The 51,110-nt window shown below is 36.7% G+C and carries 45 protein-coding genes, 3 tRNA genes and 7 pseudogenes; 25 read left to right on the top strand and 30 right to left on the bottom strand.

Translation table 11 applies throughout. The features are described 5' to 3' along the window. Positions 1-201: 201 nt before the first annotated feature. The 5 genes from ACFIKQ_RS07815 to folE form a co-directional block, all read right to left on the bottom strand. Positions 202-1,353 (bottom strand): tyrosine-type recombinase/integrase, encoded by a 1,152-nt coding sequence (locus tag ACFIKQ_RS07815; protein ID WP_375656222.1) that lies wholly within the window; start codon positions 1,351-1,353, stop codon positions 202-204. 702 nt (positions 1,354-2,055) lie between these two features. Continuing rightward, positions 2,056-2,562, bottom strand: coding sequence for a hypothetical protein (locus tag ACFIKQ_RS07810; RefSeq protein ID WP_015856440.1), 507 nt, complete (start codon positions 2,560-2,562; stop codon positions 2,056-2,058). A gap of 136 nt (positions 2,563-2,698) precedes the next feature. Further along, entirely contained in the window at positions 2,699-3,871 is a 1,173-nt protein-coding gene (locus ACFIKQ_RS07805) for an alpha/beta hydrolase (RefSeq protein WP_375656221.1), read from the bottom strand. A gap of 193 nt (positions 3,872-4,064) precedes the next feature. Then, a tRNA-Leu gene (locus tag ACFIKQ_RS07800) sits at positions 4,065-4,149 on the bottom strand. 140 nt (positions 4,150-4,289) lie between these two features. Continuing rightward, entirely contained in the window at positions 4,290-4,910 is a 621-nt protein-coding gene (gene folE / locus ACFIKQ_RS07795; protein ID WP_375636064.1) for a GTP cyclohydrolase I FolE, read from the bottom strand. A 125-nt stretch (positions 4,911-5,035) separates the two neighbouring features. Here folE and ACFIKQ_RS07790 point away from each other — a divergent pair, with 125 nt between their 5' ends. From ACFIKQ_RS07790 to thrS, 3 genes are all read left to right on the top strand, one after another. Beyond that, positions 5,036-5,464 carry an iron-sulfur cluster assembly scaffold protein gene (locus ACFIKQ_RS07790; RefSeq protein WP_375636063.1) on the top strand — a complete coding sequence of 143 codons (429 nt, stop codon included), beginning with the start codon at positions 5,036-5,038 and terminating at the stop codon, positions 5,462-5,464. After that, on the top strand, positions 5,465-5,815 hold the full coding sequence (gene yidD / locus ACFIKQ_RS07785) for a membrane protein insertion efficiency factor YidD (protein ID WP_375636062.1): 351 nt from the start codon (positions 5,465-5,467) through the stop codon (positions 5,813-5,815). A 111-nt stretch (positions 5,816-5,926) separates the two neighbouring features. Further along, positions 5,927-7,903: a threonine--tRNA ligase gene (thrS, locus tag ACFIKQ_RS07780; RefSeq protein ID WP_375656220.1), complete on the top strand. Its 1,977-nt coding sequence runs from the start codon at positions 5,927-5,929 to the stop codon at positions 7,901-7,903. Positions 7,904-8,952: 1,049 nt separating this feature from the next. Here thrS and ACFIKQ_RS07775 read toward each other — a convergent pair. From ACFIKQ_RS07775 to ACFIKQ_RS07755, 5 genes are all read right to left on the bottom strand, one after another. Further along, positions 8,953-9,456, bottom strand: coding sequence for a MerR family transcriptional regulator (locus ACFIKQ_RS07775; protein WP_015856446.1), 504 nt, complete (start codon positions 9,454-9,456; stop codon positions 8,953-8,955). 194 nt (positions 9,457-9,650) lie between these two features. Further along, a complete protein-coding gene (locus ACFIKQ_RS07770) occupies positions 9,651-9,965 on the bottom strand; it encodes an integration host factor subunit alpha (RefSeq protein WP_015856447.1) in 315 nt (104 codons plus the stop codon). A gap of 77 nt (positions 9,966-10,042) precedes the next feature. Beyond that, positions 10,043-11,017, bottom strand: a complete 975-nt coding sequence (locus tag ACFIKQ_RS07765) for a beta-ketoacyl-ACP synthase III (protein WP_015856448.1) — start codon at positions 11,015-11,017, stop codon at positions 10,043-10,045. A 49-nt stretch (positions 11,018-11,066) separates the two neighbouring features. Continuing rightward, a complete protein-coding gene (plsX, locus tag ACFIKQ_RS07760; RefSeq protein WP_375656219.1) occupies positions 11,067-12,137 on the bottom strand; it encodes a phosphate acyltransferase PlsX in 1,071 nt (356 codons plus the stop codon). A gap of 149 nt (positions 12,138-12,286) precedes the next feature. Beyond that, positions 12,287-12,844: a DUF177 domain-containing protein gene (locus ACFIKQ_RS07755; RefSeq protein WP_375636057.1), complete on the bottom strand. Its 558-nt coding sequence runs from the start codon at positions 12,842-12,844 to the stop codon at positions 12,287-12,289. Between the two features lie 219 nt (positions 12,845-13,063). Here ACFIKQ_RS07755 and ACFIKQ_RS07750 point away from each other — a divergent pair, with 219 nt between their 5' ends. Further along, a complete protein-coding gene (locus tag ACFIKQ_RS07750) occupies positions 13,064-13,543 on the top strand; it encodes an outer membrane protein assembly factor BamE (protein ID WP_375636126.1) in 480 nt (159 codons plus the stop codon). A gap of 78 nt (positions 13,544-13,621) precedes the next feature. Here the strand turns inward: ACFIKQ_RS07750 and nusB are convergent, their stop codons facing one another. From nusB to glyA, 6 genes are all read right to left on the bottom strand, one after another. Then, positions 13,622-14,092, bottom strand: a complete 471-nt coding sequence (gene nusB / locus ACFIKQ_RS07745) for a transcription antitermination factor NusB (RefSeq protein ID WP_375656218.1) — start codon at positions 14,090-14,092, stop codon at positions 13,622-13,624. A gap of 2 nt (positions 14,093-14,094) precedes the next feature. Further along, a complete protein-coding gene (locus ACFIKQ_RS07740; protein ID WP_375636056.1) occupies positions 14,095-14,550 on the bottom strand; it encodes a 6,7-dimethyl-8-ribityllumazine synthase in 456 nt (151 codons plus the stop codon). Between the two features lie 81 nt (positions 14,551-14,631). Continuing rightward, the gene (locus ACFIKQ_RS07735) at positions 14,632-15,249 is read right to left on the bottom strand and encodes a riboflavin synthase (protein WP_375644957.1); all 618 of its coding nucleotides are present in this window, start codon (positions 15,247-15,249) and stop codon (positions 14,632-14,634) included. Further along, a complete protein-coding gene (ribD, locus tag ACFIKQ_RS07730; RefSeq protein WP_375636054.1) occupies positions 15,231-16,358 on the bottom strand; it encodes a bifunctional diaminohydroxyphosphoribosylaminopyrimidine deaminase/5-amino-6-(5-phosphoribosylamino)uracil reductase RibD in 1,128 nt (375 codons plus the stop codon). Before ribD ends, ACFIKQ_RS07735 begins: the two co-directional genes overlap by 19 nt. Beyond that, positions 16,351-16,833 carry a transcriptional regulator NrdR gene (gene nrdR, locus ACFIKQ_RS07725; protein WP_375656217.1) on the bottom strand — a complete coding sequence of 161 codons (483 nt, stop codon included), beginning with the start codon at positions 16,831-16,833 and terminating at the stop codon, positions 16,351-16,353. The genes ribD and nrdR overlap by 8 nt, the downstream gene beginning before the upstream one ends. 11 nt (positions 16,834-16,844) lie before the next feature. Continuing rightward, entirely contained in the window at positions 16,845-18,158 is a 1,314-nt protein-coding gene (glyA, locus tag ACFIKQ_RS07720; RefSeq protein WP_375636053.1) for a serine hydroxymethyltransferase, read from the bottom strand. Between the two features lie 321 nt (positions 18,159-18,479). Here glyA and argC point away from each other — a divergent pair, with 321 nt between their 5' ends. Beyond that, complete coding sequence (gene argC / locus ACFIKQ_RS07715) at positions 18,480-19,412, top strand: N-acetyl-gamma-glutamyl-phosphate reductase (protein ID WP_375644956.1); 933 nt, start codon at positions 18,480-18,482, stop codon at positions 19,410-19,412. A 20-nt stretch (positions 19,413-19,432) separates the two neighbouring features. On the opposite strand, the gene ACFIKQ_RS07710 is transcribed toward argC, so the two are convergent. From ACFIKQ_RS07710 to hfq, 4 genes are all read right to left on the bottom strand, one after another. Next, positions 19,433-20,509, bottom strand: a complete 1,077-nt coding sequence (locus ACFIKQ_RS07710) for a COX15/CtaA family protein (protein WP_375644955.1) — start codon at positions 20,507-20,509, stop codon at positions 19,433-19,435. A gap of 146 nt (positions 20,510-20,655) precedes the next feature. Then, complete coding sequence (locus ACFIKQ_RS07705) at positions 20,656-22,482, bottom strand: hypothetical protein (protein WP_375656216.1); 1,827 nt, start codon at positions 22,480-22,482, stop codon at positions 20,656-20,658. Positions 22,483-22,626: 144 nt separating this feature from the next. Continuing rightward, positions 22,627-23,970, bottom strand: a complete 1,344-nt coding sequence (gene hflX, locus ACFIKQ_RS07700; RefSeq protein ID WP_375656215.1) for a GTPase HflX — start codon at positions 23,968-23,970, stop codon at positions 22,627-22,629. Positions 23,971-24,024: 54 nt separating this feature from the next. Continuing rightward, positions 24,025-24,264 (bottom strand): RNA chaperone Hfq, encoded by a 240-nt coding sequence (gene hfq, locus ACFIKQ_RS07695; protein WP_005773461.1) that lies wholly within the window; start codon positions 24,262-24,264, stop codon positions 24,025-24,027. Positions 24,265-24,920: 656 nt separating this feature from the next. Here hfq and ACFIKQ_RS07690 point away from each other — a divergent pair. The 8 genes from ACFIKQ_RS07690 to mazG all read left to right on the top strand — a co-directional run bounded on the left by ACFIKQ_RS07690 (position 24,921) and on the right by mazG (position 38,752). Further along, positions 24,921-29,480 (top strand): hypothetical protein, encoded by a 4,560-nt coding sequence (locus ACFIKQ_RS07690; RefSeq protein WP_375656214.1) that lies wholly within the window; start codon positions 24,921-24,923, stop codon positions 29,478-29,480. A 1,132-nt stretch (positions 29,481-30,612) separates the two neighbouring features. Then, positions 30,613-32,931, top strand: a complete 2,319-nt coding sequence (locus ACFIKQ_RS07685; RefSeq protein WP_375656213.1) for an NADP-dependent malic enzyme — start codon at positions 30,613-30,615, stop codon at positions 32,929-32,931. A 189-nt stretch (positions 32,932-33,120) separates the two neighbouring features. After that, entirely contained in the window at positions 33,121-33,405 is a 285-nt protein-coding gene (locus ACFIKQ_RS07680) for an acyl carrier protein (protein WP_005773457.1), read from the top strand. A 10-nt stretch (positions 33,406-33,415) separates the two neighbouring features. Further along, the gene (locus ACFIKQ_RS07675) at positions 33,416-34,591 is read left to right on the top strand and encodes a beta-ketoacyl-ACP synthase (RefSeq protein ID WP_375656212.1); all 1,176 of its coding nucleotides are present in this window, start codon (positions 33,416-33,418) and stop codon (positions 34,589-34,591) included. A 14-nt stretch (positions 34,592-34,605) separates the two neighbouring features. Beyond that, on the top strand, positions 34,606-35,880 hold the full coding sequence (locus tag ACFIKQ_RS07670) for a beta-ketoacyl-ACP synthase (protein WP_375636045.1): 1,275 nt from the start codon (positions 34,606-34,608) through the stop codon (positions 35,878-35,880). Between the two features lie 58 nt (positions 35,881-35,938). Beyond that, complete coding sequence (locus ACFIKQ_RS07665) at positions 35,939-36,967, top strand: zinc-binding dehydrogenase (RefSeq protein WP_375636044.1); 1,029 nt, start codon at positions 35,939-35,941, stop codon at positions 36,965-36,967. A 6-nt stretch (positions 36,968-36,973) separates the two neighbouring features. Further along, positions 36,974-37,903, top strand: coding sequence for a lipid A biosynthesis lauroyl acyltransferase (locus ACFIKQ_RS07660; protein ID WP_375656223.1), 930 nt, complete (start codon positions 36,974-36,976; stop codon positions 37,901-37,903). A 33-nt stretch (positions 37,904-37,936) separates the two neighbouring features. Next, positions 37,937-38,752 (top strand): nucleoside triphosphate pyrophosphohydrolase, encoded by an 816-nt coding sequence (mazG, locus tag ACFIKQ_RS07655; protein WP_375647598.1) that lies wholly within the window; start codon positions 37,937-37,939, stop codon positions 38,750-38,752. Positions 38,753-38,821: 69 nt separating this feature from the next. On the opposite strand, the gene ACFIKQ_RS07650 is transcribed toward mazG, so the two are convergent. Continuing rightward, positions 38,822-39,187, bottom strand: coding sequence for an iron-sulfur cluster assembly accessory protein (locus tag ACFIKQ_RS07650; protein ID WP_375636042.1), 366 nt, complete (start codon positions 39,185-39,187; stop codon positions 38,822-38,824). 569 nt (positions 39,188-39,756) lie between these two features. On the opposite strand from ACFIKQ_RS07650, the gene ACFIKQ_RS07645 reads away from it, so the two are divergent. Further along, positions 39,757-39,833, top strand: a tRNA-Pro gene (locus ACFIKQ_RS07645). 261 nt (positions 39,834-40,094) lie between these two features. Here the strand turns inward: ACFIKQ_RS07645 and ACFIKQ_RS07640 are convergent. Then, a complete protein-coding gene (locus tag ACFIKQ_RS07640) occupies positions 40,095-40,562 on the bottom strand; it encodes an Hsp20 family protein (RefSeq protein ID WP_273788169.1) in 468 nt (155 codons plus the stop codon). A gap of 279 nt (positions 40,563-40,841) precedes the next feature. On the opposite strand from ACFIKQ_RS07640, the gene ACFIKQ_RS07635 reads away from it, so the two are divergent. From ACFIKQ_RS07635 to ACFIKQ_RS07625, 3 genes are all read left to right on the top strand, one after another. Continuing rightward, positions 40,842-41,759, top strand: coding sequence for an alpha/beta hydrolase (locus tag ACFIKQ_RS07635; protein WP_375636041.1), 918 nt, complete (start codon positions 40,842-40,844; stop codon positions 41,757-41,759). An 849-nt stretch (positions 41,760-42,608) separates the two neighbouring features. Beyond that, entirely contained in the window at positions 42,609-42,971 is a 363-nt protein-coding gene (cpdR, locus tag ACFIKQ_RS07630; protein WP_005773448.1) for a cell cycle two-component system response regulator CpdR, read from the top strand. A gap of 97 nt (positions 42,972-43,068) precedes the next feature. Continuing rightward, a tRNA-Val gene (locus ACFIKQ_RS07625) sits at positions 43,069-43,143 on the top strand. An 89-nt stretch (positions 43,144-43,232) separates the two neighbouring features. On the opposite strand, the gene ACFIKQ_RS07620 is transcribed toward ACFIKQ_RS07625, so the two are convergent. From ACFIKQ_RS07620 to ACFIKQ_RS07600, 5 genes are all read right to left on the bottom strand, one after another. Further along, the gene (locus ACFIKQ_RS07620; protein ID WP_375653229.1) at positions 43,233-43,511 is read right to left on the bottom strand and encodes an XRE family transcriptional regulator; all 279 of its coding nucleotides are present in this window, start codon (positions 43,509-43,511) and stop codon (positions 43,233-43,235) included. Between the two features lie 184 nt (positions 43,512-43,695). After that, positions 43,696-44,115: a DNA adenine methylase gene (locus ACFIKQ_RS07615; RefSeq protein WP_375647601.1), complete on the bottom strand. Its 420-nt coding sequence runs from the start codon at positions 44,113-44,115 to the stop codon at positions 43,696-43,698. Beyond that, positions 44,084-44,389: a DNA adenine methylase gene (locus tag ACFIKQ_RS07610; RefSeq protein ID WP_375656211.1), complete on the bottom strand. Its 306-nt coding sequence runs from the start codon at positions 44,387-44,389 to the stop codon at positions 44,084-44,086. The genes ACFIKQ_RS07615 and ACFIKQ_RS07610 overlap by 32 nt, the downstream gene beginning before the upstream one ends. Positions 44,390-44,397: 8 nt before the next feature. Further along, positions 44,398-44,649, bottom strand: a complete 252-nt coding sequence (locus ACFIKQ_RS07605; protein WP_375647602.1) for a hypothetical protein — start codon at positions 44,647-44,649, stop codon at positions 44,398-44,400. A gap of 116 nt (positions 44,650-44,765) precedes the next feature. Beyond that, positions 44,766-44,993 carry a hypothetical protein gene (locus tag ACFIKQ_RS07600; RefSeq protein WP_375647604.1) on the bottom strand — a complete coding sequence of 76 codons (228 nt, stop codon included), beginning with the start codon at positions 44,991-44,993 and terminating at the stop codon, positions 44,766-44,768. Here ACFIKQ_RS07600 and ACFIKQ_RS07595 point away from each other — a divergent pair. The 3 genes and pseudogenes from ACFIKQ_RS07595 to ACFIKQ_RS07585 all read left to right on the top strand — a co-directional run. Then, positions 44,943-45,310 (top strand): annotated as a pseudogene (locus ACFIKQ_RS07595) (hypothetical protein); the annotation flags it as partial. The gene ACFIKQ_RS07600 and the pseudogene ACFIKQ_RS07595 overlap by 51 nt on opposite strands. A 611-nt stretch (positions 45,311-45,921) precedes the next feature. Continuing rightward, positions 45,922-46,647: pseudogene (locus ACFIKQ_RS07590) on the top strand (antA/AntB antirepressor family protein). A 7-nt stretch (positions 46,648-46,654) separates the two neighbouring features. Beyond that, positions 46,655-46,897, top strand: a complete 243-nt coding sequence (locus tag ACFIKQ_RS07585; RefSeq protein WP_375635922.1) for a hypothetical protein — start codon at positions 46,655-46,657, stop codon at positions 46,895-46,897. An 88-nt stretch (positions 46,898-46,985) separates the two neighbouring features. Here ACFIKQ_RS07585 and ACFIKQ_RS07580 read toward each other — a convergent pair whose 3' ends face one another. After that, a complete protein-coding gene (locus tag ACFIKQ_RS07580; RefSeq protein ID WP_375645096.1) occupies positions 46,986-47,225 on the bottom strand; it encodes a type II toxin-antitoxin system YafQ family toxin in 240 nt (79 codons plus the stop codon). After that, a complete protein-coding gene (locus ACFIKQ_RS07575; RefSeq protein WP_375645097.1) occupies positions 47,171-47,473 on the bottom strand; it encodes a type II toxin-antitoxin system RelB/DinJ family antitoxin in 303 nt (100 codons plus the stop codon). The genes ACFIKQ_RS07580 and ACFIKQ_RS07575 overlap by 55 nt, the downstream gene beginning before the upstream one ends. 106 nt (positions 47,474-47,579) lie before the next feature. Between ACFIKQ_RS07575 and ACFIKQ_RS07570 the strand changes: the two are divergent. The 3 pseudogenes from ACFIKQ_RS07570 to ACFIKQ_RS07560 form a co-directional block, all read left to right on the top strand. Beyond that, positions 47,580-47,813, top strand: a pseudogene (locus ACFIKQ_RS07570) (head decoration protein); the annotation flags it as partial. 12 nt (positions 47,814-47,825) lie between these two features. Further along, positions 47,826-48,903: pseudogene (locus ACFIKQ_RS07565) on the top strand (major capsid protein). 1 nt (position 48,904) lies between these two features. Continuing rightward, positions 48,905-49,287: pseudogene (locus ACFIKQ_RS07560) on the top strand (hypothetical protein). Positions 49,288-49,290: 3 nt separating this feature from the next. Here the strand turns inward: ACFIKQ_RS07560 and ACFIKQ_RS07555 are convergent. Next, positions 49,291-50,376 carry a hypothetical protein gene (locus tag ACFIKQ_RS07555; protein ID WP_375656210.1) on the bottom strand — a complete coding sequence of 362 codons (1,086 nt, stop codon included), beginning with the start codon at positions 50,374-50,376 and terminating at the stop codon, positions 49,291-49,293. A gap of 383 nt (positions 50,377-50,759) precedes the next feature. Here ACFIKQ_RS07555 and ACFIKQ_RS07550 point away from each other — a divergent pair. Together ACFIKQ_RS07550 and ACFIKQ_RS07545 are read left to right on the top strand one after the other, a co-directional pair. Then, a pseudogene (locus ACFIKQ_RS07550) lies at positions 50,760-50,870 on the top strand (phage antirepressor Ant); the annotation flags it as partial. A 9-nt stretch (positions 50,871-50,879) separates the two neighbouring features. Further along, positions 50,880-51,110, top strand: a pseudogene (locus tag ACFIKQ_RS07545) (phage tail protein); the annotation flags it as partial.

The following is a 51,110-nucleotide window of genomic DNA, read 5'->3' as shown; positions in this document are numbered from 1 at the left end:
TACACAAAAACCAAATATCCGACTCTAAACATACTCTGAGACGCGCGAAATTCTTTAGAAAATGATTTCTTAATTTTGCTCGTCTCATGGAGACTATCAATAATAGCTTTACACATTTAAAACTGTTATTTTCACAGAATTGGACATATCAAATTTCTCTCCAAAATAGCTAAAAACACTGCAGAGGTAATTGTAAAAATTCTATCCTGTTATAAATGAAGCCCACTGTTCCAAGAGAACATGTCGTTGTTCTAAAAAATCCGTTCGCATATAAGCTTTTGTCACTGAACTCCCAACTGAATGGGCAAGAACAGTTTCGGCAATCTCGAACGGTGTTGACGTTGTCTCTGCTATCCAATCCCGTAAACTTGAACGAAAACCATGGGGACGATAAGTCAAACCACAAACTGTCATATATTTTGCCATGGTGGCATCAGAAATGGGGTTACCTTTAAGACCAGAAAAGAGAAAACCATTCTTTTCAAAGGGGAGAGTTTTTTCAATAACTCTCAAAGCTTCACCACTTAGTGGCACGCGAAAGTCTGAAACTTTCCCTACAATACCTTTCATGTTTTCTTTTGGTATCGTCCATATATTTTTGTCAATTTGTTCAAGACGCAAATAGCGCAATGGATATGACCGTGCGCCTGTCAAAATCAATAACTTCAGTGCTAAATTTGAAAGGATCTTATCATCCAAGCTTTGATAAAATGCCGGAACCTCTTGCCATGGCATAGCAGGAATATTTGTTGATGTAGCACGTGGTTTTCCTAAAAGAGCGCGTGCTTTCATACAAGCCTGTAAATCAACATCTAAACCAAGAGCCGCAGCATATTTCAAGCAAATATTGATACGGTTAAGTGCTTTTCGCGCTGTGTCTGCTTTTTCATGCCAAAGGGGCGCGAGAACATTGCGAATGATATTGGCTGTTAATTTTTCTATAGGTAAATTACCTATGTGTGGAATCACGTGCAACTCTAGTGGAGAAAACCAGCGACCGTTTTTACCTTCATTTTTCAACTCTGCTTTTTTGCTTTCAAAAGCCGCTTTTGCAATTTCTTGAAAAATATTGCTTTGCTGTTTTAAAATAGTCTGTTCTCGAAAGACAATAGGATCATTGCCTTCTTTAAGAATATCACTATAATATCTTGTAAGCTCACGCGCTTCTTTTAAAGAGAGTTTCGTAACAGGACCAAGTCCCATTTCACGGCGCTTATTGTGGTGCGTATAGCGAAAAAACCAAGAGCGTGTATTGTCTTTTCGAACATTCAACCATAGCCCCGCCCCGTCACAATATTTACCCTGCGAGGACGTCTTTACGAATGATGCTGATAACCGATGAATCGCCCTCACTTAACGTCCCCTCTCGTCCACCTTTTCAAGCATTGCTCGTCCACCTTTTTGGGTCCACCTTTTAGACCACCTTTAATTTCTGATTTGAGATTTTTTCTTTAATACTTACTTTTTTTATTGAATCATAAAAAGCTATAGACATCAATATGCTCTTACACATCTTTATATACTTTGAATCTTGTTGCTAAAGCCTGATTCGCTCTCTGGGGGCACCATATGATTTTTTAATTACGTGTAGCTTATTCATTTTCCGATCCTTTTTAAATTCAGAAGAAGATAGAGCTGGGTGTGAATTTAAAAAACGTGTTATTTTTATCAAATTTCTTTTTTAATGCTTTAAATTCAGCCAATTCCTACCAAGGAAAATATTAGAGTTTAAGTTTCTAATGAATATACTAACAACTCCATAACATTGGCAAAATTATCCAGTGAGCCGTTATTAAAAGAATCAGAAAGTTTTTTGTAAAGTTTCTTTACACAAATATTTTCTTCAATAAAGCCACCTAATGCATCAGCCTTAACTTTACCAAAGATATAACCAAAGTCTTTTAAAGCTTTAACACGGTAAAGAGTGTGATTATAAAATACATGTGTTTCATTTATTAAAACAAATTCTTTTCTTTTAAAAGATTATAGCCTTCTATCTAACAGCGTTTTTTACTGTAAAATTCAAGTTATCTATCTGCTCAACTAAAAGAACTTTTATTGTTTAGCTTTTGTGCTTTTTTCAAAGAGATGTGGGCTTTCAAGAATAAGCTTTTCTCGTGCTTTCTGTAACTGTTTAATGACTTCATCAATCTTTGATGGAGAACAAAAAGATTCTTGGCTATTCAACAAATGCAGCCTCTCCTTTCCCTCATATAAACATTGCATCTGAGATTGAAGTATTCTAACTTCTTGAAAAAAAAGGCGTCCTGTTTCCTTAAAACCATTGTTAAGTGCAAAAAGTTGATCGGAAATGGATAGCAGAATTTGTTTTAAAAAACGCTCATTTTCTTGGCGTTTACGATATTCTAAAATAAGAGCATGGCTTATCTCATCTAACTGTTTTTTTGTAGAATCAATTTGACGCAATAAATTTGGTTTTTCCCCCATATCACCTTTTCTCACCTTCACAAGCATAGCATGAATATCTAACAACTTAATTGCGGAATGAGATAAATAATCAACAACTGTAGGCGTATTAACATAGCGTTTCCGTGCAATCATCACAAACTCACCTAATGACTGTTTTTTTACATTCATCCCGCTATTTATTTTTCATTTTACAAAGCCATTCTAAAGAAAGTGCTAAAAAATATTACCTCCAATGCATTATTCGATGTCCCCTTCTCTCTTTTCACTATCAACGTGGAATCCGTGGAGAGAGAAAACGTACAGGTGTATAAAGGATAAGATGTGTTGTTTTCTCCAACACACTACTACCGTCAGCAAGAAGGGCTTGACTAGGCGACAATTCTGTACCTTGCATAATTGTGGAAGCCAAAGAACCTTCCCGAGAAAGAGCCATCAACGTTGGCGAAGATGCAAAGACATTGTGTGCTCCCCCATCCACATGAGAGAAATCAAGAACAGCTATTCCATTTTTACGCAACATTTCAATATCTGAGCCATCGCCCACACGATGATGTCCACCCGTAAGACGTCCTGAAACCGCGAGAGCTTTATCCGCTCTAGATACTAAAATAGCTGTTGGCTGCGGAAGTTTTTTTATATCATTAAGTTGGCGCTCAAATACATCAACATCAATGTCTGGTGCCGCCATTAATAAACTTGTAATACGACGAATAGGCTTATATTTTTTCTGTAAGGCTAAAGTTCTAAATGATTCCATTATAACAAAATTGCCCATAGAATGCGCAATAACCGAAATCTGATCAGCATTGGTTTCACTAATAAGTGTTAAAAGCTCTATCAATCCGTCACGGGCAAAATTAGCACTGTCACGATCATAAATATAAAGAGGAACAGATCCGGCAGAAGGCCAAGAATAATGCACAGCGACAACATTTAAAGAATAATCGTGTGTAAACTGTGCTGTACGAAATGTACCGTCTGCAAAATTATTATTATACCCATGGATAAAAAGAAAAATTTCTCTTTTTCCTTTTGGCTTTTTTTCTAAAGCAGCATTTAATTGCTGTTTAAACTGTTCTTTATTATCGTATTTTTGCAATGCAACTGCTGCAAAATACTTATCATGCGTAGGTTTATACGCATTTATTTCAACAACTCCCTTTATATGTTGCTGAGGAATTCCTACGTCAACGCGATTGTAATGTACTTTATTTGATCGCTCTGCACCATAAGGTTGAGCGTAATTATTTTGCATCATACGACTTGTTGCAACATACACTGGAATGATGGCTTTTGGAGAAATCGGATTCCCTTCAACTTCCCTTTCTACTGCAGTCATAGAAGGAGTTGCATGCACTCCATGCCAAAGCACAGCGCGTGAATCACTACATGCTGACAATAAAGAAATACAAATAAGAAGTGTTAAATATCTCAAAATCATTATACTTCTCACTGCAACTTCACCCCCACCCTATAAAAATATAACATTTCAAATGCACAGATAAAGTAATAAAAAATGAAACATTATTAGCAACACATCAACAAATAACATACAAAAAAGATTTTTCTATAATGCCCGTAAATCCCCTCTCTCTACATAACTTCATCTCATTACAGAGAGACTCACTGCTAACTGGTGCGGTCGAGAAGACTCGAACTTCCACGGGTTGCCCCACAGCGACCTCAACGCTGCGCGTCTACCAATTCCGCCACGACCGCACGTGGGAAGAAAAACATTTTGGTTTTTAGCCTTTAACAAATCATAAAGAAAGGTACAAGCCAATTTTCTCTTTCTCATAATTTATTTTTTATCCGGACAATTTATAACTTAATAGAGATTACTAAAAATATGGACTTTACTACGATCTTTGAATCATCATCATAAAATGTGCTTGTGCAGCTTGATCTTTTTCATAATAACCATGAAAGTTTTTTGTAATTGTTGTAGAGCCCTGTTTTTGGATTCCTCTCATAGCCATACACATGTGCTCAGCCTCAATCAATACTGCTACACCATGAGGCTTCAGATACGTTTTTAACGCGTGAGCCACTTGCGCTGTCATAGCTTCTTGTGTTTGTAAACGACGAGAAAAAATATCTACAACACGTACAATTTTTGAAAGGCCAACAATTTTGTCATTAGGAAGATATGCTATATGTGCTTTCCCAATAATTGGGATCATATGATGCTCACAGTGTGAATAAAAAGGTATATTTTTTACGATTACGGCTTCATTGTATCCTGAAACCTCTTCAAAAACTGTACCTAAGATTTCTTTAACCGATTGACTATAACCACTAAAAAGCTCGCGATATGCCTTGGCTATACGTCTTGGAGTATCTAAAAGCCCTTCTCTATTTGGATTTTCCCCTATCCATAAGAGTAATGTACGAATCGCTTCTTCCACCTCTTCAATACTCGGACGCTTTTCTTCAGATAAAAAAGAATCCTTCGCGTCTTCTTTAACAACATTACGCATTCAAAAACTCCAAGCTTACTCTATACAAAGCATTTGCTCCATACCTATTTCATTTTGTATAATCTCTATATAAGCGAATTAAAAGTTTAAACAATCACGACTCTCAAAATTTCAGGTAATAGCGCATGATTGATAATATCTATAATGATAAAATACTTGAATATGCTGCACATATAGACAAAATTGGGCGTCTTAATAATCCTGATGCAACATCAAGAAAACATGCACACCTTTGTGGTTCGACAATCACTGTAGATTTAAAAGTGGAAAATGGTATTGTTACGGATTTTGCCCATGAAATACACGCATGTGTGCTAGGGCAAGCATCGGCTTCACTTTTAGCATCTCATATCATCGGACAAACAACACAAGATCTTAAAATATTGCGTGAAGTTATTTATCAAATGCTAACGCAAAATGGTCCTTCTCCTCAAGCTCCATTTGAGGATTTTTCTTGCTTACAGCCCATTAAAGACTATAAAATGCGCCATGCAGCAACACTACTACCCTTTGATGCAACGATAGACTGCATTCAAAAAATTGAAGAAAAATAAATGTTCAAATCACAATCTCGACAAAAAAAAATAACTCGAAATTACACAGGCACTTGGCAAAAAACACCTGGACGATTATTGGGTATTTTCTTAATACGTTTCTATCAAATAACACTTTCAAGTCTTATAGGCAATCAATGTCGCCATGCTCCGACTTGTTCAGAATATACATATGAAGCGATTGCACGCCATGGGCTTTGGGCTGGTGCATGGATGGGACTCTTTCGTATCATACGTTGTGGGCCCTTTGGAACAGATGGCTTTGATCCAGTACCTATTTCTCTTGGAAATTCTTGCTGTTTTTATAAACCTTGGCGTTACTGGAAAATTTCTGACAAACACAACAAATAATCCTTTTCTTTTTTCGTATGTATTGATAAAAAATCAGTCTATAAGCTTTTTACTCGATTTTCACAAAACCATCCGCAATCGTTAGCGGAATTGGATTAAAAGGGTGTTTTTATGTCTTGCTCTGTTTCTCTTTCTTTTCCTGATGGTTCAAAACGTAATTACCCCCCCGAAATGACTGGTTTGGAATTAGCAGAATCCATTTCTAAATCACTCGCAAAAAAAGCAGTTGCCTATAGTCTTGATGGTATCACGCGAGACTTATCGGATCCATTGGAACAATCTGGTCAAGTGGAGATTATTACCCGAGAAGATTCACGTGCTCTTGAGCTCATAAGGCATGATTGTGCCCATGTCCTTGCTGAAGCAGTGCAAGAACTCTTTCCTGAAACACAAGTAACAATAGGTCCTGTCATTGAAAATGGATTCTATTATGATTTTGCACGCCAACAACCTTTTACATTAGACGATCTCACCGTCATTGAAAAGAAAATGCGTGAAATCATCCAACGCAATAAACCTTTTAGAAAAGAAATTTGGTCTCGTGAAAAAGCCAGAAAAATTTTTTCTGAGAAAAAGGAATTTTATAAAGTTGAACTTATTGATAGCATTCCTGAAAATCAAGATTTAAAAATTTATTATCAAGGAAAATGGTTTGATCTTTGCCGCGGACCGCACATGCAATCTACAGGGCAAATTGGAACTGCTTTCAAATTAATGAAAGTCGCAGGAGCTTATTGGCGTGGCGATGCCAATAATCCAATGCTCACAAGAATTTATGGAACAGCATTTGCAAATGAAAATGACTTAAAAGCCTACCTCCATATGCTAGAAGAAGCTGAAAAACGTGATCATCGCCGCTTGGGACGTGAAATGGACTTATTTCATTTTCAAGAAGAAGGGCCAGGAATGATTTTTTGGCACAAAAAAGGTTGGAAAATGTTCCAAAATTTGATCAACTATATGCGTAGACGCCTTGATGATCATCAATACGCTGAAGTTAATGCACCACAAGTTCTCGATAGGTCACTCTGGGAAATATCTGGCCATTGGGGCTGGTATAAGGAGAATATGTTCAAAGTAATTCCAGCAGCAGAAGATTCAGATCATGGGAATGTTTATGCCCTTAAACCAATGAATTGCCCTGGTCATGTGCAAATTTTTAAACATGGTTTAAAATCTTATCGTGATTTGCCTATTAGACTTGCTGAGTTTGGACTTGTTCATCGTTATGAGCCTTCGGGCTCTTTACATGGTCTTATGCGTGTGCGTGGTTTTACGCAAGATGATGCGCATATTTTTTGTACTGATGAACAATTAGCCGATGAATGTCTCAGTATTAATGATCTTATTTTATCAACTTATGCTGATTTTGGTTTTAAAGAAATCAGTCTTAAGCTTTCAACACGTCCAGAAAAACGAGTTGGGTCTGATGCATTATGGGATCATGCAGAAAGTATCATGGAATCTGTTCTTAAAACGATTGAAACAAAATTTGCAGGACAAATCAAAACAAGCATCCTTCCAGGTGAAGGAGCATTTTATGGTCCAAAATTTGAATATACATTAAAGGATGCTATCGGTCGTGAATGGCAATGTGGAACAACACAAATAGACTTTAATCTCCCTGAACGTTTTGGTGCATTCTATATTGATAAAGATTCAGAAAAACGTCAACCTGTTATGATCCACCGCGCTATTTTTGGATCAATGGAGCGTTTTCTTGGTATATTAATCGAAAATTTTGCTGGACATATGCCACTCTGGCTTGCTCCTGAACAAGTTGTTGTTGCAACAATTACGTCCGAAGCAAATGAATATGCCCAAAAAATAACGGCAAAACTTAGAGCTATTGGGCTTTCCGCAACAATAGATCTCCGCAATGAAAAAATTAACTATAAAATACGAGAACATTCGTTACAAAAAGTCCCCGTAATTTTGGTATGTGGTAAACGTGAAGCTGAAACAAACAGCGTAAATATGCGCCGCTTAGGAAGTACAAATAAAACCCTTTTATCTGTAGAAGATGTGATTAAGCAACTCTCAAATGAAGCAACACCTCCAGATTTGCAGCGTGTAATAAATGCATAACATCACAGAAGATGGTAATACGTTAATTTTTTACTATAAATCTTCAATTTTTGTACAAAACGAAATGATTTGATATTGTAGTGCATTTTTGTTTCATGCACAATTATCTATTACCAGAAAGAATCACGTGATCACTCTCTACAGAGTGGATTGGTGAAAAAGTTGAATGTAAGCTATAAGCTGTTTAAATGAAAAAATCATAGACAATTGAATATTAATAATAACATTAATCTTTTACCTTTGTAATGAAAAGATGGCGCTATTATCATGGATAGATCATTACGATAATTATAGCAACATCAAGCAAGAAGACGGAAAACAAGATCATATTTATTAATAAAAAATATGTAAAATTAGCTGAACAATGATATGTCTTGTTCGTAAAATAAGACCTTATAAAAAATACAACATATTGATTTATAATAATAATATATCGTTATTCATATTAAATAAGGTTTCGAATATCATAGGACTCTCTCATTTTAAATATGTTTATGTTGAATCTATCAAAATCATTCGCTTGCACGAAATAAGTGAAATGAGTGTGTGGATAAAAATTATTGAGAAAGGACTTTAAAATGCTCACAATAAACCGCCTCAAGTGCTAAAATTGTTGCAATCATTGAGGGCAAGCTAAACTATAATGATGATGCCGACTTGCTCTTTCATAAGTGTAAAAATAGCGGTACTCAACGGGTTTAGCATTATATGATTCACGAGGAATCATGATAAAATAAGCTTAAGGAGCCTTAAGAAACATCTCTTTAAAACAAGCATATAAATTGGTAAACCAATAGCATTCTATATCCTGCAATCTACACTGATGAGATATTGCCTTAACTTTTATAAAGTCAAATCAGAGAAAAATGGCAAAAATCAGCGTTTATTCTTTCCCCTCTTCATATTTTACCAAATTGAAAACTCTTATAAAAAACTCATTAAATATACACATACGATACATTACTATTCGTTGAACGTATAAAACTCTGGGCACACCCATAAAACGTCTAAATATCTACGAAACACATATAAAATAAAAAATATTATTGTTATCGTGCTCTATCAAGAACACGCTTACATTCAATGAGTTCAAACAGGATTTCTTGCAACAATGCTTTATCAGTTTTATCTTTGTAAAGATTCACAGAACCGACAGATGTTTCTTCTTCATTCCTCATGAAACTCAAAAGCCCAAAAGAAGATTTCTTAGGCTTATTGCTAGCATTTTCAGAAGTTTGTCCTGCATGTTTCTTCTCTATGACCACATTCATAGCATCAAGATCACCATTACCCAATGCAGTCACAAAAGCAACACCATTTTCTTTCAAAAGGCGTTGCACACCTTTTATCGTATAACCCTGATCATATAATAACTGCTTAATACCATTGAGCAAATCAACATCGACCGGACGATAATAGCGCCTTCCTCCCCCACGTTTCATTGGTTTAATCTGCCTAAAACGTGTTTCCCAGAATCTTAAGACATGCTGCGGCAGCTCCAATAACTCGGCTACTTCGCTAATTGTGCGAAAAGCATCAGAGCTTTTATCCATTTTGCAACACCTTATTTAAAACAAAATAAATTACTTTACAATGACTCATTCTGTCTCAATTTCTCAACAAGATTAGTCAAAAATAAGACCATCATTGACGACTTACACAACTGTCTTTTTCTAAAAAACAAAGACCCTTATTTTATCATTTTTTTAACAAATACTAAACATACCATGGCATTCATTTGTAAGAATCATTTTTTCTGTCTTGCACGATGCGAATCTAAAATTCTCTGTTTAAGGACATTGGCAGCCTTAAACGTCACAACACGTCGCGGCGGAATAGGTGCTTCAACACCTGTTTTTGGATTGCGTCCAACACGTTCATTTTTACTGCGAACCTGAAAAGTTGCAAAAGAGGATAATTTAACCGCTTCACCTCTTACAAGTGAGTTGCAAATCTCATCCAAAACCAATTCGACTAAAGCTGCTGATTCAGTATGTGACAAGCCCACTCTTTTACAAACTACGCTCGCTAAATCTGCACGCGTTACTGTCTTACTTGTCATTATAACCACCTATTAAAATATTAAAAATTACAAAATGACTTATACGTTTTCTTGAAATATGGTCAAGTAGCCATAATTTACCAACGAATAAGAATTGCTCCCCATGTAAATCCACCTCCCATGGCCTCTAACATGATAAGATCTCCTTCTTTTATTTTTCCATCGCAAACAGCTGTTGTTAAAGCCAACGGAACTGATGCCGCAGACGTATTACCATGTTGATCAACGGTAATCACAACTTTATCTAGTGAAATTCCCAGTTTTTTAGCAGATGCTTCAATAATGCGCTTATTAGCCTGATGAGGTACGAACCAATCTAGTTGTGAAGAATCCATACCTGCAGCTGCAAAACAATCATCAACCACATCCGTTATCATACCAACAGCATATTTAAAAACTTCTCGTCCTTCCATACGCAAATAGCCTGTCGTTTGTGTTGTTGAAGGTCCACCATCAACATATAGCTTATCTATATAAGCACCATTAGAGCGCAATTTCGCAGACAATATACCACGCTCAAAAGCAATACCCCCCTCAATTTCTTGTGCTTCCAAAATAGCAGCACCCGCACCATCACCAAACAAAACACATGTCGTACGATCTTCCCAATCTAAAATCCGAGAAAATGTATCGGATCCAATAACTAAAATTCTTTTAGCCGCTCCACACCGTAAATAAGAATCTCCTGTTGTTAAAGCAAAAATAAAACCAGAGCAAACAGCTTGAATATCAAAAGCAAATCCATGGCTCATTCCCAAAGCACACTGAATTTCAACAGCAGAAGCAGGAAAAGTACGATTCGGGGTGGATGTTGCTAAAATAATACAATCAATGTCTTTTATTGTTAAACCAGCATTTGTAAGTGCTGCTTGCGCAGCCTCAACTCCTAAAGAAACAGTTGTTTCATTTTCACTGGCAATATAACGTTGGCGTATTCCTGTACGCTGAACAATCCATGAATCTGACGTTTCAACAAACTTTGCAATCTCATCATTTGATAAACTTCTCTTCGGCAAAGCACTTCCTACACCACGTATAATTGACCGAATCATTCAGCTCTTACCTTTTCTTCAATTTTTTCATTTCTATTATAAGAGCTTATCATAAGGACTCTCCATTCACTGTCTCTTCACCTTCTTGATCAAAAAGTGTTTCTTTATTCTCATGAAACCGTCGCAAATCAGCTGTTATTTTTTTCAAAAGTCCATTATTAACCATCTCATAACCAACGCGGATAGCAGAAGCAAAACCGTTAGCATTAGCACTCCCATGGCTTTTGATCACAACACCATTCAACCCCAAAAGCACTCCTCCATTCACCCTCTCGGGATCCATTTTGTGTTTCAGCGTACGAAAAGCACCCCGCGATAAAAAATAACCAAGAGATGTTAAAAAAGAACTGCGCAGTGCAGAGTTTAAAATCTCTCCTATCTGTCGCGCGGTTCCTTCTGCGGTTTTTAAAGCAATATTACCAGAAAACCCCTCTGTTACAACAACATCGACTGTTCCTTTTCCAATGTCATTGCCCTCAATAAATCCTTTATATTCCAATCCTTCTAATTGCACTTCACGCAATATCATTCCTGCTTTTTTTATTTCATAAAGTCCTTTAACCTCTTCCACCCCCACATTTAAAAGCCCAACACTTGGTCTTTCAGTGTGATATAAAGCGCGAAACATACCCGCTCCCATAACCGCCAAATCAACCAACTGACTAGCAGAGGCACCAATTGTTGCTCCAATATCTAAAACGATACTCTCACTGCGAAGTGTTGGCCAGATACCCGCAATACCAGGACGTTCAGCCTCTGCTAGCATTTTCAAACAAAAATAAGACATGGCCATAAGTGCACCCGTATTACCAGCAGAAATGCAAGCATCAGCTTCACCATTTTTTACCGCTTCAATGGCGTACCACATTGATGATTTACCACGTCCATTACGAAGTGCTTGGCTTGGCTTTTCATCCATGCGTGTATAACTTTCTGTAGGGCAAAAGCGCGATACAGAATCCAAACAAGGGTATTTTTTTAAAACCGGACGAACGTCCTCCTCTATTCCATAAAACAGAAAATAAATATTTGATAAATATTTTTGTACAATTGCTGCTCCTGCAATAGCTGCTTCTGGACCGTAATCACCGCCCATGACATCCACAGAAATTCTAATCACGCTTGCATATCCCACATCTTTTCATTTACATCTTTAAACACATATTATGATTTTTGGCTCCTGAACACTCACAAAGCAAATCTTGCAAAAATCGCTCCGCAGAAAATACCGTTTAGCATACAATAGATATTTTTTTTATGTTTTTACAATCACTTCCAATTTTTCAAAACAGAAAATGGCGAGAATTTTTGCTCTGCTTCTTCTAAATTTTCAACCATATCCATCTTTATCCCCTCTTTACGTGGATAATGATTAATAGACAACTCAAAAAACTCTTCCATGATTGCACCAATATCAATTTTATCATCATAAAACACTTCAGGAGTATCAAGCCCCTCCACATCTAAAAACAATTCCCCTGTATCCTCTGATGTTTTCGGCTTCATCAAATTTGAATCTTCAGGAACAAAAACAACCTCAATATTTTCACAAAGGATATTTTCTAATGGTTCTAATGTAACAACACATAACTGTAGTATGCGCGCTTGCAACAGACCTTTTATACGCACTCCGCGTTTTTTCCACGGGAAAATATGGAAATTTCCCTCACAAGATTTTACTTCAATTAAATCATGGTTCTGAGCTAAATGTGTACATTCTTTTTTGTTTGCACAAAAATGAACCCTTATACCTTTAGCAGGTAGAGAACGTACGGATATTGGATAAGCCAAAGCAAATGTCATTTGAGGAACATTTTGAACATTCATTGACAACTCCCAAACATAAAAACGCATAAAATACTGTGTTTTTATTTATCTCAAGTATTCATGCATTTTTTTCTTTTCTAAAGAAATTCTATATGGCATAATTTGCTTTATAACAGGGAAACTCAGTGTAAGCTACGGTAGATTAAGCTAAAAAGAAAAAACTTGAGGTTGCCTTCTTGTCCTACACCTCAGTATAAAAAGGAGATATCATTGTTTCAAATGCCTCACATAATAGCCTTAATCAAACGTAAATTATTGATTGGTCTATCAATAGCAAGCATAGGAATGCTTGCGGGATGTAGTCTTCTCGATTCTTCAGGTTCGAGCCAAATTTATAGAGAGGGCTATGTTCTTGATAAAAATGCTTTAAGTTCTATTGCTATTGGCTCAAGTCAAGAGCAAGTTCTTTTAACTTTAGGGACCCCTTCATTAAAAACAAAATATGATAATGAAGTTTTTTATTACATCTCACAGACACGCTATCGTGGGATGCAGTTTATGAAAACAAAGATTATTGATCGCAAAGTTTTAGCCATTTACTTCAATAAAAATAATCAGGTTGCAAAAGTTGCTAATTACGGATTACAAGACGGTCAAGTATTTGATTTTATTACACAAACAACGCCAACTGTAACAAAAGAACATCCTTTCTTAATTCAAATTATAAAAGGCCCTGCGAATTTGCCACCCCATAACTAAATCATATAGTCTACATACCGTCTCAATATTATTAGGTCTGATACTATCAGACCTAATAATAGGGGGGATTTTTAGCTCTTATAGGCGGACTTTTTTTGCCATACTGTCGAGAACTGCATTAACAAGTTTTGGCTCATCACCTTCAAAAAACGCCTTCGCTATGTCAACATATTCATTCATGACAACCGCAACAGGAACATCTTTACGGTTGATCAACTCCCATAAACCTGCTCGTAAAATTGCTCGCAATATAGAATCAAGACGTGAAAGAGACCACTCAGCAGAAAGCTGTTGATGAAGCAGAGGATCAAGCTGCTTTTGATCTTTTACAACACCCATTATAATAGCCAAAAACCATTGAAAATCAGCTTCAAGATACTGGTCTCCATCGATATCTTTTCCCAAACGATAAGCTTCATACTCAGCTGCTGTTTCCATAACCCCCGAACCCACAATATCCATTTGATAGAGGGCTTGAACTGCAGCGAGTCTTGCTGCTCCACGTTTATTGGCTGAACGCGGAAAATGTCTGCTTTTTATATCAGCCATATTTAACGATTATCTCCAAATCTCTTTTTTAGAGCGATCATACATAAAGCAGCTTCAGCCGCAAAACCACCTTTATTTTTGTCATCTAGTTTTGCACGCACCCATGCTTGTTCTTCGTTTTCAACAGTCAAAATACCATTTCCAATAGCCAAATGCTGATGAACAGTTAAATCCATCAATGCACGACAAGAATCATTAGCAACAATTTCAAAGTGATATGTTTCGCCCCGAATAACACAACCAAGAGCAACATAACCATCATAAGATATGTTATTTTGTTCAGCAAAAGCTATTGCACTTGGTATTTCTAATGCTCCAGGAACCGTTACAACATCATAACTTGCTTCAGCTTTTTGCAAAGTATTCACTGCACCTCTCAAAAGCGCATCAGAAATCCCCTCATAAAAACGTGCTTCAACAATCAATACGTGAGGCTTTTTACGTATCTCTTTCTTCATAATGGAATTCCACAAAAACGAATCAAAAAAAATCAAGGTTATAAAGCATAAAATTCTGAAAACGATCAATAGAGTTTTGGCTTATTCATCTTCTCTTTTTAAAGCAAAAAGTTTCGCAGCATAACGAGCAAGTTGATCAATTTCCAAATTGACCCGATCTCCAATTCTAGCTTGTCCCCACGTTGTCATTTCGAGTGTATGGCGAATAATAAGAACATCAAAAACACAATCCTCAACACCATTAACAGTCAAAGATGTCCCATTAAGTGCAATAGATCCCTTATTGACAATGAAAGGCATAAATTGTCTTGCAACTTTTAAATAAAAACGAATTGCATCCCCTTCATTTTTTTGATCAATAATTTCAGCCAAACCATCAATATGACCAGAAACCAAATGTCCTCCCATTTCATCACCTAATCGAAGCGAACGTTCCAAATTAACAAAAGTTCCTTTTGTCCATTGTGCAAGATTACTCAAACGCAATGCTTCTTCCCATGCTTCTACAGCAAACCAACCAGCAGTCGCTTGTTGTACCCCCCGCTCTACAATTGTCAGACAAATCCCTGAACACGCAATCGATGCACCAATTTCCAAACTCTGTATGTCATAGCGTGTAGAAATATCTAAACGCACCCCTTGCTTTAAAGGTTGTACATCTTCAACACAACCGATGTCTGTTATAATCCCTGTGAACATAATGTCTTACGTCTCCATTTATAAAAACGGTCATTTCCAAACATTCTTGATTCAACCTTATGAAATTGCGAAAGATAATTTCCAAAATGAGGGGCTTCAACACGACCTTCGCCTAAAATAACGGGTGCATAAAAACATATCAAATGATCCACACAACCAGCATTTAAAAACGTTTCCCCTGTCTTTACGCCCCCTTCCAATAAAACACTATTAATCCCATGTTTATAAAGCATCTGTAAAAGAGCAAAGGGTTCTACACAACCATTGTTCATCTCTACCGAATAAACAGACACACCATATTGCTCCAATGCATTTTTTTTGCTTTTCTTTGAAAGATCCACATCACAAATAACCCATGTAGGAATTTTCATGGCTGTTTGGACAACTTTTGCATCAAGGGGGATAGATAAATCTGCATCCAAAATAATACGAATTGGTGAGCGCACCTCCATCCCTGGCAAGCGGCAATTGAGTTGTGGATCATCTGCTAATATAGTACCAATACCAACGAGGATAGCATTATTTTGAGCACGTAGAATATGCGTATGGGCATGAGAAAGTGTTCCACTAATTTTTACGCTGCCCTTTTCTCTTTTTCCAACACCATTATCAGCAGAAATTGCCATTTTAAAAGTGACCGCACAGCGTTGTATCTTCCTTATGCACCAATGTGTCCATAAAGATTCAAAAGCCTCTTCAGCTAAAATGCCCTCAACCACTTCAATACCCGCTGCTCGCAAAAGAGCAATACCATGACCATCAACACGCTTGTCACAATCAGTCAGCGCAACAACAACTCGAGAAACACCTGAATCAATGAGTGCATTCACACACGGCGAAGTTTTTCCATAATGCGCACAAGGTTCTAAAGTAACATAAGCAGTCGCTCCTTGAGCTAAAGAACCAGCCATATGTAAAGCTTGCACTTCCGCATGAGGACTCCCATGAATAGCTGTTACGCCATAGCCAACAATAAATGCCCCCGCACTATTATCGTTTCGCACAATTAACGTACCAACGGAAGGATTTTCACCTGTAAGACCGACATGACGTTCTGCTAAACGAATAGCTGCAGCCATAAACCGTTCATCTTGCACTTTTTTATTCATCAAAACGAGATTCTGTATCCGCGATACCCTTTGACAATTCATCTATAACATCGTGAAAATCGCTTGCATTACGAAAATCTCGATACACAGAAGCAAAACGAATATAAGCAATATCATCAATTCTTTTCAATGCTTCCATCACAAGATGTCCAATTTTTTCTGAAGCAATCTCTGGTTCTCCCAAACTTTCAAGCTGGCGCACAATGCCAGAAATTGCTCGTTCAATATGATCAGGATCAATATTGCGCTTACGTACAGCCACATCAACTGAACGCATTAACTTATCACGATTGAATGGTTCACATCGTCCACTTTTTTTAGCAACCAAGAGCTCACGCAACTGAACACGTTCAAAAGTTGTAAAACGACCACCACAAACGGAACACACACGGCGGCGGCGAATCACTGCCCCCTCTTCTGCTGGACGTGAATCTTTAACCTGTGTATCCTCATATTGGCAGTAAGGACAGCGCATCTTTTGTGTCCTTAACGAGTACTAAGATAAGAGTAAAGAGGAAATTGACTCGTTATATCTTTTACCTTTTTCTCAACAGCCATTTCAACGGCATAATTATCTTCATCACTTTTTGCGCTCCGAAGACCATCAAGAACTTCTGAAACCAGATGACCAACTTGAATAAACTCTTTTTCTAAAAAACCACGTGTTGTGGCAGCAGGTGATCCCAAGCGAATTCCCGATGTTATAGATGGCGTTTCAGGATCAAAAGGAATACCATTCTTATTGCAGGTAATATGAGCGCGCCCCAAAGCCAATTCAGCACGTTTACCTGTTAGATTTTTGGAACGTAAATCAACCAACAACAAATGATTATCTGTACCACCAGAAACAATATTAAAACCATTACTCTGTAATATTTTTGCTAAAGTTTTCGCATTAGCGACCACATTGGCACTGTAACTCTTGAAAGAGGGACGCAAAGCCTCCTCAAATGCAACAGCCTTTGCGGCAATTACATGCATTAAAGGACCACCTTGAAGACCAGGAAAAATTGCAGAATTAACTTTTCTGGATAAAGACTCATCATTTGTCAATATTAAACCACCACGAGGACCTCGAAGCGACTTATGTGTTGTTGTTGTTACAATATGCGCATGTGGAACAGGTGAAGGATGCACGCCACCAGCAACAAGACCGGCAATATGAGACATATCAACGAGTAAATGAGCACCTATCTCATCTGCAATTTCACGGAATCGTTTCCAATCCCATAACCGTGGATAAGATGAGCCACCCGCTATAATAAGTTTGGGCTTACGTTCTTTTGCAAGCTGCTCAACCTCATCCATATCAATAATCTGATCTTCTTGACGCACACCATAGGAAACAACATCAAACCATTTTCCTGACATATTAACAGATGAACCATGCGTAAGGTGACCACCAGCATTTAAGTCTAATCCCATAAATGTATCACCAGGCTGAAGTAAAGCTAAAAAGACAGCTTGATTCATTTGGCTACCAGAATTAGGCTGTACATTCGCAAAAGCAGCACCAAAAAGCTGTTTTGCCCTTTCAATGGCTAAATCTTCAACGACATCAACAAATTGACACCCACCATAGTAGCGCTTTCTTGGATAACCTTCTGCATACTTATTAGTTAAAACAGACCCCTGCGCTTCAAGGACCGCTCTTGAAACAATATTCTCTGAAGCAATCAGCTCAATTTCATGTTGTTGACGCTCAAACTCCCCTCTAATTGCATCAAAGATTGCACCATCAACAGTTTGTAAATTATCATTAAAAAAGCGCTTTTCTGCGTCACTTGCTTGCTGGGTCATAAAACACGTTCCTAACATAAAAAAATAAAGTCACTGAACGATAACACAGCAAACCATGCAAACCAAACATTTTAAACCACTTACACTCAAAAATAATGATGCAAATATTTATCTTACTCTTTGTTATAAAAACAGCGAAAAACTTCCCTCTTAAGAATGGTGAAAAATGAGATTACATTTCTTTTTTTACACTCTTATTTGTTTACACCTTTTACAAAAGGTATCTATAATCTAAAGAAATTCAATAATTTAATGATTAAAAATAATTTATAATGTGAAAAGCTGAATATAATAGGCAAAGTTAATACAAGGCAAATAAGAATGCTAACCAAAGTTTTTATTGATGGTGAACATGGTACAACCGGACTACAAATACAAAAACGCTTAGAAAGGCGTACAGATTTAAAACTACTCTCTCTTGCTCATAAAGATCGCCATAATGTTCATCTGCGACAAGACTATCTTAATCAAGCCGATATTGCTGTTTTGTGTCTTCCAGATGATGCTGCACGCGAAACAGTTCATTGGCTTAAAAAAAATAAAAACATTAGGATTATTGATAGCTCGACAGCCCACCGTGTTGCACCAGACTGGGTTTACGGTTTTCCTGAAATGACAGCAGGACAAAGAAAGCGCATCCAAGCAGCACATTATGTAACCAATCCCGGATGCTATCCTACCGGTGCCATTAGTTTGATTCGCCCACTCCGTGAAGCAGGACTGCTAGACGCCTATTACCCCATCTCGATTAATGCAATCTCCGGCTATACTGGTGGTGGAAAACAGTTGATTTTACAAATGGAAAATCAATCTCAACAAAATATTCAGGACAATTATTTTATATATGGTCTTAATCTTGAACACAAACATGTGCCAGAAATTAAAATTTATGGACAAATCAACCAAACCCCAATTTTTATACCAAGTGTTGGTCGTTTTCCCCAAGGAATGATTGTGAATCTTCCTCTGCATCGCCATTTATTCACAAAATCAGCAAACTGTTCTGATTTGCGCGAAATTCTCGCAAACCATTACGATGGACAAAATACCATTTTAGTTGCATCACAAGAAGAAACTGCTTCACTTCAAAGACTTAATCCAGAGTGTTTAGCCAATAAAGATAATATGAAACTGTTCGTATTTGGAAATGATCGTGAAGGTATTTTTAATCTCAGCGCCATATTCGATAATTTAGGAAAAGGCGCATCAGCTGCGGCTATCCAGAACCTCGACTTAATGCTTTCAAGCGACTAAAACTCCCTAAATACAAACTTTTACTCAACAACGCGATATGCCCCTTTCGTTGCTCGCCAGTGCGCAACCGCAAAACACAACACTGCTAGTGCCATACTTTGGTGAATGAGCCCTAAACTTATTGGAACCTCATGTAACAGTGTTAAGATACCCAAGAGTGCTTGGATAATAATCATAACACAGATAAGAAATGCACGACGAGAATGGGTTGAATGTGGAATGTTTTTTTGTACATAGAAAGCATGAATAACTGAGACAATAAATAAAAAATAAGCAAAAAACCGATGAATAAATTGAACCATTAAGGAATTTTCGAATAAATTGAGCCAAACAGGACGAAGCTGCAACAATCCATCAGGAATAATCTGCCCATCCATAAGAGGCCATGTATTATAGACTTTTCCAGCATGAAGCCCTGCAACCAAAGCTCCAAAATAAATCTCTATCAAGACGAGAACAACAAGCCAAGCTGCAAAATATTGCACCTTTTGATTTGCTGGCTTTTCTGAGTATTCTGCAAGTCCTCGAGATAAATAAGTAACAAAAACAATAACAAAACATGCCGTTATAAGATGAAATGCCAAACGATATTGGCTCACACTTGTTAAATTGCTTTGCCCAATCCCTGAAGCAACCATCCACCAACCAATAAAGCCTTGAAAGGCGATAAGAATAGGCACGATAATAAGCGGGAGTAAGATATTTTTTTCAACACGCTTAGTCGCCCAAAACCAAATGAGCCCCAATAAAGCAACAAGACCAACAAGACGCCCAAGAACACGATGCGCCCATTCCCACCAAAAAATGACCTTAAAAGCACTTAAGGTCATATCAGGATTAAGCAGCTTATATTGCGCTATCTGTTGATATTTTAAAAATTCCTCTTGCCATTGATCCACACCAATCGGTGGAATAACGCCGTGTATTGGCTTCCATTCCGTTATAGATAATCCTGATCCCGTCAAACGAGTAGCACCACCTACTAAGACAATTGCTAAACAAAGCAATAAAATAGAGTAAAGCCACACCTGTATTTGTTTTCTATTTTTCTTTTGCACGGGCGTTAAAATGCTATTGTTTAATCTCTTTACTGCCATCTCTGATTGCCCCACGCTTCTCTCCAACTACAATGCATTTTAAAATTTAAACATCAAATCTTTGTGTATTTTAGTATGTACTATAACTTTAGCAAAAAACAAGCGTACTACTATAACATGTGATACATATTTCTTTTTTACGAAGTTTATGATGCAACAACGCGATAAACAGTCTTTGGAAAGCTGCTTACCATCCGCATCATCCATTCTTGTTCATTAAGAACAGTATTACAAATATAATAGTCTGTTAGCTCTGCAAATTGCTCAAATCCATATTTTGGTTCGCTTGCCATCTCAAGGATGATAAAGTCATATTCTTTTTTAAATTCTTGTAATATATGAGAAATGTCATTTGAAAAATCTTGTGCAGAAATAGCACTTGTTAACCCCTGAGGAAGAATATCAACCCCCGTATCATAATCACGGTAAATAACATCATGCAACTGGGCATTGCCCGTTAAAATATCACTCAGTCCGCGATGTGGACCAATGACCTTCTCTATTTGTTGACCAGAAATATCGACCAACAAAATTGTTTTGTTCTCTTTTGTGAGATGAAGTGAAAGCTTTGCCGCTGTCCGTGCAGCCTCTGGTCCAATGATTGAAATAATGGTCGAAGCACGCCATTTCAAAACATCAGATAATCCCTCTATCGTAATAAAAGCTTCAAGATTTTTCATTTCTTGAGAGACTAAAATACTCTCGTTCTTCTTAAGAGCATTTTCTTTTGATCTCAAATCCTCTTCTGAAGGTTGATCTTTTTTGCTTTTAAAGCACGGATAAAATAACAATATTCCTAGTAAAAGAGTAAGGAAGCTAGCCAATGCACTCACAAAAATATTTTTTCCATAAAGAGCCATAAAAGAAATTGGTGCTAACGTTGTTGGCATAACCACGTGGATATTTGTGTTTTGTAAAAGAAGAGGATCATCACTCAATCTCCGATATGAACCAATAATTTTTTCTCTTCGTTGAGCAGAGTTACTCATCGCTTTATTTTGTGCATCGACTGCTGCTTTTATTTTATTTTCAAACTCGTTAAATATTTCATTCAAAGATTGGGATTGATCTTTTACAAAAAAGTTCATTCTTTTTTTGAGCTGTTTTTCTAATTCCGTTGCAATAACCTCATCTGAATGAACTTGATAAACAATTTGTAAAATTTTATTTTTTAATTGATGAGAAACTGTCTCTAATTCTGCAGTCATTGCTTTAATTTGAGGATGTGTCCACCCCAATTGCGCCGCCATATGTGCTCTTTGCGTTTCCAAAAGATCGCGTTTAGATTCCAGAGCAACAATTGCTGAATTACCTGCAATAAATGATAAAGACAATAAAGACTGTCCCTTTTCACGCATCATGTTAATCATTGAATTCAAACTTGTTAAATGAATACGCTTTAAAGTTGCTTCCGTTAATTGCATAGAAAGATCATGAAGCTCTGTTTGTTTTACACCATGCTGAATAAAAGACTCAACAGATATACGAAATCCCTGCACGATATTAACGATTGCAGTATTATCATATTGTTTGTCTTCTAATTTATCATTTAACAAGAATTGTTTCTGTTTTATGATTGCTTGTGAAAATGCGGAAAACCAAGTTTCCAACCCACGTTGAGCTGCTTCAAGTGTCTCAGCTTCAAAAGTAAGATCGATAAAATCACCATTACGCGATAAACGGATATTTTCATGATTTTTTTTCTTATTAAAAGCACTTAAAGAAAATTGCGAATCATTGAAGAACATAGGCTGTGCAAACAAAAAGGCGATAACATTGTCTTGCTTTTTGATTGGTAACGGTTTTCCTACAGAATCAGATAATGAAAATATTAAAGTTGCTTGGTAACCACGGGGCTGGAAAAAATAATACAACCAAATCAAAGATATACATAGCATTTGTAATAGCAAAACAATTAAAATGCTTCGCCATACGGTACGTACGAATAGTCTTTTATTACACTTAAGACTCATCTTTATTTTAACCAGCAAAATACTTCTTCATATTGTTTTATTAAGAGAAAGTAGTAACTATCCTCTTAACTTGCTGTCATATTATTTTCAGATAATAAAAACATAAAATTTAAGCACAAATGTTCAGCAATAGCTTTAAAGAACTTAATTCATATTTTTTTTGATGTTCTCTAATTGTTTTTTTGCTTCAGAAGTAATAACGGCTCTAATGGTAACAGACCCATCATCATGTCCTTCTTGCATTATTTCCGCAGAGTTTTCATAAAACCAATCGATAAGCGACATTTCATGAGGTTGTAAAAGATATTCAATGCTTTGCACCTCTCCAAAAATTCGCTTTTCAATGGCTCTTAATAATTGATCGAGTCCATCCCCCTTAAGTGCTGATACCATGAGAGCAGGATTTAATCGTGTTTTTGCGCTTGTTTGTAAAACATTCAATACCTGCTCATCCAACATATCAATCTTATTCCAAACTTCTATGATATGCTCCATATCATCAACATCGATATCAAGACTTGAAAGCACTTCTAAAACATCTTGAGCATGGGCACGATGATCCAAATCTGACATATCTCTTACATGAAGAATGAGATCCGCTTCAACCACTTCTTCAAGGGTTGCTCTAAAAGCTGCAATCAAATTTGTTGGCAAGTTAGAAATAAACCCTACAGTATCAGACAAAAGAATAGTTTTTCCATGGGGAAGAACAACTTTGCGCAAAGTCGGATCAAGCGTAGCAAATAACATATTCTTTGCTAAAACATCTGCACCGCTTAAACGGTTAAAGAGAGTTGATTTTCCTGTATTCGTATATCCTACCAGTGCCACAACAGGATAAGATGTTTTTTTCCTTTTTGCTCTATGAAGTGCACGTGTTTTAATAACCGTTTCCAATTCGCGGCGAATACGAATAATTTTCTCTTGTAAAAGACGCCTATCTGCTTCAATTTGCGTTTCACCAGGTCCACCTAAGAAGCCACGCCCCCCCCGTTGCCTTTCCAAGTGCGTCCAACTACGCACAAGTCGCCCTTTTTGATAGGACAAATGCGCTAACTCTACTTGCAAAACTCCTTCTTTTGTTCGTGCACGATCCCCAAAAATTTCAAGAATCAAAGCCGTTCTATCGATAACTTTGCAATTCCATAATTTTTCTAAATTACGCTGCTGTACTGGTGTTAAAAAGTGATCTACAATCGCAAGCTCAATAGAATATTCATCTATGTAACAGGTTAACGCATCTACTTTACCTTTTCCAAAGAGAGTTGCAGAGCGAGGCGTTGCAATATTAATCGTTTCATAATTAACAACTTCTAACCTTATAGCACGCGCTAAGCCTAATGATTCTTTAACACGAGAAGATATAGAACACTCTCTCAAAGAGCTTTCACTTCTATTTTCTTGAAAAATCGGTATCAAAACAAGTGCGCGCACCTGTCCTGTATTCTGCGAAAATATCCCTCCTAATCTCTCATTTTCATTTATCATAGCAATCTAAGTACTTTTGAAATGGGATAAGAGGTCTATCTTAAAATGATATGTTTACTCAGGACTTTCACCCTCAAACATCTGTACAGGCTGTCCAGGCATAATCGTAGAAATAGCATGCTTATAAACCAATTGCGCGTGTCCATCTCGGCGTAAAAGAACACAAAAATTATCAAATGAAGTTACAATACCTGTGAGTTTAACGCCATTGACAAGAAAAATTGTAAGGGAAATTTTTTGCTTACGCACCGTATTTAAAAACACATCTTGCAGGTGTTGTGATCGCTCTGCCATTATTCTTACACCTTCATCTCGATTGCATAAAATATTCGTGCATGCATATCGACTGAAAAATATCCAATTGTCAACGTAGAAGCTTCAAAATTTAGCAACAAACAACTGAAATTAGAGAAAAAACGGCTCTTTAAGGCAATAATAAAGCGCAACTTACGAAAAGCTATATTAAATTAAAAATTTTTCCACGTTTACTTTTTTATGAGCTTACAATTCAAAGGCATACTTTTATACATCCTAAGCTATTACAGACTATATGTGATGATGAAGCTGCTTCATTTAGAATCAATAAAAGTAAACGGACAACAATATTTATTAACGATCATCGGTATTAATAGAGAGGTATTCGCCACCCTACTGTATATATAACCGCCATTAAATTATCCTTATTTCAAAGACTAGCGGCTTATAAAGTTTTTTATAAACACAAGTTGTAAACAGTATTTTTGTTTTTGTTAGATTCAAATAATAAATTGTTTTTACTATATTTTATAACATTTTTAAACAGGGTATAAGAAACCGCGTTAACTTTATCTTGATAAGTTTTTAAAATTTTTTCCTAAGCATATTCCTTTCTAAATAATTAACAGCTAGTATGTAGAAATTATGTGGAAGAGGACGTATCCCTTTTCCGTCTGTAAGAGTACGAGGCGAGTATGGCACGCAGAACCAAATTGCAAACATTTGAAGTTGAAGTTGAAGAAGCCCTCACAAAAGCTATGAACTTTGATTTCAATGACACAGAATTTGAAACAATATCATCCAATAATTCTGAAAATATTGTTAATGTCGATGATCTGATTCAAAAAATTGCAATGGCAGAAGAAGAATTCTTTGCTGAAAACGGTACGTCAACTTTTGTTTCTAATATTCATGATGAAGCTGTTGTTGATAAATCCGTTGTTGAACAGCTTTTCGCTCCAAAACCTTCACCTGATATTTCAGGTGGAACTGTTCATAATACATTGTTGTCTACAAAACTTCTTCCTGCAAATGATGATATAACAACCCCTGTAAATTTTGGACTATTAAAGCAGCGTTCTTCCTCTCGAGTCTACTGGTATACAACAGCGCTTAGTGCTTTATGGGCAACGGGAGGAGCTTTTATTGCGCATAAGCTCGCACCTACCGGACTCAGCTCCTTATCCAATATCAGCACTTTTGTTACATCCCCAACAGGACTCGCTGTAGCAGCCGGAACAGCAATTCCTATCCTTATATCTTGGGGCGTTGCTCAATTAACAAAACGTTCAAACGACTTGCATAACATTGCTCTTCTTATGACAAATGCTGCACAACGCCTTAGTGAACCACAACATTTATCTGAAAAACAAGCTATTGCTATAGGGCAAACCATTCGTGAAGAAGTAGCGGCAATGAACGAAGGTATTGAACGTACCCTCGGACGTGCTGTTGAACTTGAAGCAATCATACAAGGTGAAGTTCACAACCTAGAACAAGCCTATGCTGAGAATGAATCACGTATTCACACATTAATCAAAGAATTGAGCAATGAACGCATCGCCATTTTGAATCACGCAGATCGCGTACAATCAACAATTAAAGGAACCCAAGAACAACTGAGTGATGAATTTGGTTTAGTTACCTCTAAAATTGTAACCAATGTTGAAAAGCTTGCACAAACTCTCTCTCAAACTTTACAAAAACAAGGTGAAGACCTTGTTGAAAAACTTTCCTATGCCGGTGATGGCGTAACAAATCAGCTTGTTGAAAAATTTAACGAAACAACAACACAAATTCAGCAGAAAAACACAGATTTTTTTCATGAATTAGGAAAAAACTTCGATGGTTTTGCAAAACGATTTGATCATAATGAAAAGCAAATAGAAAAAACCTTTAATGAAACAGCTGAAAAAGCGGAAGTACATGTTGCTAAAATTGCAACACATATACAGGCAGTAACAGATCAAACTTTGCACGCTGTCGATGAAAAGTTTAAAGCCTTGGATAAAGCTCTTATTGATCGTAATAATCAATCTCTACAGAATTTTGATGAGAAGATCTTAAAGCTCGACGACCAAGCACATAAACTCTCTTCTAAATTTGATAACGTAACCTCGCAAGCAATTGGAGCCTTTGAACAACGTTTAGCAACTGTTGATCTTTCTCTTAAAGAACATAGTGATTCGATCATTGATTCCTTTATAGAACGCAGTCAAGCTTTAGAAGATAATGCTGAAAAACTTGGTAACTTCTTGGAATCTCATGTCTTGAAAATAAATGAAAACCTCCAGGAAAAAACAGCAGACATTACCCATGCATTTACAAATGGACGTGAAGCTATTCTTTCTGCAATTGATAAAAGTAAAGAAAGTCTGAGAGAAGAAATTCAGTATGTCGACAATGCTATTGTTGATATCATACAAGAACGTTCACAAGATTTTAAAGTACAACTTTCTGATCAACGAGCTCTTATGGCAGACATGCTCGATAACGAGAAGAATAAAATTGCGGATACATTAAGAAATAAAATTGATGTCTTGTCCCAAAATACTTCTCATATTGAAAAAGTTTTGGCTGACAATATTCAAGTCGTTGATAAACAGGCTGAAAATCATATCACAAACATCATTCAATGCACTGAAAAACTACAAGATGTCATTGTACAAAGCTGCAATACAACCCAAGATGCTTTAGAAGCACAAGCGAGAAATATTGATATCCGTGCCGATGCTCTGCGTGACTCTTTAGCGATTAATAGTTTTTCTCTCAATGAAGTTCTTGCCGATCAAGCACGCACACTTGAGCAACGCATGGAAACAATCCATAACCTCATTGCAAAAAGTGATATACGTGTCGATGTTGCATTGAAACAACAAATAGATTTAGTTGAGAGTGCACTTGTTGCCAATAATAAGAACATTACTGAAACGGTTCAAGATCATATCAAAAACCTTGAAAGCCATGCCAAAATTTTAAAGAATACTCTCTCTCAATCGAGTGGTGTTTTCTTTGAAACCCTTGAAACACGTATGGAATCATTCGATACAGATCTAGAAGATCGTGCACACAAGATTTTTGAACGGACAACAACGCTAGAGGAAACATTATCTGAAAAATTTAGCCAAATCTGTGAAGCCATTGATATGCAAACATCTGTTATTGAGGAACGTTCTGACACGTTAAAAACGTCTCTCATGCTTAATAATGAGCAAAGTCAGATAATTCAACAAGCGCTGGAAAGCAGTGTTGACAATATGCGTGTAACCTTAGAAGACTCTGTTAATACAGTTACAGATAATCTGCATAACAAGATTATAAAAGCTTCTGATATTCTTTCTTCTACGAGTGAACAAATTCTTTCATCTGTTACAAATGTTACTGCACAAGCAGAAAATATTCTCTCAGAATCAGGCAATCGCATTGTATCAAATGTCAAAAAAACTGTTTATGATACCAGTGAAAAAGTTCTGTCCGTTCTGTCTGAACAAACAGCGCATACTGTCGAAGCTTTCGCAACAGCCAGTCATAATGCACAAGCATTATTGAATGAAACCATTCACACATCAACAACAGCAATAGAGCAAGTTCTTAATGAACGCTGTGATGTTCTTCATCACTCTATGCAAAATTTTAAAAATGATTTAGGGTATCAGCTCTCTGATGTAACGAGCCGTCTGGAAAATGCAGAAAATCAAACAGCAACACAAATTTCAAAACATGTTGGAAAAATAACAGAGCTGACAAATCACTTAAATCAAGCAGCGCAAAATACGACAGAATCAATAGATTCTTTAACACAGCATATCGGTGAACAACTCTCTCTCTCCACACAAGAAGCTGAACAAAGAATTTATGCACATAATGAATTTTTAGTGAATAGCTTAACCAAAGCTAACTCTGAAACAATTCAAACAATAACGGTTATGAAGGAAGAACTTGTTAATAATGTCTCATCCGTCTTAACACAGTTGAATCAATCAATTTACAATTTTCACGAAAATAGTAATGTTTTATTATCAGCTGTTCAAAATATTGATGGTCAGTTTAATGAGAGTGCGAATAATTTTTTCCGCAACACGGACCAAGTAGCAGAGCGTTTGTCAGCCTCAAATCAAGCGCTCAATAATAATGTTGAAATTCTGCAAGGACTTTCAAAGAATACCTTTGAACAAATTAATCATATAACGAGCAGTTTTGGTGAACATGCAAAAACACTTTCCCAAACTATTCATGTTCTTGAACAGTCTGAAAATTCACTTAGTGCAACACTTGAAGAAAAACATAATATGCTTTCTGTATTAAGCGATGCTCTTGTTTCAAAGTCTCATGAAATTAATCAATTGATTGGACATTATGAAAAAATCTTCAACTCAGCACTTGAACGCTCTGATAAGAATGCACGTAACTCCACAAATTCATTCCAACAATCACTTAATAGGCTTGTTAGTGAAGCATCGACGCGTTTTTCAGAAGCAGCAGAAGACATACGTCGCTCCGCTGATGAAGTTCGTTTAGAGCTTTCAAAGATTAATAATGATATCAATGAAAATGTTAAAAAACTTCCAGAAAAGACAAAAGAAACAACGCAAACAATTCGCACAGCTTTGAATGAACAGATTACAGCGTTACAAGATCTAGTCAGTGTTATACAAAATGATCAAAAGAGCGCAAAAAAACAGCTGATATCAGAATTTCCTGCATCATCAATGTTTAATCAAAGAAATGACAATTCCACTGAGTCCGTTAAAAAGATCGTACCACCTAAGCCTATTTTGCAACAAGATCAAAGCAAAAAAAGACCAAATAAATGGGTGTCAAATCTCTTAGAAAGAGCTTCACGTGAAGAAACGTTTTATGATGCTCCCCCTAGTGATGATGTTTTAACATCAGTGCAAACAAAACCATCTCCTGCAAACAGCTCTCTTAATTCATTAGCTTCTGGTATAGTGAAAGCTATTAATCACAATGCCATTGTTGAGCTATGGGATCATTATCAACGTGGACAAAAAAACATCGTAACAGAACGCCTTTATACCTTAAATGGACAAAAAATATTTGAAATGATTAAGAGAAAATATATGAGCGATTTTGAGTTTAAACGTTCAGTGAATCAATATGTTACAGATTTCGAAAAGCTCTTACGTGATATATCGCGTAGTTCTGGTTCTTCCAGCTCAGTTCGCAAATACCTGATATCAGATACCGGAAAAGTTTATACTATGCTTGCTCATGCAAGTGGTCGAATCCAATAAAAAATAAGAAAAGTGGAAAAAGATATTTTTTCCACTTTTTTCCTCTCCAGTTGTTTTAATGGCTTATCGTAGAGTACTTTGCTTTCAACTACGGCTTTGTACTTCAAAGGCTGGAATAATTGGCATGCGGTTTTCTTTGATATCCTAAGCAATAACCCTAAAGAAGCGTAATGACTTATCAAACAACATATCACTTTAAGAATGATAAGCATATTTTCTATTTTCTTATCTTTTTCTTAACTCCTTTATTTTTCATAGTTTCATAAAGGTACAAAATAGGTAATAATTATTTTTGCTAATTGTGAAAAAATCCCATGCTCTTATATTAAAATAGCTCATAGAAACATTTCTATTTATTTTTCAAACGTTTTTTATCCACACATTACTCTCGTTTGAATTATGTAATTGAATATTTTTTATTATATTAGGTGAATTTTAAATAAAAGAATCTTATTGTATTCAAATTTCTCATTCAACATACGAAATGATGCATTATAAATTATAAAGAAAAGCGTTATGCTAAACATATGATTTTCATGTATCAAATCCGCAATTACAGCCATTTCAGCCACATCTTTGTTTATTAAAACACATAATTGTCAGTATATAAAAGATACAGCTTTCACTATTAAGAATCCAATTGAACAATGAACAACACAACTTCCATTCTCAACGTTCCAGTTTCCTTTAAAATAGCTGAATAAACAATTTATAAATTACAAATTGTTATTTAAAATTTCTTCTACCTCCGTATAAAACTTTAAATAAAATATATATTTTATAAAAAATGGATGAAATTGATAGGAACCGTTCTTCTGTTCTTTCCTTATTTTGTAAACATTGCAAAAAAATAATGGCTTGATAATGTAATCGTTAGAAAATATTTTATTTTTTTGTAAAATAATCAACTTTTACGAGTTTTATTAAGGAAAGAAAAACAAATGTGCTGCTATCAATGAAATTATTCATGCACACAAACAAAAAGAATCATCAAACTGGTTTTACGATCCAGAAGAATTTGCTCATGCTCATGCATTTTGATATTCAGAGAAATGAGGATCTATTAGTGGACAAAACCTTATCGTAGATGGAACATCTCATATACACATACGCTAACTTGGATATCATAAAAATGTCTAGAGAACGAAATAGTGATTTCAGTTCACCAAAAGCTGAACTTGACAGTGCCGCACTTTTTTATCACCAACACCCAAAACCTGGAAAATTGGAAATACAAGCAACAAAACCTCTTGATAATCAACGTGATTTAGCTCTTGCTTATTCTCCAGGCGTTGCAGCACCATGTCTTGCGATTCATGAAGATCCCAATCTTGCTGCTCAATATACCTCCCGTGCTAATTTAGTCGCTGTTATATCCAATGGAACTGCTGTTCTTGGTTTAGGAAACATTGGTCCACTCGCTTCAAAGCCAGTTATGGAAGGCAAAGCCGTTTTATTTAAAAAATTTGCGAATATTGATGTTTTTGATATTGAAATTGATGCATTCGATATAGAACAAATGGTACAAACGATATCAACCTTAGAACCTACATTCGGTGGTATTAATCTTGAAGACATTAAGGCTCCTGAATGTTTTGATATCGAAGAAAAGCTTCGTGCTAAAATGAATATTCCAGTTTTTCATGATGACCAACATGGAACTGCCATTATTGTTTCTGCAGCTGTATTAAATGCCTTAACTCTTTCAGGAAAAAAAATTGAAAATGCAAAAATAGTTACCTCAGGTGCAGGTGCTGCTGCCCTAGCTTGTCTTAATCTTTTGGTTCGTCTTGGGGCGAAAGTTGAAAATATTTGGCTTAGTGACTTAGAGGGGGTTGTTTATGAAGGTCGCAAGACCCTTATGGATCGTTGGAAAATCAATTACGCACAAAAAACGGACGCACGAACTTTATCTGATATTATTGATGATGCGGATATTTTTCTAGGCCTATCTGCGGGTAGTGTTTTAAAGCCTGAATATCTTAAAAGAATGGCTCAAAATCCACTCATTTTAGCGCTGGCTAATCCAGTACCAGAAATTATGCCTGAAGAAGCACGCTCTATACGACCAGATGCAATGATCTGTACAGGACGCTCTGATTATCCCAATCAAGTTAATAATGTCCTTTGTTTTCCCTATATCTTCCGTGGTGCATTAGACGTAGGTGCTTGTGCAATTAATGAAGAAATGAAAATGGCCGCTGTTCATGCGATTGCTGCCCTTGCACGTGAAGAAACTTCAGATGTTGTAGCACGTGCATACTCAAAAGAACCACCCAATTTTGGACCAGACTATCTGATCCCCTCTCCTTTTGATCCGCGTTTAATACTGCGTATTGCTCCCGCTGTTGCTAAAGCAGCAATGGCAACTGGTGTCGCCATTCGTCCCATTGAAGATATGGAAGCCTACTATGATATCCTCAATCGATTTGTCTTTCTTTCTGGTTTAACAATGAAACCTGTTTTTGCTGCAGCAAAAACAGCAAAACGTAAACGCGTCATCTATGCTAATGGTGAAGATGAACGCGTCCTTCGTGCAGCACAAGTTGTCATTGAAGAACAAACCGCAACGCCTCTCCTTATCGGCCGTCCACATGTCGTAGAAGCGAGATTAAAACGCTTTGGTTTAAGAATTCGTCCTGGTATAGATTTTGAATTAACCAACCCTGAAGATGATCCACGTTTTCGTGATTATGTTAATTTATTTTTTCATTATACAGGAAGGCGTGGTGTTACGCCTGAAATGGCAAAAACAGTAGTAAGAACATCAACAACGGCTATTGCTGCCCTTGCCGTCATGCGTGAAGAAGCAGATGCAATGATTTGCGGCTTAGAAGGACGTTTTGAACGTCAACTTGAATTAATTGAACAAATTATCGGTCTTGATCCTAATGTTCATCGTTTTTCTGCTATGAGTTTGCTTATCTCTCAACAACGTACTCTTTTCCTCACAGATACTTACGTCAACGAAAATCCTTCTGCAGAAGAAATCGCTGAAATGACTGTATTGGCAGCTCAAGAAGTTGAAGCATTTGGAATAACACCAAAAGCAGCCTTATTATCACACTCAAACTTTGGTTCTAAAAACACAGAAAGTGCGCGTAAAATGCGACGTGCAACAGAAATTCTTGCCAAATTACACCCTGATTTAGAAGCAGACGGTGAAATGCATGGTGATTCTGCCCTTTCCAAAGTTTTTCGTGATCGTGTTTTTCCTGATTCTCGTCTTAAAAGTGAAGCTAATTTGCTTGTCTTTCCAACACTTGATGCAGCCAATATCACGCTCAACACTGTTAAAAGCCTCACAAATGCACTCCATGTTGGTCCTATTCTAATCGGGGCAGCACGTCCCGCCCATATCTTAACGCCCTCAGTAACTTCACGGGGAGTTGTTAATATAACAGCCCTTGCTGTCCTTGCAGCCAATAGAAAAAATAGTCTCGTAAAATAAATGCGCAATAAAATTTCAAAGTTTTTTAAATATTGAGATATAGCGTTTCATGTACTGTAAACCTCTTTTCTCTATAGAGAAAGATAGCTATATTCTGGATTAAGTCTTTTTTTTTAAGAGAAAAAAGGCTAGAAGAACGATATTAAATGTATTTTGAATTTACTAACTCTATAATAAGGAATCCGTACATTGCCTTCCACGTTTGATAAAGTTGCTGATATCATAGCAGAAATCAGTGAAATTGATCGCAATACAATTACACCTGAAAGTCATACAATTGACGATCTAGGAATCGACAGTCTTGATTTTCTTGATATTGTTTTCGCTATTGATAAAGCTTTCGGAATAAAAGTCCCTCTAGAACAATGGACACAAGAAGTCAACGAAGGTACTGTTGCAACAGAAGAATACTTTGTTCTTAAAAACCTTTGTGCAAAAATTGATGATCTCGTTGCCTTAAAACAGGCGGAGTAGTTTTTTCACCATGCATGATCAATCTGTATTCATCACTGGTATAGGCCTCATAAGCTCTCTGGGGGAAGGAGTTGATCAACATTGGAATCTCTTAAATGATCCAATCCGTACACCAAACCTAGATTGTACAACTTTTTCACCCTACACGGTTCATAAATTGCCCGAAATTGATTGGAGTTTACAAATTCCTAAAAAAAGTGATCAACGGCAAATGGGAACATGGCAGCGTCTTGGTACCTATGCGGCTGGTCTTGCTCTTGATGATGCTGGCATGAAAAATAATGAACACCTCACTTCAACAATGGACATGATTGTAGCAGCAAGTGGAGGAGAGCGTGATATTACTGTTGATACACAGATTCTTTCTAAAGCGCGCGCAGTTGCCGATCATGCCTCTATGTTAAATGTTGCTCTTTCAACCGAACTTCGTCCAACATTATTTTTGGCACAACTTTCAAACCTTTTGGCAGGAAACATTTCAATTGTTCATAAAGTCACTGGATCATCTCGTACATTTATGGGAGAAGAAGGCAGTGGGCTTTCTGCTCTTCAAATTGCTGTAGCTCGCATTAAATCAGGTCAAAGTACCCATGCTCTTGTAGGAGGTTCCTATAATGCACAAAGTTATGATATGTTGTTGGCGCATGAACTTGGTGGTCTTTTAACCCATAATGGATGGAGCCCAGTGTGGGATCGTAAAATCCACCCAGGCGGCGGTATCATAGCCGGTTCTGGTGGTATCTTCCTAGTTCTTGAAAGTGGAGAACATGCAAAAAAGCGCAACGCACGTGCTTATGCTGAAATTAGCCAAATTATTACAAACCAAACAGATAGAACCAAAATTCCACTTAGAGAATCAATTGCAACAATGTTAAAAACTGCGGGCGCTAAATCTGCCCTAGCCATTTCAGCAGCCTCAGGAGCTCACGAAGCAACAAAAGCAGAACAAAATGCTCTTGATAATGCTGATCTATCTTACCGTGGCATTACAACATTATTTGGTTATATGCGGGAAGCACAATTTCCTCTAGCTCTAGCTCTTGCAGCACTTTCAATTGAAAAAAAACACAGTTTTCCAGCGTTAAGTCCTCATGAAAAACCTTTTTCTAAAGAAGTACGTGAAATATTTGTTACAACTATTGGTATAAAAAGAGCTGAAGGTATTGTGCGTCTTACAGCTGTTTGAAGGGAATTTCTATAGTGAAATATCATGATCATTTTGGACGTCCACTTGTAGCAATAACTGGGGCAGGCATCGTCACATCACTGGGACAAGGAAAACATGAAAATTGGCAAAAATTAACAAGCGGTGTAAGCGGTATCCACAAAATAACACGTTTTCCCGTTGAGGGATTAAATACATATATTGCTGGAACAATTGATTTTCTCAAAGAAAGTACACTTGGTGCTTCAGCTCTTTCTGAGAAGCTTGCACATCTTTCCGCTGAAGAAGCTTTGGAACAAGCTGCTGTTGATAAAAAAAATTTTAATGGACCACTCTTTCTAGCTGCTCCTCCTGTTGAACTTGAATGGACCGCACGTTTTAGTCTTGATCAAGAGGACGAATTCAATGGTGAACCTTCTTATGCACACCTTCTTAAAGTCTGTAAGAATAAACTCCATGAAACGCTTTTTGAAGCCACACAATTTGGTGCAATTGCAGAAAAACTTCAAAAAACATTTGGCACAAAAGGACTTCCTGTTACACTTTCCACTGCTTGTGCATCTGGTGCAACAGCAATTCAATTAGGAGTTGAATCTATTAGACGGGGAGAGACAAATCGAGCTCTCATAATTGCGACAGATGGATCAGTTTCAGCAGAATCTCTCATCCGTTTTTCGTTACTATCTGCTCTTTCAACCCAAAATGAGCCTGCTGAAAAAGCAGCAAAACCCTTTAGCCGTGATCGGGATGGATTTGTTATGGCAGAAGGCTCAGGTGCTTTTGTTCTTGAATCTCTTCAAAGCGCATTAAACCGTAATGCTACAGTTTTAGGAATTTTAGCTGGCTGTGGAGAAACAGCCGATGATTTTCACCGTACTCGTTCAAAACCCGATGCATCACCAGCAATTGAATCCATCCGCAAAGCTTTAGATGATGCAAAAATAACCATCAATGAAATTGATTATATTAATGCACATGGAACTTCCACACCTGAAAATGAGAAAATGGAATATCTTGCATTATCAACAGTATTCGGTGATCTTTTAGAGCATATTCCAGTCTCTTCTAATAAATCAATGATTGGGCATACATTAACTGCTGCTGGTGCAATAGAAGCGGTTTTTTCGCTTTTAACCATTCAATCGGGGATACTTCCACCTACAATAAATTATGATAATCCTGACCCTGATATCCCTTTAGATGTTGTTCCTCATCATAGCCGTAAAGCCTGTGTCAATGCAGTTTTGTCCAACTCATTTGGATTTGGTGGTCAAAATATGAGTCTTGTCATCACTGCATATAAAGGATAATCCTTTAATAATAAAATTTTACAACGCTAACCTAATAACATATTTAAAGGGAATGGTAATGCGTGCACTGCAACTCTTCGATGATCGTCGGCTTGAAATCACTAATATTTCCCCGCCATCTTCACCTAGTCTAGGTGAAGTAACTGTGCGGATAAAAGCTGTTGCTCTTAATCATATTGATGTATGGGGATGGCGTGGCATGGCTTTTGCGAAAAGAAAAATGCCCCTCATCATTGGTGCAGAAGCCTCTGGTGAAGTTATACAAATAGGAGATGGCGTTGAACATCTCCAACTTGGACAGATTGTCTCAATTTATGGTGCACAAACCTGCGGAGTATGCCAAGCTTGTCATGAGGGACGAGATAATCTTTGCAGTCATGTAAAGGGAGTCTACGGTTTTCACCTTGATGGATTTGCGTGTGAGCTTGTCAATTTGCCAGCACGTTTATTAGTTCCATCACCTCCCCAATGTGATGAATTGCAGGCAGCGGTTGCTCCAATTACTTTTGGTACCGTAGAACATATGCTTTTCGATAACGCAAAACTACAAGCAGGAGAAACAATCCTGATACAGGCTGGTGGTTCAGGTATTGGCTCTGCAGCCATTCAACTTGCAAAACACATGGGTTGTACAGTTATCACAACTGTAGGTTCAGATGAAAAAATTGCAAAAGCACACTCTCTTGGAGCAGATCATGTGATTAATTATCGTAAAGATCGTTTTGAAGGTGTGGTGCGTAAATTAACCCAAAAAAAAGGTGTTGACGTTGTTTTTGAGCATGTTGGTGTAGATACATGGAACGGTTCTTTGTTATGTATGAAAAAAGGAGCACGCTTAGTGACTTGCGGCTCTACCTCTGGTGTTTCAGCACCAATAAATCTCATGCAATTATTCCAACAACAACTTAAGATATTCGGTTCATTTGGCTGCCGTATGGAAAATATGAAAAATGCCATGCAAAAAATGGCAGAAAAAACTGTACACCCTGTCATTGATACAATTGTTGAGCTTGATGAAATTGATACAGCTTTAAAACGAATGGAGAGCCGTGATGTTTTTGGTAAAATTATCCTTAAAATCGATTAAATCATGATGAAGCTTTCTCTTAAAAATCTCATATATCTTATTAAAATTATAGCTAAAAAAATATCCTACTTGTTATGGGCATATCTGCTCTTTGGTTCTTTATTTATTCTAAAATGCTTTCCTGCCAAAATGGGAGTCTCTTTTTTTTCTTGGTTGGTAAAAAAAATTGGTCCCCTTTTACATCGTCATCAAATCACACTTAAAAATCTTAGAGGTGCATATCCAGAAAAAACAGAGCAAGAACTCCATGCAATTGCAATAGAAATGTGGGAAAATATAGGACGTTTCCTAGCCGAATATATTTTTCTTGATAAAATTTTTGATTTTGATCCTCATGCAGACGAGCCAGGTTTCATTGAGGTTAAAGGCGTTGAAATATTTGAGCGATTAAAAAATGAAAAAAAACCACATATTTTTTTCACCGCACATACTGGAAATTTTGAACTTCTGCCTATTTGTGCACAAAGTTTTGATCTTAATGTTACAGTATTATTTAGACCACCCAATAATCCCTATGTTGCCAAACGAGTCCTTAAAGCACGACAAACTTCTATGGGGCATCTTATTCCCTCCAAGGCCGGTGCAGCATGGGCATTAGCAGCCAAATTAGAAAAAGGTGAAAATGTTGGTATGCTCGTTGATCAAAAATTTCGCCGCGGTATCATGGGAACATTTTTTAACAGACCTCTTAAAACAAATCCCTTAATTATAAAACTCGCTCGACAATATGACTGTGATATTTATCCAGCACGTTGTATTCGTTTGCCTAATGGACGTCATCGTTTAGAGTTATATGAACATATAGAACTTCCACGTGATGAAAAAAATGATATCGATATAGCTGCTTCTACGCAAAAATTAAATGATATTGTTGAATCTTGGGTCCGTGAATATCCTGGACAATGGATGTGGTTACATAGACGTTGGGACATCTAACATAAGGCTCTATTGCTTACAAAGGAAGTGCAAATGTTAGCTTCAAAAGACATCAAAGATCTCATTGCAATTATCACTGCATTACGAAATTCTGATAGCGGTTGTATCTGGCATAAAAAACAAACTTTTGAATCCCTCATACCCTATATGCTCGAAGAAGTTTACGAAGTAATCGATGCCATTGAACGAAAAAACCGAAAGGATCTCTGTGAAGAACTTGGAGATCTTCTTTTACAAGTTATCTATCATGCTACCATTGCACAAGAAGAAGGCAGCTTTACTTTTGAAGATGTTGTTTATGCAATCACGGCAAAAATGATTCGACGCCATCCTCACGTTTTTGGAAATGCCGAGCAAAAAAAACGAGGATTTATAAAAGAAGAGTGGGAATATATAAAAAAAAGAGAACAGGTTGAACAAAAAAAATTGCGCGAAGAAAAAAACAACAATTCCTCCACAAGCATACTCGCACAAGTAAAACAAATCCAGCCAGCAAACCAAGAGGCACTTGCTTTACAAGAAGCAGCAGCTAAAGTAGGTTTTGATTGGAAAAAAAGTGATAAAGTTTTTGAAAAAATAGAAGAAGAACTCGAAGAGCTCAAAGAAGCCATCAAAAATAAACAAAATTCAGAGATAGAAGCAGAGTTTGGAGATCTCTACTTTATTCTCCTTAATCTCGCACGCCACTTAGCGATTGATCCACAAAAAGCATTAAAAAAAACGAATATAAAATTTCGAAACCGTTTTGCCTATATTGAAGAAAAGCTATCCACTCAATCTAAAACACTCACTGACGCATCCTTGAATGAAATGGAAGCACTTTGGAAACAAGCTAAAAATGAACAATAAAAATATTAGATTTTTTCTACCTCAAAGAACAAGTCCCTCTAAAATTACTGAATTATAATTCAGCTCAGCTCAATTTGTTTTATATTGATCCTGCGTAGCAGGACGAAGTTCCACCGATTCGCCACACCCACATGCTGAAACTTGATTAGGATTTTTAAAGACAAAACCAGAACGAAGCGTTGTCACTTCATAATCCATCTGCGCCCCTAATAAAAATAATACCGCATCATGTGCTACGAAAACACGGGCACCATTCACTTCAACAACATCCGCATCTATCCCCTTTTCTTTGACAAGAGTAATTGTATACTCCATCCCTGCACAACCACCTTTTTTGATACCAACAAGAATACCCTGTGCATCTTTTGCATCCATAATCGCTTTAACACGATCCACTGCTGCTTCCGTCAAATTTATTACCGAAAAACGGCTCATGGTTTACTCTTTTCTTAGTTCAATAAACATTTTGAAAGTTTTTCCTCTATAATATTGTATCTAGTATTTTAGAAAAAAAACAACAAAACCTAAATTAAAGTATTCTGACCTTGTTTATTTGGATAAAAACGCGTACCCATAAAATGAGATTTATGATTATACAATCCAGAACTTACAATTTTTTGTCCACATAAAACACAAAATACTTCGTCTATAAAAACTCTAAACAAAGGAAAACGTTTCAATACCATACATTCACTCCTCTCCTTTTAAAAATCTTTATCTTTTTAGAAAAGTAACGATTAGATAAGGAAAAAATATACCCCCCGTACTCATTTTCTCCCCTCCTTCTCCAATTCATACCCCTAAATCCACCAATCTTACCCCTTCACAAAATGATTACAAAGAATTTTACAGATTTGTTACGTATCTTGAATTGATAACAAGATATTGATGTCCAAAATTTTTTACTTTCAAAAGCTCTAAGTGCAAGAGCATTTTAGATTTTATTCTGTTTATTTTTTCTCTTGCCTTTAAAGAAACAGTCATTTAATCGTTTTACACAAACTCGGAGCGTAGCGCAGCTTGGTAGCGCACTTGACTGGGGGTCAAGGGGTCGTGGGTTCAAATCCCGCCGCTCCGACCATTTTTCAAATGCTATAAAATAAAAAATAAGCTTACTTAAAAAGTGAATTATTATGCATTTCAATTAGCACATACATGAATTTTTTCTTCAACGTAAAATAATGTGCAATAACATTTTATCACAAACTCGAAATAAGCTGTTTTATTAAAATAAGCTTCGTTCTTAGGAAAACACACACACGAAACGCGAGACCTTTTGCCTCGCGTTTTTTATTCTTCAGAAAAATTTATAATTATTCGGTCTTATATTTTCTAAATTTTCCTACACGACAATGTCGCTATTATCATTTTTTGTAATGGATGGTGACATCTGTACGGTTATCTTTTTGGGTTTTAATTCAGCTGGCATTTCCCTTTTAAGCTGAATATGAAGAAGCCCATCTCCAAGTTCTGCTCCAATAACCTTAACATGATCAGCCAAATGAAAACGCCGTTCAAAAGCACGCGAAGCAATGCCTCGATAAAGGAATTCTCGCTCTTCATCATCATTTTCAGACTTTCTGTTTCCCTTAACGATCAGCTGGTTACAATGCGTTTCAATATCAATTTCATCTTGAGAAAAACCAGCAACAGCCATAGAAATTCTATAAGAATCTTCAGTTAAACGCTCGATATTATAAGGGGGATAAGAAGAAACTTCATCTGGTTGTCTTCTAGAATCAAACCAGTTAAAAAGATGATCAAAACCTACTGTGGAACGATAAAATGGTGAAAAATCTACTTGACGCATAATATTGCCCTCCTCTAGAGCGACTATAATTTATAATTAATTCACAAAGTTCCCAAATGGCAAACTTACTTGTGAACCTGCGGCCCCATCATGGCAACCACACTATATTATCTGGTAATTGTTTTTCTTTATTTCAACTCTTTGGAACCTAAATTGATAAAAACTATCTAAAAAGCAATATACCCCTTTTTAAATCCTTTTTCTTCATTACATAAATGTCAAAGTCCTCTCATTATCTCACGTTGCACTAAGCGGCAAATACACTGTAAAGGATTTCAATTGGAAACACCTATTTATCCCATAGACTGGGCTTCCACTCCTCCTAATATCCATCATGGTACTCTTAAAATAGCAATAGATCACGAAATTCGTTTTGCGATAACATATCCTGAGGTGGAAAAATCTAAGGGAACAATTGTTATTCTCAAAAGCTACGCAAGTACTTTAGAAAAATATTTTTTATTAATAAATGAAATTTCTAAACGCGGTTTTCATACAGCAATATTTGACTGGTTTGATCAAGAAAAAAAATCCTTCAAGATAAGAAAACAAAGCCGACATCATTGTTTTGATATAAATAATGATATTAATGACTTATATAAATTTCTTAAAAATATTGTTTATCCTAATTGTCCGCCTCCTTACTCTATGCTCGCCTATGGTATAGGTGGATTGATAGCACTTAGCGGATTAGATCTCATTAATTATCAGTTTAATAAATTGCTCTGTGTTTCTCCCCTTTTTGCTCCATTCGGTAATAAAACGAATGGTTTTCAACATAAATTAACACAATTTCTTTCTGATATAGGTCTTGGCTTTATACCAGCGAAAGATGGGAAAAAATTAAACAAAAAAAAACAAAACAATATAAAATCGGAACACATGCATAAAGTGCCGTTCCATTCCATTAAGCCCCCAACATCCCAATGGATGGCATCGGTATTTAATGCGATCGATTCTATGAAGAGAAATGTACTCCACGGAGATTTACGAATTCCAACACTCTTTATTCTAGCCAATCAAAACAATATTGCAAACAACATTGAAGTGCGGCAATTATGCCAACACACACGCCTGACAGAAAGTATTACTATTACAGGCGCTAAACTGGATACAATTATGGTTAACGAAAATTATAAAAAGCAATTTTGGGCTGCATTTGATGCATTTATTCCCGATAATGTATTTGTAAAATAACACTAAATCTTAATTTCCGCTCCACCCCATAAAAAAGAAAATTTCTACGAGCGTTGGATCTACAAACACTTTTTAATATAATGGATTTTACTTTCCAACCACTCATATGATTCGTTTTCTAGCCTCTACAGGCAAGCCATGACCTAAATATTTACCACGCATTCTAATAAAAAACTAATATACAAAGTATATCGTTACATTAAACAAAATTATTTTACATCATAAAAAATAACTTAATAAAAAAATATTTTGTATAATTAATAAAATGAAGATAATAAATCTACCTTAATATAACATGATACATATTTATAAATAAAACATCAAAATACTATTTTTGATCTATTATTAAGTGTTAATTTAATATTATATCTAGAAAAATAATAGTTTTCATCTATTTAAGGAAAAAACTGAAAATAAAGCGCACTTATAATATTTATTACAAATCTCTATAAAAACAAATAACTATGAAATTTCTATTTCTTAAGAGAATTTTTAAAAAACAATAAATTAACATAATATTCTTCTAATTTCTCTATATAGCAAGTCCCTACAGTAACGGTTTTCATAAGTTTTTTAATGAAATTCTGATAATAATCAGCGAATTTAAAAGAAAAGATAGCAATGAATCATCTTAAAAGTTTTAGAGAACCCCTTCTTTTTTCAAAATCACATATATTTTGAATTTAACCAACTCACAACGAATATGCTGTATTCTGAATAAGAATGTAAGAATTAACCATTTTGCCATTCATTTCAATTATGAGCATTTTACCGTCTTTTTTATAAATACTCTATATTGTATAATTGATGCGGCAAAACTCTGACAAATGGAGCCATTGGAACATAATCATGAAACGAATCCTGCTCGCAGAAGATGATAACGATATGCGTCGCTTTCTCGTAAAAGCCTTAGAACGTGCAGGCTACGAAGTCGCCGATTTCGATAATGGTATTAGCGCGTATGAACGTTTACAAGAAGAGCCATTTTCCCTTCTCTTGACTGATATTGTGATGCCAGAGATGGATGGAATCGAACTCGCACGACGTGCTACTGAGATTGACCCTGATTTACGAGTAATGTTCATTACAGGTTTTGCAGCGGTAGCACTCAATTCAAATAGTGATGCCCCTCCTGATGCAAAGGTTCTCTCTAAGCCATTTCACTTACGTGAACTCGTCAATGAGGTTGAAAAGATCCTTATCGCTGCTTAAAAAGTATTTTTTTAAGTTATTTGCATCTCTTGAAAGAGAAAACGAAATTAGGCATTGACGTTTATCATTCTATATGGTGTATGCAACATCAATGAATGGGCGTGTAGCTCAGCGGGAGAGCACTACGTTGACATCGTAGGGGTCACAGGTTCAATCCCTGTCACGCCCACCAGATTCTTCTTCTTATCCTATAACTTGCTGTATTTATACATCTTTTTTACTGTGAGGGATGTCTGAATAAAGTTAGAGGAATAGGGTTTTTTAACATTTCTCTACAAAGGTAGCATTTTTCTCTCTTTTTGATTCGCGAATTACTTCTGGTATTTGTTTGAATTTTTCTAAATCCTCTTGTGTAAAAATATCTATAAATCTAGAAAACATGCCAACAATTTCACGCCTCAACGGATCAGAAGTCTTGATTGTAAAACTTGTGCGACAAGCATCCGATTCTCTTCTCAAAATTTCTGCTACCCCTTGATCTAAAGCATAGAGTTCAATTATCTTTTCCTCCAGTCCTACAGGAACAGATTTTTTTCTGATCTATACAAAAGATAAAAATGCTACAGATATGTCTAATTTCTTAGCCATATCTAAGAGGCGTTCTGAGTGATCAAGACAAAGTTTCCGTAAAATTTTACCAAAGGATGTAAGCATCAAAAACGTCCTGTTAGAGAAAAAATATTTCTTCTGATTCTAACAAATCTTTTTATGATTTCCTCAGTTATTACGAATCAAGAGTTCTTTTCGAAGAGTTTTTTTTAGCAAAACCAGATGTCCAAAGGGTCTCTAATTCTAAAAAGTCAAAATCCCTAAAGATCTCTCGAACCTCATCACTATCATTCAGACTCAAGACAAATTTTCCTTGGATGCTTTTGAGAACTTTTGCCATCCTCACAAAATCATCTTCAACAAAATTCCCAGAGCTGTAATACCTCCTCTCTACAAGATAAGGCAAGTCTAGGTAAAATAAACTGTCGGGGGCATCAAAAAATTCGACAACTCGCTCCCACGATAAATTTAAGATCGTCGTATCAAGAAGCTTCTGTCTAACACGCCGCATCCTTGCTAAAAGCTTATCGGGATTAAATAATGTAAGCTTTTTTCTTCCAAAACTAAAAGAGACATAATCTTTTTTCCCATACATCACACAACGTTGGAGAAACAAACCATTCTAGTCGTTTGGCTAAATCATCAAAGTCATTTTGAACACATTGAAACAGATTCGTGATCTCTCCATTCAGATCATTAATAACGGAATATTTTGCTGGTCTTTTGTTTAGAAAAATAAAACCTGAACCTAAAAATAGTTCAACATAGGTTTCATGGCCAATATTATTTAAAATCGGTATAATTTTCTTACGCAGATAGTGTTTACCCCCCATCCACGCAAACAATATTTGTGTAAATTCTTGTTTCATCATATTTTTTAAGGAGAGATTTGGATATCTAACTTTTTTGTTATCCACTTTTTGAGGTGTGAGAAGCTATTCTCTACGGCGTCCACAAAACGGGAAAAATCTATTACAAACATAAAGAGGATGAAGGCAATCAATTTCATGATACGTGACATCATCTTTAAGCCTTGATAGGTCTCTATCATCTCATGAAGGAGCTGTTGTTCTTTTTCTGTAAGACCTTTATCTTTGCTGCTTCGTTTCTTGACCATCTTTCCAACCACATAAATGGGCTCCCTGCTTGTTATGCTTCAAAATATCTCTTGCAAGGTTGGAACTGATGACCGCAACATCCTTGTTATCCAAATAAATGGGCAACCAGCCACCACAAGAAACAGACCTATTTGCCGCGCACCCAACGAGAAAGTTCAGAGCGCACACCAGCATCACTTTTTTGATTAACTTCATTTTCCACCTCAAGCCGCGTTGTTGCTGTCTTTAAAGCATTCTCGGTTTGCTTTTTCCGTTCGCTTTGCTTGCCAAGGTGAAACGCCTTGGCTAAAGCCGCTATAAAACAAAACTTCTCAAGACAGATATCATTGGTTCTGGAACACCGATACCTCTTAATTTTTTCAAGCAAAAAAAAACAAAACGCGGCGTAACTTACACAATGTTTGGAAAAAAGAAATCTTGCCTCATGGTTTTATTAAGGGTGGAAATTTTCCAAAGCGTGTTGATTTAAAAAAGATGAAGAGTAATGTTTTTCAAAGAGTAGACGGAGGTAAATTCCCCATTGCAAAACAAGAAGGACCATCAATTGCTGGAGTGATGTCCAAGCCAGAAATTGCAAATTCTATCGCACAATATACCAGTGAAAGATTAACTAAAAACATACAGAGACAACTTGAACGTCAAGAATACGCTGCTAATAAGAAAGCTAAATAATGTTCTCAAGCTTTATCTACCTATCCCGTATCCTTATGAGTTTATGCATTACACACTTTGATTGCAATTTTAAAAACAGATTATCACTTATGCTTTGTTTTTTTATAAAAAAGTCAATAAAATAAATATAAAAGATACTTCCCAGCGAGTTAGCTTCGTTACGGGGCAGGCTGCGCAAACTATCGCTAGCGACAGAATTTTCAAATTAACTGTACATTGTACACTTAACTCATTGATAAATAATGATTTCAATATGTACACTGTACAGTATATAATTATTTTGAGATGGAAATTATTTTTATTCTCGACATTATTGCGTCAATGTATATTTTCGAATCAGGTGCCTAAGAAACACCTTAAATCGATAGCGGATAGATTACCGACACAATCTCTTCTCCGCACATTAGGGACTTTGACTCATTATATGCTACATGCATATAATGGATTTGTCGGGTGTAGTTACGCTATACAATACTCTTTATGGGGAAAGCGTAACGACGGACTATCGACCGTCTTTCTTAGCGCCCAGCATTCTTCTGGAATGTCAATAAGAAACCTCTAATCGATAGGAGTTCACTATGAACACTCTTATAGAAATTAAATAACGGGTTATTGATAGAGAGGCTGTTCAAACCGTCAATGCTCGTGATTTGCATGCGTTTTTGGAAATTACATCAAAATTTGCAGACTGGATTAAAAATCGTATTAAAGAATGCAAATTTCGAGAAAATATAGACTTATAGCTTTTTCTAAAAATTTAGAAAAAGGTGGGCGTCCAAGCATGGAATATCACCTCACCTTAGACATGGCAAAACACCTTTCAATGATCGAGCGTAATGATAAAGGTCATCAAGTAAAAGAGTATTTTATCGAATGTGAAAAGCTTGCAAAACAAGTAGCGACACCGCAAATCGATTACTCCAAGCCCGAAGCATTACTTGGCGTCTTGAATCACCTACAAAATCAAATCGAACAGAAAGTAGCATCATCGCAGAATAGCACCCAAAGCAGACGCGCTTGAGGATTTAAAGCCTTCTGATGGTTTGTTCGGTCTTATTGAAGCGGAAAAAATTTTTGAAGTACGGCCAAAGGACTTAACAGATTACTTACATAAACATGATTGGGTGTATCGCCGTATTCCAAGTGGTCCATTATTACCCTATCAGGATAAAATCAAGAAAGGATTTATGGATTATCCTGCTATCACTATTCAAGGACCTGATGCTACAGAAAAGATACTGCCTTCAACAAAAATTACACCAAAAGGATTGGCATGTTTGAGAGAACAAATATCTTTGGGGGTATGCAATGAAGGTAGATACCAACTTTTTATGTAATGTGTGAATGGCTTTGTTTCAGTTTGTCAATTGTGAATATGTAGATAAAAAAAATTGTAGTACTCTGGTTAACATTATGGGTGTGATAGAAAAAGCTTTGATTTTAAAACTTCAAGATGAGGTACCGAATATTACAAAGATTCTAGCAGTTCTTAAAGGCTTTGGAACTTCAGAACTCCCGCATAGCATGAATTCGTTATTGCAAGCTTATGCTCCTACTTTGGAGAGCCCTGTTGTGGAAGCTGCTTAGCTAAAAACATAACTCCCCTCTCCATTCTCAAAAATGGGGAGGTAGTTTAAAGATCAAGTTTTGAATGAGAGCCTAGACATACTAAAACCTATCGATCTTGACCAATCAAGCGATAAATCAACACTAAGTCAGGTCGAATATGGCAATCTCGATAATTGCTCCAATTCCCAGTCAATGCATAGTCATGATATCGAGGTTCTAAAGGCTGGTCAATTGCTAATGCTGCAATGATTTGGCGCAAATCAATATCTAAAAGATGCCGATACCGTCCTTTCATTTCACGCTTGAAATCACGTTTGGAGATAGTGGTGCGTTCAATCGTCCACATAGATCATCAAATAATTCGTCTACGGAATGAAACTTTTTTAAGTTGCCTTCATCTAATTCCGTAAAAGCCGCTATGGTTTCCGCATCGGGTTGAAACAAGAAGGACGGAATAGCTTTATCTTGTGCAATACGCGTCATCAACACTCTCACAACATCACTTACTGATAAATCTGAAGCTTGAATAACTTGATTAGCGATATTTTGAATTTCTTCTGGTACACGCGCCTGAACCATACGACTAGCAGCCATAATGATCTCTCCTCTTGTAACTGTATTTCAGTGCAATACAATTGGAGTTTAATTTCAACCGCAAAATGTTTGGCTTATCTGATACGCCGAAAACCCCATTCCTCAAGCATCAGAAAAATACATCCCCCTTAATCCAGCAGCAGCAGATGGCAGTCAAACACCGGCAGGGATTTCTTTTGCCACTATTGACGCAACAGGCGCAGATCAACGCGCCGTGATTACAGCACGCTTATGCACTGTAAAAGCTTCTGAACTGCTATGGCCAGATGCCATCACGGATGAGCAAAAGAAAGCAGCCATTCAGTCTTTAGAAGACAAGAACAACATTCTATTGCGATAGGAGAATGCACACATGGATATGAATTTTTTTAAACATGATGCTTTCTCAAGCATCACAATGATGAAAGCCATTGAAAACTATGAGTTTCAACCTGGTCTTGTAAGCTCTCTTAATCTTTTTGAGGAAGTTGAAACCAGTACCACAGTGGTTGGGATTGAACGGCGTGATAATACATTTTCGCTTATTCAAACCAGCGAACGTGGCGCACCTTTGGCAGAAGGTGATAGAGAGGGGCGTAATCTTCGCTTTTTCAAAACAACACGGATTGCCAAAAGTGATACAGTGAAATCAGAAGAAATCCAAAACCGTCGTGAATTTGGCACAGAAGATCAGTTAGAAACAGCAATGAAATATATTGCCAGAAAACAAAAGAAACTGATTTCTGAAATCGAATTGACATGGGAAAATATGCAGCTTGGCGCTGTTCAAGGTGTTGTCCTTGATGCTGATGGCTCCGTGATTGTCGATTGGTACAAAGAATGGGAAATCACACCACCAAAGCCCATTGACTTTAAACTAAATGTTGAGACAACCAATGTTGCTGACAATGTTGATCGAGTCATTATGAGGATGATTGAGGCTTCAAAAGGAGCATTTTCTGATCGTTCACGCATTATTGGGCTTTGTGGAAATGAATTCTTTTCCAAGTTGAAAAACCATAAAACAATTCGTGAGACCTATTTAAACACAGCCTTAGCACAGACACTTAATAGCGCCGGAGGTGTTGCAACACCAAGCGCTCTTGGCTCGGGCAGCTTTGGCAGTTTTGACTTTGCAGGTGTCACTTTCATTAATTACCGGAGTATTCACAACTATAATGTAAGTGCGAAGGCTGGAACAAAGCGCACCATAGGAATTAAGCCTGATGAATGTCAATTCTTCCCTGTTGATGCGCCTGGTGTCTTCCAAAAAACCTTTGCACTAGGTGAAAGCTTGGATTTTGCCAACACGGTTGGAAAGCCTCTCTACACCATGCTGATCGTTGATCACGACCGTAATGCATGGGTAAAACCGGAGGTTCTATAGCTATCCGCTTTACATTTGTACACGCCCAGAAATGCTGTTTAAAGCCGTGATTGGAGCGAAATAACATGCGATGGCACGGACTGCTAAACCAAATGGTTAAAGATGTGCGCAACACTTTTGGGAAGCCCATCATCTACACGCGAAAGGACAATCAGCAATCTTTTCGTATCACAGCGATTTACACCATTAAGCATTCAGAATCGGACGCTGGTGGCAGAATCCCTACCACAATTGCAAGAAAGGAACTTGATCTTTGTATCAATGATATTGGGGGCGGGTGCCACCAAACCCTCAAGATAGTGTTATTGTGATGGTTCCTAAAAACAGCAAAGCTCCCTCTTCCCAAGAGCACTTCGTGATCACAGATGTCCAAGCCTCAGAATCTGGTATGTATAAGCTTATCTTGCGGGAGATAAAAAATGGACGCAACTTTATCTTGTGTGTTTAAAAATCAATAAGGCTGCCCAAGAGCCCGGATTACTGCTGCAAACCTTGGATTTGGAATGGCACTAAATCGGTAATTCCATGGTGCGCCAGTACGGTGACTGATGTGACATCTTTGGTATGTTATAGTGACTGATGCAATTCCTGCCCAAGTAGTCCTTTCATTATCTTCAGGGCTTTCAAATACAATAGCTTGGTTTGTTACTAAAAGACGTCCTAAAGCTGGAGTCTTTTCGCCAATATTGAAGGTAACGCGTTCTTGAACTCCCAACAGTTTTTCATTTTTTGCTAAACGATAATCATATTCACTTGCATCAAGTTCTTGAAACATTTCACATGCTTCCTCAAAATTAGAGGGAGGAATATCTGATTGCCACAGAGAAACTTCTTGCTCAAAGTTTTTTTCCTTTTTCGCCTCACGATAGGCAATAATAACAAAAATTAAAACAATAAGAATGGGTACTAATAACCATGGTGTAATAGTTACTGTTACCACAATGCCTCCACTCAACAGAACACAAAGGAGAAAGATCTGTACCCTCTTTTCTAACCGTTTTTTTTCAAGTTCCAGCGACATTTTATTAACAACTGATAAATCAGAAGAAGGGTGGATATGGGGGGGAGGCATTAAAACCTGCTCTGAAACTTTTTCTTTAAAACGCTTTTTGCGTCTATCTTGCCAATGAACAAAAATAAACAAAGCAATAAATGCAAAGAAAATTAACCTGAACCATCCCCAAAAACCTAGACCATTATTTTCGTCTGACTTTTTGTCTTGAACATGGATACTTTGCTTATCAGTATTCTCAGGTAGTACCTGTTTCACGCTTTCATTTTGAGTAGCAACATATATTAATGAAGTCGAGGAGGAGGAAAAAATTTCATTATTGTATGTAACTTGATCTGGTTCGATTTTGTGAAAAAAAAACGCACCTAATATTGCAGAGCCGAGAAATAATAAAACTCCAATACCAAGAGTTTTCAGTCCGTTTTTCCGCCATTTTTTTATACACACTAAAACAAGTCCGACAACCATCACTGGGAATGATAACAAGTATACGATCACCGCAATTGTATCAAGCGTATCGAGCATTATTTCCCCCTCCACTATAAATAAAAAACTAAGCCAAAAAATTTAAAGTGAGTCGACAAATAAAGTAAAGATGTGCTTATAATTTTTAGAAAAAAGTGATATTGCTGCGTGACATTATTACAGCGATATGAATAATCGAATCAGGTGCCTAAGAAACACTTTAAAGCAACTAGCGAACGGATTGCTGGAACAATATCTTCTCCGCCAATTAAAGTTTTGACTCGTTGTATGTTACACGCATATAATAACTTTGTCGGGTATAGTTACACTATACAAGACCCTTTACGGGGAAAATATAACGACGGGCTAGTTGCCCATGTTTCTTAGCACCCAGAGCTCTTTTAAAGTGTCATTAAGAAACATCTAACAACTAGGAGTCCTTTATGAATACCCTTATAGAAATTAAAGAACAAATTATTGAGCAGGATACAGTTCAAACGATAAATGCTCGTGAGTTGCATGCATTTTTGGAGATAAAATCCGATCTCATTGATAGCCTGTGAGACGGCATCAAAAGCAAGTGGTAAACCTTGTCCGAATGGTTTAGCGGCATGATAAGCAAATTAACCAACTGGATGCCTAATTGGATGAAAGAAAAGTTAGGGTTTAATGTTTCAATTAACAAAACTTCAACCCAAACCATTAAAACCTTTACCGATGAAACCAATGCACGCGCAAAAAGAATGCTGGATACAGTAGTGGTTACAAATACCCCACCTGAAAAACGCAAGAGT

The sequence above is a fragment of the Bartonella sp. MR63HLJHH genome (assembly GCF_042194155.1).
Taxonomy (GTDB): domain Bacteria; phylum Pseudomonadota; class Alphaproteobacteria; order Rhizobiales; family Rhizobiaceae; genus Bartonella; species Bartonella grahamii.
Note: the sequence above shows the minus strand (reverse complement) of the source record. Positions and strands in the feature narration are given on the sequence as shown.

What these genes read in the sequence shown, in the direction of transcription:
- ACFIKQ_RS07660 (WP_375656223.1), top strand. Translation starts at nt 36,974, where the DNA reads ATGAAGCTTTCTCTTAAAAATCTCATATATCTTATTAAAATTATAGCT.
- nrdR (WP_375656217.1), bottom strand. Translation starts at nt 16,833, where the DNA reads ATGCGCTGTCCTTACTGCCAATATGAGGATACACAGGTTAAAGATTCA.
- ACFIKQ_RS07690 (WP_375656214.1), top strand. Translation starts at nt 24,921, where the DNA reads ATGGCACGCAGAACCAAATTGCAAACATTTGAAGTTGAAGTTGAAGAA.
- hflX (WP_375656215.1), bottom strand. Translation starts at nt 23,970, where the DNA reads ATGATAAATGAAAATGAGAGATTAGGAGGGATATTTTCGCAGAATACA.
- ACFIKQ_RS07805 (WP_375656221.1), bottom strand. Translation starts at nt 3,871, where the DNA reads ATGATTTTGAGATATTTAACACTTCTTATTTGTATTTCTTTATTGTCA.
- ACFIKQ_RS07750 (WP_375636126.1), top strand. Translation starts at nt 13,064, where the DNA reads ATGCCTCACATAATAGCCTTAATCAAACGTAAATTATTGATTGGTCTA.
- ACFIKQ_RS07705 (WP_375656216.1), bottom strand. Translation starts at nt 22,482, where the DNA reads ATGAGTCTTAAGTGTAATAAAAGACTATTCGTACGTACCGTATGGCGA.
- ACFIKQ_RS07765 (WP_015856448.1), bottom strand. Translation starts at nt 11,017, where the DNA reads ATGATTCGGTCAATTATACGTGGTGTAGGAAGTGCTTTGCCGAAGAGA.
- yidD (WP_375636062.1), top strand. Translation starts at nt 5,465, where the DNA reads ATGTTCAAATCACAATCTCGACAAAAAAAAATAACTCGAAATTACACA.
- ACFIKQ_RS07585 (WP_375635922.1), top strand. Translation starts at nt 46,655, where the DNA reads ATGGCTTTGTTTCAGTTTGTCAATTGTGAATATGTAGATAAAAAAAAT.
- ACFIKQ_RS07555 (WP_375656210.1), bottom strand. Translation starts at nt 50,376, where the DNA reads ATGCTCGATACGCTTGATACAATTGCGGTGATCGTATACTTGTTATCA.
- ACFIKQ_RS07735 (WP_375644957.1), bottom strand. Translation starts at nt 15,249, where the DNA reads ATGTTCACAGGGATTATAACAGACATCGGTTGTGTTGAAGATGTACAA.
- glyA (WP_375636053.1), bottom strand. Translation starts at nt 18,158, where the DNA reads ATGACCCAGCAAGCAAGTGACGCAGAAAAGCGCTTTTTTAATGATAAT.
- nusB (WP_375656218.1), bottom strand. Translation starts at nt 14,092, where the DNA reads ATGGCTGATATAAAAAGCAGACATTTTCCGCGTTCAGCCAATAAACGT.
- ACFIKQ_RS07580 (WP_375645096.1), bottom strand. Translation starts at nt 47,225, where the DNA reads ATGTGGACGATTGAACGCACCACTATCTCCAAACGTGATTTCAAGCGT.
- ACFIKQ_RS07650 (WP_375636042.1), bottom strand. Translation starts at nt 39,187, where the DNA reads ATGAGCCGTTTTTCGGTAATAAATTTGACGGAAGCAGCAGTGGATCGT.
- ACFIKQ_RS07740 (WP_375636056.1), bottom strand. Translation starts at nt 14,550, where the DNA reads ATGAAGAAAGAGATACGTAAAAAGCCTCACGTATTGATTGTTGAAGCA.
- ACFIKQ_RS07610 (WP_375656211.1), bottom strand. Translation starts at nt 44,389, where the DNA reads ATGAAACAAGAATTTACACAAATATTGTTTGCGTGGATGGGGGGTAAA.
- ACFIKQ_RS07810 (WP_015856440.1), bottom strand. Translation starts at nt 2,562, where the DNA reads ATGATTGCACGGAAACGCTATGTTAATACGCCTACAGTTGTTGATTAT.
- ACFIKQ_RS07755 (WP_375636057.1), bottom strand. Translation starts at nt 12,844, where the DNA reads ATGAATGTTCAAAATGTTCCTCAAATGACATTTGCTTTGGCTTATCCA.
- ACFIKQ_RS07775 (WP_015856446.1), bottom strand. Translation starts at nt 9,456, where the DNA reads ATGGATAAAAGCTCTGATGCTTTTCGCACAATTAGCGAAGTAGCCGAG.
- hfq (WP_005773461.1), bottom strand. Translation starts at nt 24,264, where the DNA reads ATGGCAGAGCGATCACAACACCTGCAAGATGTGTTTTTAAATACGGTG.
- thrS (WP_375656220.1), top strand. Translation starts at nt 5,927, where the DNA reads ATGTCTTGCTCTGTTTCTCTTTCTTTTCCTGATGGTTCAAAACGTAAT.
- argC (WP_375644956.1), top strand. Translation starts at nt 18,480, where the DNA reads ATGCTAACCAAAGTTTTTATTGATGGTGAACATGGTACAACCGGACTA.
- cpdR (WP_005773448.1), top strand. Translation starts at nt 42,609, where the DNA reads ATGAAACGAATCCTGCTCGCAGAAGATGATAACGATATGCGTCGCTTT.
- ACFIKQ_RS07770 (WP_015856447.1), bottom strand. Translation starts at nt 9,965, where the DNA reads ATGACAAGTAAGACAGTAACGCGTGCAGATTTAGCGAGCGTAGTTTGT.
- ACFIKQ_RS07710 (WP_375644955.1), bottom strand. Translation starts at nt 20,509, where the DNA reads ATGGCAGTAAAGAGATTAAACAATAGCATTTTAACGCCCGTGCAAAAG.
- ACFIKQ_RS07640 (WP_273788169.1), bottom strand. Translation starts at nt 40,562, where the DNA reads ATGCGTCAAGTAGATTTTTCACCATTTTATCGTTCCACAGTAGGTTTT.
- ACFIKQ_RS07685 (WP_375656213.1), top strand. Translation starts at nt 30,613, where the DNA reads ATGTCTAGAGAACGAAATAGTGATTTCAGTTCACCAAAAGCTGAACTT.
- ACFIKQ_RS07790 (WP_375636063.1), top strand. Translation starts at nt 5,036, where the DNA reads ATGATTGATAATATCTATAATGATAAAATACTTGAATATGCTGCACAT.
- ribD (WP_375636054.1), bottom strand. Translation starts at nt 16,358, where the DNA reads ATGAATAAAAAAGTGCAAGATGAACGGTTTATGGCTGCAGCTATTCGT.
- mazG (WP_375647598.1), top strand. Translation starts at nt 37,937, where the DNA reads ATGTTAGCTTCAAAAGACATCAAAGATCTCATTGCAATTATCACTGCA.
- ACFIKQ_RS07665 (WP_375636044.1), top strand. Translation starts at nt 35,939, where the DNA reads ATGCGTGCACTGCAACTCTTCGATGATCGTCGGCTTGAAATCACTAAT.
- folE (WP_375636064.1), bottom strand. Translation starts at nt 4,910, where the DNA reads ATGCGTAATGTTGTTAAAGAAGACGCGAAGGATTCTTTTTTATCTGAA.
- ACFIKQ_RS07615 (WP_375647601.1), bottom strand. Translation starts at nt 44,115, where the DNA reads ATGTATGGGAAAAAAGATTATGTCTCTTTTAGTTTTGGAAGAAAAAAG.
- ACFIKQ_RS07675 (WP_375656212.1), top strand. Translation starts at nt 33,416, where the DNA reads ATGCATGATCAATCTGTATTCATCACTGGTATAGGCCTCATAAGCTCT.
- ACFIKQ_RS07575 (WP_375645097.1), bottom strand. Translation starts at nt 47,473, where the DNA reads ATGGCTGCTAGTCGTATGGTTCAGGCGCGTGTACCAGAAGAAATTCAA.